Raw genomic sequence first — 55,098 nt, forward strand, 5'->3', positions numbered from 1 at the left:
GGCTCGGCCGACTCGTGCTCGTCGTCGCCGAACCATCCCTTGACGGTGTCGACGATGCCCTTGTCGTGGCCACCGCCCGATCCGGAACCGGGATCGGATGCGGCATATGCGAACTGCGGCAGCGTGGTACTCACCACCGCCGACACGACAAGGCAGGAGATTATTCTCCCATATCGGACTTTCACGTCCAGTGCCCTTTCTTTTTCGGGCACGCCGAACAGCCGGCCGGGTATTCCCGGCCGGAAACCTCCTGTTCCCGCTGTGCCCGGCCTGTGCGGCGGGCCGATTTCTAACCAGCCGAACGACGGCCTGTCAATTGCCGGCGCAAAAGGGGCACTTGGCCCACCGAGGTCGCGGTTCGAGGTTTTCCGGCGGCGATTCGTCTGGTTTTTCCGTCCATTGGCGTGCGGCCTTTGCTCTGCGCTATAACCCGCGCTCATGCCAAGGACAGATTCGGAATCGAGGGACTGGCGCTCCCTGACCGTCGCCGGCGTGCTGGCCGCCGCCTGCGGTGGACTCGTGCTGTACGGCGTGCTCGACACGGAGGACAGACCGGGCAGGCCCCCTGTGCCGACCGCCGCCGTGACGTACGAGGTGACAGGCGAGGGCACCGCCGACATCGCCTACCAGGGCCGCAGCGAGGCCGGGAACGCCACCGTCGACCGTGCCGTCGCGCTGCCGTGGAAGAAGACCGTGGAGGTGCCGCTCGGCAAGCCACCGCTGGTCTCCATCACGCTCGGCGAGAAGGGCGGCCGGGCGAGCTGCTCGCTCGCCGTGCGTGGCAAGCACGTTCAGACAGCCTCCGCCTACGGCAGCTTCGGGCGCGCCACCTGCCAGGCGGAACTGGCGGCGGCACCGCAGCAGACGGAGGCCGCCGGATGAGTGTCGTGCGCCGGAACGCCTGGCGGTGGGCTCCGACGGCGAGAACGCGGGTGACGGCACCGCCCTCACGTCGAACGGCGGCCCGGGCGGGTCGCCGGTGCCGGAGGGCGGCACGTCACTACGGGCCCGTGGCCCATGCCCGGCCGGTGGTTCCGGTCGTGGCGTAAGCGGTGTGCCGGCCAGTGACATTCGGCCGGGTCTGAGCGCTGTGTAAGAGGCACCTGTGACACGGGTGCTGTTGTGTTCCTTGTCTAGGGGTGGATCAGTGAGTCCTCGCAGGACCCGTGCGTACAAACCGCTCAGTCTGAAGAGTCGGGCGTGGCTGACGGCCGGAGCAGTCGTGCTGAGTGGTGCCGGCATCGCCACCTACGCGCTGGCGGACCCGCCGGCGCGGCCCGACGGCAAGGGGTCGAGCCGCAAGGCGTCGATGCACACCCTGAAGCTCGAGAACCGGGGCTCGGGCCGCAAGGGGCTGGGTCAGAAGGGCACCGACAGGTTCAGCGCGCTCCTGCTGACCTGGAACGACGCCGACGCCGAGGCCAAGGGCACGCCGCAGGTGCGCACCCGGGACCGGGAGACCGGCAAGTGGTCCGGATGGCAGGAGCTGCCGGAGGACCCCTACCAGGCCGACGGTGCGGAGGCCGAGCGCGCCGGGGACGTGCGCGGCGGCACGGCCTCGCTGTGGACCGGGGACTCCGACGGCGTCCAGGTGCGTCTGGTGAAGGCGGACGGCACCGAGGCGGGCGGCCAGCCGGCCGGCATGGACGTCAGGCTCCTGGACCCCGGCACCGATCCCGCGGGCACCCCGCAGCCGGCCGCCTACGCGGCGGAGACGACGACGCCGGCGCCCACCGACTCGACGTCGCCGTCCGACTCGACGTCGCCGTCCGACTCGACGTCACCGTCCGACGCGTCGTCATCGCCCGGCTCTACGGCGCCCGGTGACCCGGCCTCGTCGTCCGCGCCGGCCACCGGCTCCCCCTCACCGTCGGTGTCGGACTCGGCCTCCGCCTCCCCCACCCCGACCAGCACGGTCCCGTCCCCGCGCCCCTCCACGGTCGCCGTACCGCCGATCATCACGCAGGCCGAGTGGGGCGCCTCCACGGACTACGACGGCACGCCGAGCTACGGCACGGAGATCAAGGCGGCCGTCGTCCACCACACCGGCGTCGACAGCGACAACACGGTGTCCTGCGCCGACTCCGCGGCCCGGATGCGGACCATCCAGCAGGAGCACTTCTCCCGCGGTTACTTCGACATCGGCTACAACTTCGTGGTCGACCGCTGCGGGCAGATCTTCGAGGGCCGCAGCGGCGGGGCGGACCTGCCGGTGGTGGGCGCGCACGACATCGGGTTCAACACGAACACGGTCGGCATCTCCTACATCGGCAACTACATGACCGCGCAGCCCTCGCGGGCCGCCCTGGACTCGATCGCGCGGATCGTGGCCTGGAAGTTCGGGATGTACGGCGTCGACCCGACCGGCAAGGTCACGCTGACCTCCGGCAGCCCCAAGGGCCAGGACGGCAACCTGGTCGACAAGGACCAGCAGATCACGCTGCCGCGCGTCTTCGGCCACCGGGACACCAACGCCACCGCCTGCCCGGGCGACAACCTCTACAAGAAGCTGTCCCTGATCGCCACGCTGGCCGGGACGCCGGGCATCTCGCACGCCCTGCCCACCTCGGACCGCGACCGCGACGGTCTGCCCGACCTGGTGGCGGGCACCCCGAAGGCCAACTCGGTGACGGTCGTGCCGGGTGGCGTGGACGGGCCGGTCACCGCGAGGAAGGTCACGCTCACCCAGAACAGCGCGGGCGTGCCCGGCTCGTCCGAGTCCGGTGACGACTTCGGTACCTCGACCGCCTGGGGCGACGTCAACGGCGACGGATACGCCGACCTCGCGATCGGCTCTCCCGGCGAGGACGACACCAGTGGCCACGCCGACCGGGGCTCGGTCACGGTCATGTACGGCCCGGCCCTCGGCACCGGGTTCTCGTACAACACGTCGGGCAGCGTCACGGCGACCGGCGCCAAGCTCGGCTCCACCGTGGCGGTCGCCGACTTCAACGGCGACGGCAAGGCGGACGTGTTCGCGGCAGGCACCGGCAAGGGCGGCAACTGGAACGTACGGCTGACCGGCGGCACCACCACCTCCGGCACCCTGACCACGGCCACCGGCTCCCTCACTTACCTGGACGCCGCGACCGGCGACTTCAACCGGGACGGCTACGCCGATGCCGCCCTCAACTACCGCGACACGGGTGGCATCTCGCGTGTGGTCCGGTTCGCGGGTTCGGCGAACGGGCTGACCAAGGCGGGCGTCCTCAGCGTCAGGGGCGGCCGCTCCGTCGCCTCCGCCGACTTCAACGCCGACGGCTACGGCGACCTCGTCGTCGGCCAGCCGTACACCGCGGAGTCCGGCGCGTACAAGGGGGGTCAGGTGACCATGCTGCTCGGCACCTCCACCGGCTTCACCACGACCGGGATGAAGACCGTCCACCAGGACACCAGTGGGGTGCCGGGCAGCGCCGAGGACGGCGACGCCATGGGTGCCTCGGTCGCCGCGGGCGACTACAACGCCGACGGCTACCCCGACGTTTTGACCGGCCTGACCGGCGAGGACATCACCCGTGACGGCGTGAACCGCTCCAACGCCGGCTCGGCGCTGCTCATCAAGGGCAGCGCGTCGGGTCTCACCGGCTCCGGCGCGGTCGCGATCTCGCAGGACACCTCGGGCGTGCCCGGCTCCACCGAGAGCGGCGACCAGCTCGGCTCGTCGGTGTCACTGACCGACCTGTCCGGATACGGCCGGGCCGACCTCACGCTCGGCGTGGCCGGGGAGGACGGCGGCGACGGCATCCTGATGTACCTGCCGAGCAACAGCTCCGGGCTCGGGTACGCCCAGACGGTGGTGTTCAGCAGGTCGGCCCTCGGTACGCCCACGGGGGCGGCCCTGGGTGCGGCCCTGGCGCCGTAGCACCGTGACGCGTTCCGGCCGGGGCCCGTCCCGAGGAGGGTCCCGGCCGGGCGTTCAGCCCTCGGCGATCGCGTCCCGGCACAGCAGGCGCAGCGAGCCGTGGCCGCCGAAGCAGCGCCGGGCCTCGTCGATGGGGTCCCACAGCCGGCCGTCGGGGGTGCGCACCCAGTGCTCGCCGCCGGTCGCCCACCACTCGGCGCCGGTCCGGCGGACGATCACCTCGCCGGCGTAGGCGCCGAAGCCGCGCAGCACGCTCTCCACCGCCGGGTACGGCGGCCCCTCACGGCGTATCCCGTCGATCATCCGGTCCACCCGCCACAGACTCTGCGGCGAGTAGTCGAGCCGCACCCGCGCACCCTCGCGCATGGTCGCGACCACGTCCGCCGCCCACCGCACGGGCTTCGCCGCGGCGTTGGGCCTGGTCTCCTGCTGTGCTGTCACGTAGTGGGCTGTCACATAGGGAAGAGCGAGCCGGGAGAGACATCCGTCACCGGGATCCGAGACGTTTCGCCAACTGTCGCAGGACCGCCCCACGTCCACCGCACGACAGTCACAGGACCCGCTCGGCCACGAGGTTTGAAGCGCCGGACTCCCTCACGCTCTGGATTCCGCGGCGACCCGGGCCCGGCGGGAGACCACCGCGCGCAGCACCCGGCGGCCCTCGACCGAGACGTCCAGGGCCTGGCGCAGGCCGTGCGCGCCGTGGCCGGCGAGGAGTTCCAGGACGGTGATCTGGCGGCGCAGCTCGGCGGCGACGAGCGGGGGCAGACCCTCCGTGTCCCCCGCGCGCCCGGCGTCGAGGCGGTCGTCGCCCGCGGTGCCGTCCGCGGCGGGGTCGAGCAGCCGGTGGATGCGCAGGGAGGCGACCGAGCAGGCGTCGGCCCAGGGCCGCACCGCTTCGGCGGTACGCCCGGCCGGGGCCGCGTCCAGCATGCGGCGGGCGAGCCGGGCGGCCTCGTCCTCGGCGGGCGGCGCGGTGCCGAGCGCGTCGCGGGCCTTGTCCAGGCCGCCGCCCCAGTCGGAGCCGTCGGCGAGGCCGGCCCACAGGGGGCGCAGCAGTTCGTCGTCGCCGCCGAGCAGGGGCAGACACCGATCCAAACAAGCCAACCCGCTGGCGGCCAGTCCGCGCTCGTCGGCCTGTTCGATCAGTTCCACCAGGCTCATGAAAGCCTCCCTCGCCAGGGCGCCGCCCGGTACGGAGCCCGCACTTCCCCTTACTGCGTGCAACGGCCCGGGAGTGTCACAGCCAGAGGTTTTCAGCCAAGGGCGGGGATCGGCACCGGGCCGGCCAGAGCCTTTTCGTGCTGCATCCGGGTGATCTTCAGTACCACGAGGATGGCCAGCACGGCCGCCACGATGTCGAACGCGTCGGAGAACAGCATCTGGCGTGCCGCGTCACGCAGTGCGGCCGCCGTGTCGGCCCGCCGGTACATGGTGGCCGCGGCCCGGTCGGCGAACAGGGAGACGATCCACACGAACCACCAGGAGTTGACCAGGGCGTGGCCGGGGCGGTCGGCCCAGGCGGCGCTGGAGTCCCAGATGTCGAGGGTGATGCGGCGCGGGAACCACAGGTTCACCACCGGGACGAACCAGCCGCCGATCGTCCAGCCGCGTGCCTTGCTCTGTCCGCCCGGGTTGAACACCTCGGCGTTGACCCGCACCCGCCACAGCCAGCACAGGTACACGGCCATCGTGGCGAGCAGGGCGGTCACCTGGGCGACGCCGGCGCCCCGGTAGAGCGAGTCGGCGCGGTCGGCCCGGTCGAGGACGTCGGAGCCGGTGACCCCGTCGGCGAGGTCCCCGGCGACGTTCATCTCCACCACGTCGGCCCAGACGGCGAACAGGTCGGCGGCGATGACGAGCCCGAGCAGCGCGGCCGCGGCCCGGCCGAGCCCCACCGGCGAACGAGGAACGGCACCGGGCACCCCGGCGAAGGCGGGAGCGGGCATGGGCGAGGTCATGATGTGGTTCCCCCGGGACAGTGGCGACGGTGCGACGAGCGCGCGGCCCTCCCCGAGCCGGACACGCGAACACCGGACCATACGGTCCGCACCGTCGTACGTCCACTCGAATCCCGGCGCGGTCGCTCAGCCCAGCCGGTCCGCCAGCCGCCGGAACTCGGCCCAGGACAGCGCCGGCTTGCCCGGGTCCCAGAGCTTCTGCACGGTGGCCCGCAGCGGCATCCTTATCCCGGCGGCGACCTGACCCTCCGTCTGCGCGTCGGCGAAGTCGCACCACACCGCGAACGACCCGCCGAGGATCTGCCCGTCGTAGCGCGCCGGCACGGCGGTCGTGCCGCGCAGCACCCGCGGGTCCCACCGCTCGTAGATGCGCTGTCCCGTCGGATACACGAAGGTCTGCGGCTGCCCGAGCACGTAGTAGAGGAACTCGTCGTTGTAGTTGAGCACCTTGCGCCCCGCGCTCAGGTACTCCACGGGCTGCCGGGCGCCGATCTCCTTGCCGGTCCAGTAGGCGACCTGGAGGTCCTTGGCGGGCCGCACGGAGGTGCCCCGGAAGAAGCCGTCGTTCCACGCCCGGGCGGTCTTGTCGTGGGCACGGACGGTGTCGGCGCGGTCGTTGAGCCAGCCGGTGGCCAGGTCGGCGACGATGCCACCGGGACCGTAGGCCCGCCGCGCGGCGGCGGCCAGCTGCGGATACGACGCCTGCGGGTCCTTCACGGTCAGCGCCTGGTACTCGTCGCCGCCGAGGTGCCACCGGTCGCCGGTGAAGAGCCCCGCGTACTCGTTCAGCAGATCGTCGACGATTTTCGCGGAGGCGTCCTTGGAGATGTCGACGGCGCCCCTCGTGGCGACGCCGCTCGCGTTGCGCAGCTGGAGGTCGGGGTGGGCGGCGATGACGGCGCCCAGGTGCCCCGGCGAGTCGATCTCGGGGACGACGGTGATGTGCCGGCTGTCGGCCAGGTCCACGATCTTCTTGACCTGCGCCTTGGTCAGATGGTCCTTGGAGACGATCTCGGGGTGGGTGCGGGACTCGATCCGGAAGGCCTGGTCGTCGGAGAAGTGCAGCCCCAGCTCGTTGAACTTCAGGTCCCCGAGCTCGCGTATCCGGTCCTCGATCCAGGACTCGGTGAACGGTTTGCGCGCTATGTCCAGCATGAACCCGCGCACCGGCTTGGCGGGCTCGTCCCGCACCACCCCCTCCGGGGCCGGGCCGCCGCCGTGGACCTCCTGCTTCAGCGTGCGGGTGCCGTAGAAGACCCCCGCCTCGCCCGGCCCGCTGATGTCGACCCGCCCGCCGCGGACGGTCATCGTGTACGACTCCTGGTTCCCGCCCCCGCCGCCGAGCGCGAGCCGTACGTCACCGGCCCGCACGTCGTCCTTCTCGCCCGCGTAGGTCAGCCCCAGCTCCCCGGCTATCAGCCGTCCCTCGTCGGCCAGCTCGGCATCGCCGACCACCACCCGCTCGCCCCGCTGCGGCTTCCAGCCGGGGCCGCGTGCCGGGGTGTGGGAGCGCACCGCGGGTATCGTGCGCGGCGCCTGCGACAGCGGAGAGGACCGGCTCGGCGCCGGACTGGCCGACGGCGTGGCCGGTCCGGCGGGGACCCGGCCGGAGGACTGCCGCGTACCCCCTTCGTGGCTCCCGCCGCCTCCGTCCGCCGAGGCCCACACACCGACGCCCGCGCCGAGCGCGACGGTCCCGACGAACACGGCGGCCACCGCCGCCCGCTTGTGTATCACCTGCTGTGCCGGACCTCGGCGCCTGTGCTGGTTCACCCTGCCAACGTACGACCGTTCCCCCGTTCATCCGTCACCCGGGCGTTCCGAAACTCTCCCGTTCGAGTGAAATTCAGGAAACGTACGCACACACAGTGACCACCCTCGATAACCTGACGACACATCTTTCACAGCATCCCCTGCCGCACCACTTGTGACGCGAGGACCCACGCTGCCCGCCCACCGTCTCCCCTACCTCCCCACGCCCCTCGACGCCTTCAACGCCGCCGCCGACGACGAGGCCCGCGCCCTCCTGCTGCACTGCCTGCACAGCCCGTGCTGGTCCCACCGGGTCGCCGCCCACCGCCCCTACCCGGACCTGGGCGCCCTGCTGGCCGCGGCGGACGAGGCGGCGTACGACCTCTCCCCGGACGACCTGGCGGAGGCCCTGGCGGGCGAGTCCCTTCCCGAGCTACCCGAGGACACGTACTCGGCGGCCCACATGGCACTGAGCGCGGCGCACGCGGCCTACGAGGCGCGATTCGGACACGCGTTCGTCATCTACCTGGGCGACGTCCCCCCGGACGAGACGCCCGACCGCATCCTCGAAGCCATCCGGTCACGATTGACAAACGATCCGGAGGTGGAACGGGTGATAGCGGCAGAGGAGCTGCGGCGCCTGGCAAGGGGCAGGCTGAGTGCCTGCCTCAGGGGCGCGGGGAGCTGCGCGACCAGCACAAAAGCACCCATATCCGGCAAATGACGCAACCTTCCGGCCGCGCGGCCGCCCCCGGTAGCCCGTACGGTGCCAGTTTGATCACACAGGCAGGCCCCCCGTAAGGCACAGCGCAGCGCCTCGCTACGATGCTGGGGGCCGGTGGACCGTACCCGGCCGGGCCCGACCGACAGTGAAGCCGGCGCGGCCCTAATCCCCGCTCCCGGAGGGTTCTTCCGTGCCGGCTGGAACGCTGTACCGCGGCCGGGAAGGAATGTGGTCCTGGGTGGCTCACCGAGTCACCGGCGTCCTCATTTTCTTCTTCCTGTTCGTTCACGTGCTGGACACCGCTCTCGTGCGTGTCTCCCCCGAGGACTACGACAAGGTCGTAGCCACGTACAAGACGCCGATCGTCGCGCTGCTGGAGTACGGCCTCGTCGCCGCCATCCTCTTCCACGCGCTCAACGGTCTGCGCGTCATCGCCGTCGACTTCTGGTCGAAGGGCCCCCGCTACCAGAAGCAGATGTTCTGGGGCGTCATGGTCGCCTGGCTCGCCCTGATGGGCGGGGCATTCTGGCCCGTCCTCGGCCACGCCGCTCGTGTTCTGTTCGGGAGCTGACGCCCATGTCCACGACTGAAACCCCCGCGTCCGGAGTCGGCCCCGTCGAGGGCGCCCCCGTCTACTCCGTCGACAACCCGGCCCCGCTGATCGAGGCGCCCCGCAAGCGCACCAAGAAGTCCCCGAAGTCGACCCGGGGCAACTTCGAGCTCGCGGCCTGGCTGTTCATGCGCCTGTCCGGCATCGTGCTGGTCGTCCTCGTCCTCGGCCACCTGCTGATCCAGCTCGTGCTGGACGGCGGCGTCTCCAAGATCGGCTTCGCCTTCGTGGCCGGCCGCTGGGCGTCCCCGTTCTGGCAGGTCTGGGACCTGCTGATGCTGTGGCTGGCGATGCTGCACGGCGCCAACGGCCTGCGCACGATCATCAACGACTACGCCGAGCGGCCGAACAGCCGGCTGTGGCTCAAGGGCCTGCTCTACACGGCCACGGTGTTCACCATCCTGCTGGGCACGCTGGTGATCTTCACCTTCGACCCGAACATCCGCTAGGCACGGGGCTGCGAGAATCATGAAGATCCACAAGTACGACACCGTCATCGTCGGCGCCGGCGGCGCGGGCATGCGCGCCGCCATCGAGGCGACGAAGCGCAGCCGCACCGCGGTCCTGACCAAGCTCTACCCCACCCGCTCCCACACGGGCGCCGCGCAGGGCGGCATGGCCGCCGCGCTGGCCAACGTGGAGGAGGACAACTGGGAGTGGCACACCTTCGACACGGTCAAGGGCGGTGACTACCTGGTCGACCAGGACGCCGCCGAGATCCTGGCGAAGGAGGCCATCGACGCCGTCCTCGACCTGGAGAAGATGGGCCTGCCGTTCAACCGGACGCCGAACGGCACCATCGACCAGCGCCGCTTCGGCGGCCACAGCCGCAACCACGGCGAGGCCCCGGTCCGCCGGTCCTGCTACGCCGCGGACCGCACCGGCCACATGATCCTCCAGACGCTGTACCAGAACTGCGTCAAGGAGGGTGTGGAGTTCTTCAACGAGTTCTACGTCCTGGACCAGCTGATCACCGAGGTCGACGGCGTCAAGAAGTCGGCCGGTGTCATCGCCTACGAGCTGGCCACCGGCGAGATCCACGTCTTCCAGGCGAAGGCCGTGATCTACGCCTCCGGCGGTTGCGGCAAGTTCTTCAAGGTGACGTCGAACGCCCACACGCTGACCGGTGACGGCCAGGCCGCCGTCTACCGCCGGGGTCTGCCGCTGGAGGACATGGAGTTCTTCCAGTTCCACCCGACCGGCATCTGGCGCATGGGCATCCTGCTGACGGAGGGCGCCCGCGGTGAGGGCGGCATCCTCCGCAACAAGGACGGCGAGCGCTTCATGGAGAAGTACGCGCCGGTGATGAAGGACCTCGCGTCGCGAGACGTGGTGTCCCGCTCGATCTACACGGAGATCCGCGAGGGCCGCGGCTGCGGTCCCGAGGGCGACCACGTCTACCTGGACCTGACCCACCTGCCGCCGGAGCAGCTGGACGCGAAGCTGCCCGACATCACGGAGTTCGCGCGCACCTACCTCGGCATCGAGCCGTACACGGACCCGATCCCGATCCAGCCCACGGCCCACTACGCGATGGGCGGCATCCCGACGAACGTCGAGGGCGAGGTCCTGGCGGACAACACCACGGTCGTCCCGGGCCTGTACGCCGCCGGCGAGGTGGCCTGTGTCTCGGTCCACGGCGCCAACCGTCTCGGCACGAACTCGCTGCTGGACATCAACGTCTTCGGCCGCCGCGCGGGCATCGCCGCCGCCGAGTACGCCCACAAGGCGGACTACGTCGAGCTGCCGGAGGCCCCGGAGTCCTTCGTGGTCGAGCAGATCGAGCGGCTGCGCAACTCCACCGGCAACGAGCGGGTGGCGACCCTGCGCCGCGAGCTGCAGGAGACCATGGACGCCAACGTCATGGTGTTCCGCACCGAGCAGACGATCAAGACGGCCGTCGAGAAGATCGCCGAGCTGCGTGAGCGCTACAAGAACGTGGCGATCCAGGACAAGGGCAAGCGGTTCAACACGGACCTCCTCGAGGCGATCGAGCTGGGCAACCTGCTCGACCTGGCCGAGGTCATGGCCGTCTCGGCGCTGGCCCGCAAGGAGTCCCGCGGCGGTCACTACCGCGAGGACTACCCGAACCGCGACGACGTCAACTTCATGCGCCACACCATGGCGTACCGCGAGGTCGGCGCCGACGGCTCGGAAACCGTCCGTCTCGACTACAAGCCGGTCGTCCAGACCCGCTACCAGCCGATGGAGCGTAAGTACTGATGGCTACCCCTGTTCTGGACAAGGCGGACGCGGCCGGCCAGCCCGAGCCCGGCTTCGCCGACTCCCCCTACATCACGGTCACCTTCCGGGTCCGCCGGTTCAACCCGGAGGTCTCGGCGGAGGCGGTCTGGGAAGACTTCCAGCTGGAGATCGACCCGAAGGAGCGTGTCCTCGACGGCCTCCACAAGATCAAGTGGGACATCGACGGCACCCTCACCTTCCGCCGCTCGTGCGCGCACGGCATCTGCGGCTCGGACGCGATGCGGATCAACGGCAAGAACCGCCTCGCCTGCAAGACGCTGATCAAGGACATCAACCCCGACAAGCCGATCACGATCGAGCCCATAAAGGGCCTTACGGTCCTGAAGGACCTGGTCGTGGACATGGAGCCGTTCTTCCAGGCGTACCGGGACGTCATGCCGTTCCTGGTCACCAAGGACACGAACGAGCCGACCCGCGAGCGGCTGCAGTCCGCCGAGGACCGCGAGCGCTTCGACGACACGACGAAGTGCATCCTCTGCGCGGCCTGCACCTCCTCCTGCCCGGTGTTCTGGAACGACGGCCAGTACTTCGGTCCGGCCGCGATCGTGAACGCCCACCGCTTCATCTTCGACAGCCGTGACGAGGCGGGCGAGCAGCGCCTGGAGATCCTCAACGACCGCGACGGCGTGTGGCGCTGCCGCACGACCTTCAACTGCACGGACGCCTGCCCGCGCGGTATCGAGGTCACCAAGGCGATCCAGGAAGTCAAGCGCGCACTGATCACACGCCGCTACTGATCCCGGGCACGCCCCGACGCCGAGGGCCCCGCTCCGTACAGGAGCGGGGCCCTCGTGCGCGTGGCGGCTTCTTCACGGCCGGGCGGGCGGACCGTTGGCCGACGGCCTCGACGACCGGCACCCCCTGGGCGTCCGGGACGGCGCAAGCCCGCCGGACGGCCTCTCGGGCGCCCGCCCGGCCTGCTACGAGCGGTCGGGCGGGGGGCCGACCGGTAGCCCGGCCCGGGCTCCCGGCCCCTGCGCGCGCCGAGTGGGTCGGCGGCCGTCGCCGGCGACGCCAACGGCGACCGCCTCCCGACGCATGGACGGCCCGCTCCGACGGCTCGGTGCGCTTCTACGCCGGCGGCCGCGACGCCATGCCCGGCCCGGAGCCGGGATCATCGGCCCGGCCTCCTGGTGGAAGACACGCATCGCGGTCGGTGAGCCCACCCGTACCGCCGGTCTGGGGCCTGCCTCCCGGTCTCGTCCCGTGGGCGGGGCCCTCGGCGGGGTGCGCCACCTTTGGCAATCACGGGATACCGCGGGGAGGGGTCTTACTCTGACGGTATGTCAGATGACCAGTCGTACGAACTGCTCGGATTCGACAACGTGCTGCTTCCCGTCGGCGACCTCGCCGAGGCCGTCGGGTTCTACGAGCGGGCCGGGTTCACCGTGGGGTTCCGGTTCGACGAGGCCGGGATCGCGCTGCTGAAGGTCGGCGCGGAGACGCCCGGCATCCTGCTGCGCGCCGAGGAGGCGCTGGGGCACCGGCCGCCGCCCTGGCCTTCGCCGCGCCTCTGGCTGGAGGTGCCGGACGCCCGGGCGGCGGCGCGGGAGCTGGCCGCCGCGGGGGTCGAGCCCCTGGACGAGGTGTTCCAGGTGGCCACCGGCTGGACCGTGGAGATCGCCGATCCCTGGGGGAACATCCTCGGCTTCACGGACTACTCCAAGCGCCCGGCGCTGGGCCGCAGGGCCTGACCACCTTGACTTGAACACGTTCAAAAACGGGGCTACAGTCATCCCTGTCAGCGTTTTGAACGCGTTCAAGAAGGGGTGGGGCATGGACCGCACCGTCATCGCCTACGTCATCTACCTGGCCGTCAGCATCGCGCTGACCATCTGGGTGGCCCGTACACTCAGCTGCAACGGCCGGATCTTCCTCGCCGACGTCCTGCACGGCAACGAGAAGCTCGCGGACGCCGTCAACCACCTCCTGGTGGTCGGCTTCTACCTGGTCAACCTCGGCTTCGTGGCGCTGTACCTGGGCGGCGACGAGACGATCGAGGACACCCGCGGCATCTTCGAGGCCCTGTCGACCAAGCTCGGCGTGGTCCTGCTGGTGCTCGGCGTGATGCACCTGGGCAACGTGTACGTGCTCAACAAGATCCGCCGGCGCGGGGTCATGGAGCGGGAGCAGCTGCCCCCGGTCACCCCGCAGGAGTGGCTCGCCCCGACGGCCGGCGCGTGACCACCGTGGCGACCGCGACCACCACGGAGGGCCGGGACGCCACCAGCGCCCCGGTCCGCGGGCTGACGGTCCTGTACGACGCCGAGTGCGCCCTCTGCGCCCACCTGCGCGGCTGGCTGGCGCGGCAGTCGCAGCTGGTGCCGCTGGAGCTGGTACCGGCGGGCTCGGCCGCGGCGCGCGGCCGTTTCCCGGCTCTCGACCACGCCGCCACCCTCGACGAGGTCACCGTCGTCGGCGACTCCGGGCAGGTCTACCGGGGAGCCCACGCCTGGATCGTCGTCCTGTGGGCCCTGCGCGAACACCGCCCGCTCGCCCACCGGCTCGCCACCCCGGCCGGCGCCGGACTGGCCCGGGGTGCCGTGCTGGCGGCGGCGAAATGGCGGGACGCGCAGTGGCAGGGGCGGCGGCGGCAGGACGGGCGGTGGGGAGGGCGGTCGTACCGGCGCGCGGACGGCTGGGTGTACCACCCGGACACCGGCTGGACCTACCAGCCGCCGTCCTGCTCCGACGGCGCCTGCGCCACTCGTTAGGCTCTCCTACCGTGCCCGCGAAGAACGACGGCCCCGAGGCGGCCGGCCCCCAGAGCAGCAAGTCCGAACAGACCCGCGCGCTGATCCTGGAGACCGCGATGCGGTTGTTCCAGGAGCGCGGGTACGACAAGACGACCATGCGGGCCATCGCCAAGGAGGCCGGGGTCTCCGTCGGCAACGCCTACTACTACTTCGAGGGCAAGGAGCACCTGATCCAGGGCTTCTACGACCGGATCGCCGCCGAGCACCAGGCGGCGGTCCGGGAGGTCCTGGGCCGGGAGACCGATCTGGAGGCGCGGCTCGCGGGCGTGCTGACCGCGTGGCTGGACATCGCCAGGCCGTACCACGAGTTCGCGGTGCAGTTCTTCAAGAACGCCGCCGACCCCGACAGCCCGCTCAGCCCCTTCTCCCCGGAGAGCGAGCACGCCCGCGAACAGGCCATCAGCGTGCACCGGGAGGTCCTGGCCGGTTCCAAGTCCAAGGTGGCGCCCGAACTCCGCGAGGTCCTTCCGGAGTTGATGTGGCTCTCCCAGATGGGCCTGGTCCTGTACTGGGTCTTCGACCGGACGGAAGGCCGGGAGCGCAGTTACCGGCTGGCGCGGCGCGGGGCCCGGCTGACCGCACGCGGGGTGTCCCTGGCCCGGTTCCGGGTCCTGCGCCCCCTGGTCCTGGAGATCCACGAGCTGTTCACGGACTTCCTGCCGGGGATGACGAAGGCACTGCCGGATCCGGGGCGCGATCGGGGCGAGTGATCGCTTCCGGGTGAAGGCCCGGGAACGCACCCGGCTTCCGGGCTGCCTACGGTGATGCTCCCGGCACCGGCCCGGCGGGAGGCGCCTGATGTCCGCAGCAGCCGCCGAGCGGCCTCATGGTGACCGTCCGCTGATCGTGGAGGCGAACCAACTCATGGAGCGCAACCCGGGCTGCCGCGTCGAGATCATCGGAGGCCGGCTCCCCGCGTCCCCGCCCCCCGACGGCCCCACGGCGTGGCGCTGACCGATCTGATGCTGCCCGGGAGCGATCAGGTCACGCGCTCATGGCGGCCAGTTCGACCACCGTCACGTCCGACGGCGCCCCCACGCGCGTGGGCGGCCCCCAGGCGCCCGCGCCCCGGCTGACGTACAGCTGGGTGTCACCGTAGCGGTCGAGACCGGCGACGGTCGGGTTGGCGGCGGCCGCGAGGAGGTTGCCGGGCCAGAGCTGGCCGCCGTGGGTGTGACCGGAGAGCTGGAGGTCGACGCCGTGCCGGACGGCCTCGTAAATCTGCACCGGCTGGTGGGCGAGGAGCACGCACGCGCGTGCCGGGTCCCGGTCGGCGAGGGCCCTGTCGAAGTCCGGGCCCTGCCCCTCGCTCTCGCCCTGGAGGTCGTTCACTCCGGCCAGGTCGAAGTACGGCAGCTCCGTGCGGGCGTTCTCCAACGGGTGCAGGCCGAGGGTGCGCACCTGGGCCACCCACTGCTCGGCACCGGAGAAGTACTCGTGGTTGCCGGTGACGAAGTAGGCGCCGTGCCGCGCGTCGAGCCGTGCGAGGGGTGCGGCGGCCGGGCCCAGGTCCTTGACGCTGCCGTCCACCAGGTCGCCGACGACCGCGATCAGATCCGGCCGGGTCGCGTTGACGGTGTCGACGACCCGTTGCGCGAAGTCCCGGCCGAGGACCGGGCCGAGATGGATGTCGCTGACGACCGCGATCCGGAAACCGTGCGCGGCTCGCGGGAGTTTGGCCAACGGCACGGTGACGCGCTTCACACGCGGTCCGCGCAGGACGCCGTAGGTGCCGTAGCCGGCGGCCGCGACGGCGGCGGAGACGGCGGCCCCGGCGACGACCCGGGAGACGAAGAGACGGCGGGTGGGGGCGGAGTCCCGGGCCGGGGCGGCGGGGGCGGCGGGCCGGGGTTCGGGGGCCGCGGTGGACGTACCGGGGGGTTCCGCCCCCAGGGCCCCCGGCCTCTGCCCACCCACCAGCCGTCTGGGCCGGTCGAGAGGTGATCCCGGGTTCCGGCTCGGCCGGCTGCGCCGGTCCAGTGCGCGGCGCAGCAGCGGTCGTACCGCCTCCCCCGCCACCACCGCCAGCAGCAGGTACAGGGCGAGGGCCATCCACAGGAAGCCGGGCCAGGCCAGGGCGCGCTGGAGCCAGAAGGGTGCGCCGGAGCGTTCCGCGACCAGGGCGGCGACCATCAGGACCGGGCCGGCGACGAACACCGCCGTGCCGGCGCGCCGGGCCGGGCCCGGACCGCGTGTGGTGTCGCGGACCAGGCGCCGCCACACGTACCGGTGCAGAGCCGCCGCGACGGCCAGGACGGCCAGGGCGACGAGCGCGAAGACGATGACCACCCGACCGGTCCCCGCTATGACGTCCGGCGCAGTGCGCGCAGTCCGCGCAACCCGATGACCCCGATGACCGTCCCCAATACGAAGGAAACGACCGCCAGCAGCAGGTGCACCCAGAAGTACGCGGTCGGGTGGCCGTCGTCGAAGGCGAGCCCGCTGCTGTCCTTGACCAGGTTCTTGACGAAAGTGACCCAGATGACCCAGCTCCACACCCCGAAGGCGAGCAGGAACCAGGAGACCGGGCGGCTGAGCTTCATCCCTCCAGTATCGCCGTCCCGTGTCCGGTTCCGGGTCGGGGGTGGGGTGGGAGGCGGGACTTCGCGGTGCGCTCCAGGTACGTTTTCGATCGTGTCTGCACCCAAGACGACCGGCAGGCGATCATTGCTGGTCACCTCCGCCACACTGTTGTCCCTGTCCATCACCGCGCCCGCCGCTCTCGCCGCCCCGACCCCCTCCACCGGTCCGACGGCCACGCCCCCGGCCCAGATGTCCGCCGTGGGCGGTGTCCGGCTCGCCCGGCCCGGCACCCAGGTCAACCTCGCCCCCGGCGTGCCCGTGCTGCCCAAGGACCTCACCGCCCGTTCGTGGATCGTCTCCGACGCCGAGTCCGGCGAGGTGCTCGCCGCGCACAACGCCCACTGGCGGCTGCCCCCGGCGAGCACCTTGAAGATGCTGTTCGCGGACACCGTGCTGCCCCGGTTCCCCAAGGACACCCGGCACAAGGTGGTGCCGTCGGACCTCGCGGGCATGGGTATCGGCTCCAGCGTGGTCGGGATAAAGGAGGGGCACACCTACACCGTCCACGACCTGTGGCTCGGGGTCTTCCTGCGGTCGGGTAACGACGCCGTGCACGTGCTGTCCGCCATGAACGGCGGTGTCGAGCAGACCGTCGAGGACATGCAGGCCCATGCCGACGAGTTGCAGGCCCTGGACACCCACGTGGCCTCCCCGGACGGCTACGACGAGCCGGGGCAGTTGTCGTCGGCGTACGACCTGACGCTGTTCGCCCGTTCCGGGCTGCAGAAGAAGGACTTCCGTGACTACTGCTCGACGGTGCGGGCGACATTCGGGTCCGCCGAGATCCGGAACACCAACCGGCTGCTGAGCGGCGACGCCGACGTGCCCGTGTACCAGGGCATCGCGGGGGTGAAGAACGGCAACACCACCCATGCGGGCGCCACCTTCACCGGGGTGGCCGAGCGCAACGGCAAGGTACTGCTCGTGACGGTGATGAACCCGGAGAAGCACGAGCACAACGAGGTCTACAAGGAGACCGCGAAGCTCTTCGACTGGGGCTTCCAGGCGGCCGGCAAGGTCAGCCCGGTGGGCGAGCTGGTGCCGCCGAAGAGCGCCGCCGCGAACCCCACGCAGCCGGGCCCCAGCGCCTCCGCCGGGCAGACGTCCTCGGGGATCGGCGGGTCCCGCTCCGGGCCGGTGGCGAGCGCCACCACCGAGTCCGGTTCCGGTGTCGGTACCGCCCTCGCCATCGCGGGCGGACTGCTGGTGCTGCTCTCGGGCGGGGTGTTGCTGATCAACCGCCGGTGGCCGCTGCCGGATCTGATGCGCCGTCGGACGCGTCCCTGAGCTCGACCTCCTTGCTCTGCGTCGCCGTCCAGGAGGCGCAGAACAGCACGATCTTCGCGGTGAAGTTGATCCACAGCAGCAGCGCCACGGGGACGCCGAAAGCGCCGTACATGCTCTTCGCGGCGACCCCCTGGATATAGCTGCTGAGCAGCAGCTTCAGCAGTTCGAAGCCGACCGCGCCGAGCATCGCGGCCACCATCAGGCGGCGGCGCGGCGGCTCGACCCCGGGCAGCAGGGTCAGGACGTAGAGGAGAACGAGGAAGTCGGCGAGCACGGCGACGGCGAACGCGGCGATCCACAGCAGCATGCTGCCCCAGCTGTGCTCCTGCAGACCGATCTGCCGGGCCAGCCAGCCGACCGCCGCCGAGGCGAGCGTGGACGCGGCGAGCGTGACCAGCAGCGCGCCGCCGAGGCCGAAAAGGATGCCGGCGTCCTTGACCTTGGCGAGGAGGGGGTTCTCCTCGTGGTCGGGCAGTTCCCACACCGCGCGCAGGCAGTCCCGCACCTGGCCGACCCAGCCGATGCCCGTGAACAGCAGCACGGCACCCGCGATGATGCCGATCGTGCCGGCGTTGTCCACCAGGGAGCTGATGGTCAACTGCTGGGAGAGGCCCGGGAACTGGTCGGCGATCCTGTGCTCGACGGCCTTCTGGCGGGACGGGCTCAGCGTGGCCGCGGTGATCGCGGCGGCCACGGTCAGCAGCGGGAACAGCGCGACGAAGCTGACGAACGTCATGGCGGCGGCCAGGCGGGTCCACTTCACCCGGTCCAGCCGCTCGTAGCACCGCCACGCGTGCGTGACCATCAGCCGGGTGACGATCGGCCCGATGCCGGGCAGCCTCTTCAGCCAGTCCATGATCCGTCCTTGCCCTCGCGGTCCCTCTCCACACCGCTGAAATGACGTCATTATCAGGGGACATCCCATTAATCACCCGTTTCCAGGAGGTAACAGGATGTTTGGCAACTGATCACCCGTATATGGGCGATACGGTCACCGGCATGTCTGGAGACCCGGTTCCCGTCACCGGCTGGGGCCGCACCGCCCCCACCGCCGCCCGCCTGATCCGCCCGCGCAGCTATGAGGAGACCGCGGCGGCCGTCCGCGACTGCGGGGCACGCGGCGCCGTCCCCCGAGGTCTCGGCCGGGCGTACGGGGACGCCGCGCAGAACGCCGGCGGCGCCGTCCTCGACATGACGGGCCTCGACCGCATCCACGTGGTCGACGCGAGCGAGGGCATCGTGCTGTGCGACGCGGGTGTCTCCCTGCGCCGGCTGATGGACGTACTGCTCCCGCTCGGCTGGTTCGTGCCGGTCGCCCCCGGCACCCGCCAGGTGACCGTCGGCGGGGCGATCGGCGCCGACATCCACGGCCGGAACCACCACGTCTCCGGCTCCTTCTCCCGCCATGTGCTGTCCCTGGAACTGCTCACCGCCGACGGCGAGGTCCGCACGGTCAGCCCCGGCACCCCGCTGTTCGAGGCGACCACCGGTGGCATGGGCCTGACCGGCATCATCCTGACGGTCACGTTCCGGCTGCTCCCGGTGGAGACGGCGTACCTGACGGTCGACACCGAACGCGCCGCCGACCTCGACGACCTGATGGCCCGCCTGACCGCCGACGACCACCGCTACCGCTACTCGGTCGCCCGGATCGACCTGCTGGCCCGGGGCGCGGCGACCGGCCGTGCCGTCATCACCCGCGGCGACCACACCCCCCTCGACGCCCTGGGCGAGGCCGCGCGCGCGTGGCGGCACCCGCTGTCCTTCCGCCCGCGCCGGCTCCCGTCCGTCCCCGCCCTCGTCCCGGACGGCCTGCTCGGCCGGACCACCGCCGGACTCGTCAACGAACTCCGGTACCGCAAGGCGCCGCGCGCGCGTACCGGCGAGATCCAGCGCCTGTCCGCCTTCTTCCACCCCCTCGACGGCATGCCCCACTGGAACCGCCTCCACGGCCGCGGCGGCTTCGTGCAGTACCAGTTCGCCGTCGGCCACGGCCAGGAGGAGACGCTGCACCGCATCGTGCGGCGCATCGCCGAGCGCCGGTGCCCGTCCTTCCCGGCCGTCCTCAAGCGGTTCGGGGACGCCGACCCCGGCTGGCTCTCCTTCCCCGTGCCCGGCTGGACCCTCGCCCTGGACATCCCGGCGGCGCTGCCCGGGCTCGCCGCGTTCCTCGACGGACTCGACGAGGAGGTCGCCGCGGCCGGCGGGCGGGTCTGCCTCGCCGAGGACTCCCGGCTGCGCCCCGACCTGCTCGCCGCCATGTATCCGCGCGTGACCGACTTCCGGGCCCTGCGCGCCCGGCTCGACCCGCGCGGGGTCTTCGTCTCGGACCTCGCCCGCCGTCTCCATCTCTAGATCCCTAGGAGCTGACGTGAAGGACGCCTTCGGCCTCCCCCAGTCCCTGCTCGTCCTCGGCGGCACGTCCGAGATCGCGCTGGCCACCGCGCGCCGGCTGATCGCCCGCCGCACCCGCACGGTGTGGCTGGCGGGCCGCCCCTCCTCCGCCCTGGACCAGGCCGCCGAGAACCTGCGCGCGCTCGGCGCGGACGCCCGCACCGTCGCCTTCGACGCCCTCGACCCCGAGTCCCACGAGACGGTCCTCGGCAAGGTCTTCGCCGAGGGCGACATCGACCTGGTGCTGCTCGCCTTCGGTATCCACGGCGACCAGGCCCACGACGAACGGGACCCGGTACGCGCGGTGCGGGTCGCCCAGACCAACTACACCGGAGCCGTCTCCGCCGGCCTGGTCACCGCCCGCGCCCTGCAGACCCAGGGCCACGGCTCCCTGGTGGTCCTCTCCTCCGTCGCCGGCGAACGGCCCCGCCGCGCCGACTTCATCTACGGCTCCAGCAAGGCCGGCCTCGACGCCTTCGCCCAGGGCCTCGGCGACGCCCTGCACGGCACCGGCGTGCACGTCATGGTCGTACGCCCCGGATCCGTCCGTACGAGGATGACGGCCGGCCGGTGGCAGACCCCGCTCGCCACCACCCCGGAGGCGGTCGCCACGGCGATCGAACTGGGCCTGCGCCGCCGCTCCGAGACGGTCTGGGTACCCGGAGCCCTCCGCCTGGTGATGTCGGCACTGCGGCACGCACCGCGGTCGGTGTTCCGCAGGCTGCCGATGTGACGGAGTCGCACGGGATGCCGGTACGGCGTCCCGCGCGCGGGCTACCGGCTGGCGATCGTCCCGCGCCCGACGTCGGCGTGACCGGCCTGCGGCGGCACCACGGCTCCCCCGAACGCATACTCCCGCAGCTTGCGCCACACCCCGTCGGCCCCCTGCTCGTAGAGCGCGAACCCGGTGCACGGCCACCCGGCGTCGAAGCCCGCCAGTTCCTCGAAGGCGCGGTCCATCGACGCGTCGTCGATGCCGTGCGCGACGGTGACGTGCGGGTGGTACGGGAACTGCAGCTCGCGCGCCACCGGCCCGGAGGCGTCGCGGATCCGCTGCTGCAGCCTGGCGCAGTCCTCGGCACCCTGGACGACCCGGACGTAGACCACCGGTGACAGGGGCCGGAAGGTGCCGGTGCCGGACAGCCGCATCGCAAACGGGCGGCCGGCGGCGGCGACTTGGGTGAGGTGCGCGTCGACGGCCGGCAGATCGGCCTCCTCGACCTCGGTCGGCGGAAGCAGCGTGACGTGCGTGGGAATACCGTGAGCCGCGGCGTCGCCGAAGCCTGCGCGCCGCTCCTGGAGCAGGCTGCCGTGAGGCTCCGGGACCGCGATCGACACGCCGATCGTTACGGTCCCCACGTCGTCTCCTGTCGTCACGTCTGTGGTGTTCTCAGTCGTCCGGCTATCGACTGTACGGCCATGACTGTCCTGTGGGCAGGCGCAGCGGAAGTGATGTGCAGCGCTCTGCCCCGGACGTGTGTGCGGTCGTACGCCTCAGTGCTTCGCGGGCAGGAAACCCACCCGGTCGTACGCCTGCGCGAGTGTCTCCGCGGCGACCGCACGGGCCTTCTCCGCGCCCTTGGCCAGGATCGAGTCGAGGGTCTCGGAGTCGTCCAGGTACTGCTGGGTGCGCTCCCGGAACGGCGTCACGAACTCGACCATGACCTCGGCGAGGTCCGTCTTGAGCGCGCCGTAGCCCTTGCCCTCGTACTTCGCCTCCAGGTCGGCGATGGCCTCCCCGGTGAGCGTCGAGTAGACGGTGAGCAGGTTGCTCACGCCCGGCTTGTTCTCGGCGTCGAAGCGGATCACGGTGTCCGTGTCCGTGACCGCGCTCCTGACCTTCTTCGCCGTCGTCTTCGGCTCGTCGAGAAGGTTGATGAGGCCCTTCGGCGTGGACGCCGACTTGCTCATCTTGATCGACGGGTCCTGCAGGTCGTAGATCTTCGCCGTCTCCCTGAGGATGTACGGCTTCGGGACGGTGAAGGTCCGGCCGAACCGGCCGTTGAACCGCTCGGCGAGGTCGCGGGTCAGCTCGATGTGCTGGCGCTGGTCCTCGCCGACCGGCACCTCGTTGGCCTGGTACAGCAGGATGTCGGCGACCTGCAGGATCGGGTACGTGAACAGGCCGACGGAGGCCCGGTCGGCGCCCTGCCTGGCGGACTTGTCCTTGAACTGGGTCATGCGGGAGGCCTCGCCGAAGCCGGTGAGGCAGTTCATGACCCAGGCGAGCTGGGCGTGCTCCGGGACGTGGCTCTGCACGAAGAGGGTGCAGCGGTCCGGGTCGAGACCGGCGGCCAGCAGCTGGGCGGCGGCGAGCCGGGTGTTGGCACGCAGCTCCGCGGGGTCCTGGGGGATCGTGATCGCGTGCAGGTCGACGACCATGTAGAACGCGTCGTGGGACTCCTGCAGGGCCACCCACTGGCGGACGGCGCCGAGGTAGTTGCCGAGGTGGAACGAGCCGGCGGTGGGCTGGATACCGGAGAGCACGCGGGGTCGATCAGTGGCCATGTTCACCATTCTCTCAGGTCCCGGGGGGCGGTCCGGAACTGGTCGGGAACGGGTGGGCTCCGTCGGCGGGCTGTGCGGGTGCCCCGCGCGCGGAAGGGATCCGGCACACCGCGCGGCGGCTCGGCGCAGTGTTGCCGGGCCGCCGCGGGAAGAACCTCGTCGGGAGCCGGCCGGCCGGTGAGCGGCCGGTGAGCCCCGGGGCGGGTCAGCCGAGGTCGATCTCCCGGTAGAGCGGGAAGCCGGCCACGAGGTCGGTCGCCCGGTGGGAGATCTCGTCCGCGACCTTGGGGTCGAGGACGTGCTGGGCCTTGGAGGGGGCGCCCTTGCCGGTGGTGCCCGGCTCGGTGGTGGTGAGGACGCGGTCGATGAGGCCGGCGACCTCGTCCATCTCGGCGGTACCGAGGCCACGGGTGGTCAGGGCGGGCGTGCCGACGCGGATGCCGGAGGTGTACCAGGCGCCGTTGGGGTCGGCGGGGATGGCGTTGCGGTTGGTGACGATGCCGGATTCCAGCAGGGCGGCCTCGGCCTGGCGGCCGGTGAGCCCGTAGGAGGTGGCGACATCAATCAGGTTGAGGTGGTTGTCCGTGCCGCCGGTCACCAGGGTGGCGCCGCGCCGCTTGAGGCCCTCGGCCAGGGCGCGGGAGTTGTCGACGATGCGCTGGGCGTAGTCCTGGAAGGCGGGCCGGCGGGCCTCGGCGAGGGCGACGGCCTTGGCGGCCATGACGTGCGGGAGCGGGCCGCCGAGGACCATCGGGCAGCCGCGGTCGACCTGGTCCTTGAGGGAGTCGTCGCACAGGACCATGCCGCCGCGCGGGCCGCGCAGCGACTTGTGGGTGGTGGTGGTGACGATCTGGGCGTGCGGGACCGGGTCGAAGTCGCCGGTGAGGACCTTGCCGGCGACGAGACCCGCGAAATGGGCCATGTCCACCATCAGGGTCGCCCCGACCTCGTCGGCGATCTCGCGCATGATCCGGAAGTTCACGAGACGGGGATAGGCCGAGTAGCCGGCGACGATGATCAGCGGCTTGAACTCGCGGGCCTGGGCGCGCAGGGCCTCGTAGTCGATGAGGCCGGTGGCCGGGTCAGTGCCGTAGGACCGCTGGTCGAACATCTTGCCGGAGATGTTCGGGCGGAAGCCGTGGGTGAGGTGACCGCCGGCGTCCAGGGACATGCCGAGCATGCGCTGGTTGCCGAAGGCCTGGCGCAGTTCGGCCCAGTCGGCCTCGGTGAGGTCGTTGACCTGGCGGACGCCGGTCTTCTCCAGGAAGGGGACCTCGACACGGTCGGCGAGGACGGCCCAGAAGGCGACGAGGTTGGCGTCGATGCCGGAGTGCGGCTGGACGTAGGCGTGCCGGGCGCCGAACAGTTCGCGGGCGTGTTCGGCGGCCAGGGACTCCACGGTGTCGACGTTGCGGCAGCCGGCGTAGAAGCGGCGGCCGACGGTGCCCTCGGCGTACTTGTCGCTGAACCAGTTGCCCATCGCCAGGAGGGTGGCCGGGGAGGCGTAGTTCTCGGAGGCGATCAGCTTGAGCATCTCGCGCTGGTCGGCGACCTCCTGGCCGATGGCGTCGGCGACGCGCGGCTCGACGGCGCGGATGACGTCGAGGGCGGCGCGGAAGGCGATGGACTCGGTGGAGAGGGGCTGCTGCTCTGGCATCGGGACCTCCGGACGGTGTACGGGCAGCGTTCACGTTCGGCCCAGGCGCACGGCACTGTTTTCCCGCTCGGGCCGCTCCCCGATGGTCCGTCCCATCCCAGCGCGCCAGTCACGGCCCGCCCGTCAGCCTACCGGGCGCGCCGGCCGGGGCAGGTCCCGCGTCCACCATGCGAGCGAGCGTAAGAAGGAGGCGACCTTCGTATCCGGGAGAGGCCGTGACCACTGCTGAGGACCTGATCGCCGCCGCCGGCGCGCACTGTGCGCCCACCTACGATCCGCTGCCGGTCGTCGTGGCCACGGCCGAGGGTGCGTGGCTGACGGATGTGGCGGAGCGCCGGTATCTGGATCTGCTGGCCGGGTATTCGGCGCTGAACTTCGGGCACACCAACCGGCGGCTGGTGGCGGCGGCGAAGGCGCAGCTGGAGCGGGTGACGCTGACGTCCCGGGCCTTCCATCACGACCGGTTCGCGGCCTTCTGCACCGAGCTCGCGGAGCTGTGCGGGATGGAGATGGTGCTGCCGGTGAACACCGGCGTGGAGGCGGTGGAGAGCGCGGTGAAGACGGCCCGGAAGTGGGGGTACCGGGTGAAGCGGGTGCCCGCGGAGATGGCGAAGATCGTGGTCGCCGGCGGCAATTTCCACGGGCGTACGACGACCGTGATCAGCTTCTCGACCGACCCGGAGGCCCGTGCGGACTTCGGGCCGTACACGCCGGGGTTCCAGATCGTGCCGTACGGGGACTTGACGGCGATGCGGTCGGCGTTGACGGAGAACACGGTGGCGGTGCTGCTGGAGCCGGTCCAGGGCGAGTCCGGGGTGATCGTGCCGCCGGCCGGCTATCTGGCCGGGGTGCGGGAACTGACCCGCGAGCGGAACGTGCTGTTCGTCGCCGACGAGATCCAGTCGGGTCTCGGCCGGACCGGGCGGACCTTCGCGTGCGAGCACGAGGGGGTGGTGCCGGACGTGTATGTGCTGGGCAAGGCGCTGGGCGGCGGGATCGTGCCGGTGTCGGCGGTGGTGTCTAGCGCGGAGGTGCTCGGGGTGTTCCGGCCGGGTGAGCACGGGTCGACGTTCGGCGGGAACCCGCTGGCCTGCGCGGTGGCCCTGGAGGTGATCGCGATGCTGCGGACGGGCGAGTACCAGGCGCGGGCGGCCGAGCTGGGCGAGCGGATGCACCGGGAGCTGCACGGACTGCTCGGCGCGGGCCGGGTCACGGCGGTGCGGGGGCGGGGGCTGTGGGCGGGGGTGGACGTTCCTCCCGCGTACGGCACCGGGCGGCAGGTCTCCGAGCGGCTGATGGGCCGGGGAGTCCTGGTCAAGGACACCCACGGCTCCACCATCCGTATCGCCCCGCCGCTGGTGATCGGCGAGGAGGACCTCGACTGGGGGCTCGCCCAGCTCGCGGCCGTACTGGGCGGTTAGAGGATCACGTGGGGCAGGAAGCGGGCGTACTCGTCGGTGATCAGGCCCGAGGACTCGCGGATGCCGAGGCCGGCCGGCTCGTCGTGGACGACCCAGGCGCCGAGGACGACGTGGTTGCCGTCGAAGGCGGGCAGCGGGGCGAGTCGCTGGTAGCAGCAGGGCTCGTCGCGGGTCACCGCGGGCTCGCCGGGGGTGTGCACGGTGACGCCCTCACCCTCGCGGCCGAGCAGGGGCTTGGCGACGTAGCCGGGTGACTGCGCCAGTTCGCGGGGGCCGTCGAGGTAGGCGGGCAGGAGGTTGGGGTGGCCGGGGTACAGCTCCCAGAGGATCGCCAGCAGAGCCTTGTTGCTGAGCAGCATCTTCCAGGCGGGTTCGATCCACAGGGTGCTGCCGGTGCCGCCGCCGTTGTCGAGGGTGTCCAGGACGTGCCCGCCGAAGGCGTCGGTGGTGAGCCATTCCCAGGGGTACAGCTTGAAGATGGCGCGGATGAAGCGGAGCTGGTTGTCGACGAAGCGCTCGGAGAGGGTGTCCCAGCCGATCTCCTCCATGGAGAGCCAGTCGGTGTCCAGGCCGGCCTGTTCGGCGGTCTCCTTCAGGTAGGCGACCGTCATCAGGTCCTCGCCGAGTTCGTCGGCCGAGGAGTGCGCGAAGTGCAGCGGGCCGCCGGGGGGCATGAGGGCGACCTGCGCGCGCCAGGCGTCGACGAGGCGTTCGTGCAGGGAGTTCCACTGGTCGGCGCCGGGGAAACGGTCCTCCATCCAGAACCACTGGGGCGAGGCGGCCTCGACCAGCGAGGTCGGGGTGTCGGCGTTGTACTCCAGCAGCTTGGCCGGGCCGGTGCCGTCGTAGCGGAGGTCGAAACGGCCGTAGATGGTGGGGAGTTCGGCACGGCGGTGCCAGGCCTCGGTGACCGCGGCGGCCACCCGCGGATCGGTGATGCCGAGGTCGGCGAAGCGGTCCTTCGCCACGATGTGCCCGGCGGCCGCGAGGCACATGCGGTGCAGTTCCTCGACGGTCTCCTCCAGCACCTCCACCTCATCGAGGGTGAAGACGTAGTAGGCGCTCTCGTCCCAGTAGGGGCGCAGGGAGCCGTCGGGGTGACGGGTGAGGGGGTAGATGAGCCCCTGTTCCTCGACGGTGCGCTGCCAGCCGGGGCGGGGGGTGATCGTACGGCGTTCCATGGCGAGGTTCCCCGGTCAGCCGCCGGAGCCGCCCTTGCCGCCGCCGAAGCCGCCGCGGTGGACGCCGCCGCCCGAGGAACCGCCGGAGCCCTTGCCGGGCTTGGTGAAGGAACCGCCGCCCACCCAGGAGCCCTTCTTCTTGCCGCCGTAGTACCAGGTGCCGTTCGACGAGGTCTTGGTGGACTTGCAGTTCTTGTCGGAGACGACCTTGTAGCCCTTGCCGTAGGTGTAGCTGTCGCGGTCCACGCAGCGCTTGTCCGGATCGGACGAGCAGGCGGTCAGGGCGGTGGCGAGCAGGCCCATGCCGCCGAGGACGACCGTGCCGGAGCGGAGCCGCTTGCGTGCCTGTGGCTGTGCGGTGGTCATGTCTTCGTGTCTCCCCCGGGTGTGGACCGGCCGATTCTGTTCGCTGCCGGGTCAGCCTAGAGAGCGGTGAGAACGGCCGTACAGGGGCCCTGGCTTTTCCCGTTCCCCTGGAGGTGACGGCCGCTTCACTCACGGGAGGCTCGTCATCGTCTTGCCCCATCCCGGCTCCGCGAAGGCGCCGAAGCCTTTTGTGGGGTGGTCGAGTCCGGACCGGGTACCGGGCGCGGATACCGGAATCCGGCCACATTCCCGGCGGTGACCTCTCGGGTTTCCCGCTGGTCGGGCAGGGGCATCGGACTGGCCACGCCCGTCATGCTCGTACGGCGACCGACGGCGCAGACCTGGCACTACGGCTGCTGACCGAGTCGGCCGACCCGGTCGTCCGGCCAGTCGTCGAGCGGGTCACCCGGCGACGGCCGGCGATCACCGAGGCAGCCTTCGTCGAACTGGGCCGTCCCGCCGGCGCAGACGACCGCATCGCCGACCTGCTGACCGCCTTCGGTGTTGCGCGGTGAGGCCTCCACGACGCATGAGTCAAGGCGTCGCCAGCGGACCAGTGCGCGGCCCAGGGGCGAGCTTCGTGGATGTCGTCGCGGATCTCCCAGCGGATCCGCAGGCGACGGAACCAGCGCGGGCGGGCGAATACTCGCTCCGCGGATGTGTCCCTCCCCAACGCCCGGCAACTCGCCTTTTGCCCGCACGAGCCGGGCGCCGACCGTGAACGAACCGGTGCGGAAGCACGCCTCTCATAGATTAAGCGCTCGACGTGATGTGCGGGTCCGACAACTCCCTTCGGCGCTTCGGTCCTTCGGCACTTCACAACTACTCGTCTGGAGTCCCTCTGTGTTGTTCGGAATGGTGTGCGCCCTCGGCGCGGCGGTCTGCTTCGGAACCGCGACGGTGTTGCAGGCGGTGGCCGCGCGGGCGGCGGGCACAGGCGGAGGCGGCGGGGACGCGGCGCTGCTGCTGCGGGCGCTGCGGCAGTGGCGGTACCTCGCCGGGCTGGCGCTGGACGGGCTGGGCTTCCTGCTGCAGATCGCGGCGCTGCGATCGGTGCCGATCTACGCGGTGGGCGCCGCGCTGGCGGCGAGTCTCGCGGTGACGGCCGTGGTGGCGGCGCGGCTGCTGGGAGTTCGGCTGAGCGGGCTGGAGTGGGCCGCCGTGGGGGTGGTGTGCGCGGGTCTGGCGCTGCTCGGGCTGGCCTCGGGCACCGAGGGTGACCGTGTGGGGCCGGACTGGCTGAAGTACGCGATGGTGGCGGTGGCGGTGGGCGTGCTGCTGCTCGGCGCGGTCGGCGGGCGCCTGTCCGGACGCACCCGTGCGTTGCTCCTGGGGCTCGGCGCCGGGTTCGGGTTCGGGGTGGTGGAGGTTGCGGTACGGCTCATCGACTCGCTGCGGCCGGCCGACCTGCTGGCCAACCCGGCGACGTATGCGCTGCTGCTCGGCGGCGGTGCCGCGTTCCTGCTGCTCACCACGGCCCTGCAGCGCGGCTCCGTGACGACGGCGACGGCCGGGATAGTGATGGGCGAGACGATCGGCCCGGCGGCGGTCGGCGTGGTGTGGCTCGGCGACCGCACGAGGGAGGGCCTGGCCTGGCTGGCCGTGCTGGGCTTCGTGGTGGCGGTGGCCGGCGCGCTGCTGCTGGCGAGGTTCGGGGAGGCACCGGCGGAGGAGGAAGCGAGCCCGCTGACGGAGACTCGGGCGTCCTGATCACACGTCTCGCTCAAGAATCCGCCGCACCGGCGAGCACCGGCCTCGGTGCGGACCGGCGGTGCGGCACTCCCCGCACCCTCGAATCGGCGACATCCCCCGGATAGCAGCCGCCCAGGGGACGCCCGCCGGCGCCCGCCGGGTGCCGTTCTCTGTGGGACGGGCGCCGCCCGAGCGGCACGACCGCCCGCAGCTGCGCGAGCAGCCACGCCGCCCTACGGCAGCACCCGGCACAGTGCTTCCAGCGTCCCCGCCCATGCGCTGTCCGGTGGTGTCCCGTACCCGACGACCAACGCATCCTGTGGCTCGGCGCCGGACTGCGGATGCCGGTAGAAGGACAGGCCGTGCAGCGCCAGCCCCTGCCAGACGGCGGCCTGGACCACCGGCTGTTCCGTGCCCGGCGGCAAGCGCAGCACCGCGTGCAGCCCTGCCGCGATCCCCGTCACCCGCACCTCGGGCGCGCGCTCGGTCACGGCCGCGGTGAGGGCGTCGCGGCGGCGCCGGTAGCGCAGCCGGGCCGAGCGGACATGCCGGTCGTAGGCACCGGAGGTGATGAACTCGGCGAGCGTGAGCTGTTCCATCACCCCCACCGTGTCGATGCGGCCCTTCGCCGAGGCCACCTCCTCCGCCAGGGACGGCGGCAGCACCATCCAGCCCAGCCGCAGTCCGGGCGCGAGGGACTTGCTGGCGGTGCCGAAGTAGACGACGCGGTCGGGGTCGAGGCCCTGGAGCGCGCCGACGGGCTGGCGGTCGTAGCGGAACTCGCCGTCGTAGTCGTCCTCCAGGACCAGCCCGCCGGTGCGCCGCGCCCAGTCCACGACGGCGGCCCGCCGGTCCGGGTGCAGGGGCACGCCCATGGGGAACTGATGGGCGGGGGTCAGCAGGACCGCCCCCGCGTCACCCAACTCCATCGGGTTTGTGCCGAGTTCGTCGTACGGCAGGGCGGGGGTCGCGAGGCCGGCGTCCTGCAGCAGCCGCCGGTACGCGTCGAGACCGTACGACTCGACCGCCACGGTCCGCACTCCACGGCCCCGCAGCACCCTGCCGAGGATGCCCAGGCCGTGCGAGAAGCCCGCGGTGATCACAACGGTCTCCGGATCGGCGTGGACACCCCGGGCGCGGGCGAGGTAGCCGGCGAGGGCGGTGCGCAGTTCGAGGTACCCGCGCGGGTCACCGTAGCCGAGGGCGTGGAAGGGCGCGGTGGCCAGGGCGCGGCGGGCGGCCTTGAGCCATTCGGCGCGCGGGAAGGCGGCGAGGTCGGGTATACCGGGGACGAGGCTGTGAGCGGGACGTCCGGGTTCCCGGCGGCGGGGCGCCGCCAAGCCCGGACCGGACGGCGGGGCCCCGGCCCTCCCCCGTTGCGCGGAAGACGCGGAAGACGCGGAGGGCACCCGCATCGCCACCTGGGTGCCCGAGCCCTGCCGGGCGGTGAGCCAGCCCTCCGCGACCAGGCCGGCGTAGGTCTCGGCGACGGTGTTGCGGGCGATGCCGAGGTCGGCCGCGAGGGAACGGGAGGAGGGCAGCCGGGTGCCGGGGGCCAGGCGCCCGGTGCGGACGGCGTCCCGCAGCGCGTCGGTCAGCCCACGGCGCAGTCCGCCCGAGCCGGCCGGTTCGAGGTGCAGGTCGACGCCCAAAGTGGCCCAGGATCTCGCCATGGAAATGGACCATACTCCTGGGCTGCCTCGCTCCTAGGGTCGAGGGCATGAGCACTGCACAGGAAACCGTCCCGTACGCACCCGAGCAGGCCCCCCGGCTGCGCTGGGCCCAGCACGCACCCGAGGTCTACAAGGCCATGATCCGCCTGGACACCGCCGCCAGGCAGGGGCTGGACCCGAAGCTGTACGAGCTGGTGAAGATCCGCGCCTCGCAGCTCAACCACTGTGCGTTCTGCCTCGACATGCACACCAAGGACGCGCTCGCGGCCGGTGAGAGCGTCGAGCGGATCGTGCAGCTCAGCGCGTGGGAGGAGTCGCGGCACTTCTACACCGCGAAGGAGCTGGCCGCGATCGAGCTGACCGAGGCGATCACCGTCCTGACGGACGGCTTCGTGCCGGACGAGGTGTACGACCGCGCCGCGGCGCACTTCGAGGAGGCCGAACTCGCCCAGCTGATCGCCGCGATCACGGTGATCAACGCCTGGAACCGGTTCGGGGTGACCACCCGGATGACCCCGGGCCACTACCAGCCGGGGCAGCACAAGTGAGCCGTACGCGGTTGCTGGACCCGGAGGTCGGCCAGGCGATGTCCGCGCTCAGCGCGGCGGCGAAGAAGGGGCTCGGCGATCCGGCCCTCGCCGAGCTGGTGATGATCCGCGCCTCGCAGCTCAACCACTGCGCTTTCTGCCTGGACATGCACCTCCGAGTGGCGCGCAGGAACGGGGAGTCGGAGGACCGCGTTCAGCTCCTCAACGCGTGGGAGGATGCGGAGGACCTCTACAGCGAGCGGGAGCGGGCCGCGCTGGCACTGACCGAGGCGATCACCGTCCTGACGGACGGCTTCGTGCCGGACGAGGTGTACGACCGCGCCGCGGCGCACTTCGAGGAGGCCGAACTCGCCCATCTGGTCGGCCTGATCACCGTCATCAACGGCTGGAACCGCCTGATGGTCAGCCGTCGCATCCCACCGGGGGGTTACCAGCCGTGAGCAAGGTGGACGAGTTCCGCGCCCTGCACCGGGGGCGCGCCCCGGGCGACCCGTTGATCCTGCCCGGCCCCTGGGACGCGGCCAGTGCGCGGGTCCTCGTGGACGCCGGGTTCCCGGCGCTGGCCACGCCGAGCGCCGGGGTGGCCGCCTCGCTCGGATACGAGGACGGGGACACCCCGGCCGACGAGATGTTCGCGGCGGTCGCCCGGATCACCCGGTCGGTGGACGTGCCGGTGTCGGCGGACGTCGAGGGCGGCTACGGGCTCGCAGCGAAGGAGCTGGTCGAGCGGCTGCTGGAGGCGGGTGCCGTCGGCTGCAACCTCGAGGACTCGGGACCCGGGGGTGTCCTCAAGGACCCGCACGCGCACGCCGAGTACCTCGCCGAGGTCCGCTCGGCCGCCGCCGACCTGCTCTTCGTCAACGCCCGCGTCGACGTCTTCGTGCACGGGGACGGCGATCCCGAACGGGTCATCGAGCGAGCCGCGCTGTACGTGGCGGCGGGCGCGGACTGCATCTACCCGATCCTCGCCCCGGCGGACGTACTGCCACTGCTGCGGGCCGGGATCCAGGGGCCGCTCAACATGCTGGCCCGGCTGGACGGGGACGGCCCCTCGTCCGCCGCGCTCGGCGAACTCGGGGCCAGCCGCGTCACGTTCGGACCCGGACTCCAGCGCCGGGCGGCCGCCGCACTGGGTGATATCGCCAACGGCCTGCGGAGCTAGGGCGGTTCAGGACAGCCACTGCTTCCACACGGAGGGGTGGCTGTCCACCCACTTCTTCGCCGCCTCCCGCGGGCTCAGCTTCTGCTCGGCGATCATCAGCGCGACCTCGTTCTGGTCCTCCGTCGTCCACTTGAACTTCTTCAGGAAGGCCGCCGCCCTGCCGCCGGACTTCGCGAAGTCGGCGTTGAGGTACTTCTGCAGCGGGGTGTGCGGGTAGGCGCAGGCGACCTTGGCCGCGTCGGCGTCACAGCCCTCCTTGTACGGCGGCAGCTTCACCTCCGTCAGGGGGACCTTCCTGAACAGCCACTGGGGCGCGTACCAGTACGTCAGGAAGGGCCTCTTCTCCTTGGCGAACTGCTTGATCTGCGTGATCTGCGCCGCCTCGGAGCCGGCGAAGACGACCTGGTAGTCGAGCTTCAGGTTCTTCACCAGCGCCTTGTCGTTGGTGACATACGACGGGGAGCCGTCCATCAGCTGGCCCTTGCCGCCGCTCTCCGCGGTGCGGAAGAGCGAGGCGTACTTGTCGAGGTTCTTCCAGTCCGTGATGTCGGGGTGCTGCTTGACGAGATAGGTGGGGACGTACCAGCCGATGTGACCGGTCACCCCGAGGTCGCCGGCGGGCCGGATCGTCTTCTTGTCGGTGACGTACCGCTTCTCCTGGTCCGGGTGGCCCCAGTCCTCCAGGAGGGCGTCGACCCGGCCCTGGCTGAGCGCGTCCCAGGCCGGCACCTCGTCGACCTGGACGGTGTCCACGCGGTAGCCCAGTTCGTGTTCGAGGAGGTACTGGGCGACGGCCACGTTGGCCTGGGCGCCCACCCAGGACTGCACGGACAGGGTGACCGTCTTCGAGCCCCGGGCGTTCGCGAACGGGCTGGCCTGCTTGGTCATGTCGGCGGCGCCGCAGCCGGTGGTCAGCCCCAGGACCGCGACGGCGACCGGGATGGTCGTACGGAATCGCATGTCAGGCTCCCTTCTTCGGGCGGCGTTCGGTCGGCTGGGTCACGCGGTCGAGCATCAGGCCAAGGCAGACGATGGCGGCGCCCGCCACCAGGCCTGTCGCCAGGTCGCCCTGGGCGAGGCCGAAGGCGACGTCGTAGCCGAGGGCTCCGCCGCCGACCAGGCCGCCGATGATGACGACGGCCAGGACCAGGACCACGCCCTGGTTGAGGGCGAGCAGCAGGGAACGCCGGGCGAGGGGGAGCTGGACCTGCCACAGCTGCTGGCGGCCGGTCGCGCCGAGCGAGCGCGCGGACTCCAGCGCGGCCTGGTCGACCTGGCGCAGGCCCTGCGCGGTGATCCGGACGACGGCCGGGAGGGCGTAGACGACGGCCGCGGCGACGGCGGGGGCGCGGCCGACGCCGAACAGGGCGACGACCGGGATCAGGTACACGAACTGCGGCATGGTCTGGCAGACGTCCAGGACCGGGCGCAGGGCGCGTTCGACGCGGTCGCTGCGGGCCGCGGCGATGCCGGTCGCGAAGCCCAGGACGAGGGTGACGGCGACGGCGGCCAGCACCTGGGAGAGGGTGTCGAGGGACGGCTCCCACACCCCGAGCACACCGATCGCCGCCATGGCGAGGACGGCGGTCAGCGCGGTGCGCCAGGTGCCGATCAGCCAGGCCAGGGCGGCGACGATCAGCAGCACCGACCACCAGGGCAGCCACTGCAGGCCGTCGCGGAGGGGGTCCAGGATCCAGGTGGTGAAGTGGCCCGCCCAGTCCGCGGTGCCGCCGACGACCGGGACGCCGGAGTAGAGGTGGGCGGTCATCCAGTCGACGGCGCGGTTGACCGGCTCGGCGATGTCCAGCGTGGCACCGGACGGCCAGTCGAGGGTGCCGAGCAGGCGCGCGGCCAGCGCGACCCCCACGGTGGCGGCGACGGCGTACGGCCAGCCGATGGTCCGGGAGCGTGTGACTCCGTCCCCGGCGGCTCCGGTCACGCGGTCGAGGACCACCGCGAGCAACACGATCGGGATGCCGGCCGCGAGGGCCGCGCCGACGTCGACCGAGGCGAGGGCCTGGTAGACGCGGTCGCCGAGGCCGCCGGCGCCGATGACCGAGGCGATGACGGCCATGGACAGCGCCATCATGATCGTCTGGTTGAGGCCGAGGAGGAGTTCCTTGCGGGCCAGCGGGATACGGGCGGTCAGCAGCCGCTGGCGACGGGTGGCACCGAGTGACTCCACGGCCTCCAGGACCTCGGGGTCGGCGCCGCGCAGGCCGAGCGCGGTGAGGCGGGCCATCGGCGGGGCGGCGTACACCACGGTGGCGAGGACGGCCGCGGGGACGCCGATGCCGAAGACCAGGACGACGGGGAGGAGGTAGGCGAAGGCCGGCAGCACCTGCATGGTGTCCAGGACCGGGCGCAGGGCGCGGTCGAGGCGGTCGGACAGGCCGCCGGCGAGGCCGAGGAGCACGCCCACGGCCACGGAGACGAGGACGGCGACGGTCATGAGCGCGAGGGTCTGCATGGTCGGCACCCACATGCCGAGGGCTCCGCAGGTGAGGAGGGCGGCCGCGGTGCCGAGGGCCAGGCGGGCGCCGCCGAGGCGCCAGGCCGCGAGTGCGCCGAACGCCGTGACGCCGGTCCAGCCCGCGGCGAGGAGGGCGAGGTAGACGGCGCGGACGGAGAGGACGACCGCGTTGCTGATGTAGCCGAAGAAGTACAGGAAGAGGGGGTGGCCGTCACGGTTGTCCATGACCCAGTCGCTGGCGGTGGCGAGGGGTCGGGACAGGTCGACCGTGAGGGCGTGGGGCCACGTGGCGCCGGGCCAGTGGGTGGCTGCCCAGGGGGCCAGGACCGCGGCGAAGAGGGCGAGCAGGAGGAGTTTGCCTGCGGCTCGGCTCTTGAGGACGCCGGGTTTTCCGGTGCGGGAGGTGGGGACGGTGAGGGTTGCCATCAGACGGCCTCCGCGCTGGTGCCGGGGGCCGGTCGGGTCGTTCGCCGGCGCTGGCCGGGGGCCGCCTTCTGTGCGGCGGGCACCGCCCCAGCGGTCCGGAGGCCCGCACCCACGGCGGGATCGGCGTCGGCGGCCGTTCCGGCCGCAGCCGGGTACGCACCCGCGATTTCGGCGGCACCGGCGTTCGTCGTTCCCGCGACCACTCCCAGCAGGGTGTCGGCGTCCACCACGCCCAGGCACCTGCCCTCGTCCATGACCCGGGCCGGGGCGCCCGCCCGGGCCACAGCCTCGATCGCCTCCGCGACCGTGGCTCCGGGAGGGACCGCCGGGCCGGTCCCCGCGTCCGGCGCGGACGCGGGGCGCATGGCCGTGCGGACCGTCATCACCTGTTCGCGCGGTACGTCCCGGACGAACTCGCGGACGTAGTCGTCGGCCGGGGAGCCGACGATCTCCTCGGGGGTGCCGAGCTGGACGACCTGGCCGTCGCGCATCAGGGCGATGCGGTCGCCGAGCTTCAGCGCCTCACTGAGGTCGTGGGTGATGAAGACCATCGTGCGGCCCTCCTCGCGGTGCAGGCGGGCCACCTCTTCCTGCATGTCGCGCCGGATGAGCGGGTCGAGGGCGCTGAACGGTTCGTCGAAGAGCAGCACCTCGGGGTCGACGGCGAGGGCGCGGGCGAGACCGACGCGCTGGCGCTGACCGCCGGAGAGCTGGCCGGGGCGGCGCTTCTCCATGCCTTCGAGGCCGACCTTGGCGACGATCTCGGCGGCCCGTTCGCGCCGCTCGCTCCTGCCGACGCCCTGGATCTCCAGGCCGTAGGCGACGTTGTCGAGGACGGTGCGGTGCGGGAGCAGGCCGAAGTGCTGGAAGACCATGGCGGCGCGGTGCCGGCGCAGTTCGCGCAGGCGGGTCTTGTCCATCGCGCGGACGTCCTCGCCGTCGATGGCGATCGTGCCGGCCGTCGGCTCGATCAGCCGGGTCAGACAGCGGACGAGGGTGGACTTACCGGAGCCCGACAGGCCCATGACGACGAAGACCTCGCCCTTGCGGACGTCGAAGGAGACGTTCCGGACTGCGGCGGTGCAGCCGGTGCGGGAGCGGAGTTCGGCGGGGCTCAGACCGCTGAGTTCCGGATCGGCCGGGACGCGGCCGGACTTCGGGCCGAAGACCTTCCACAGGCCGTCGACGGAGAAGACGGGGGTGTCGGTGGGGGGCTTGCGCGTGGGAACCGTGGGTGTCATCGGGTCTCACCTCCGATCAGGTCGACGGCCTTCTCCCCGACCATGAGCACCCCGATCATCGGGTTCACGGCGGTCATGGTCGGGAAGACGGACGCGTCGGCGATGCGAATGCCGGCCAGGCCGCGGATGCGCAGCTCAGGGTCGACCACTGCCAGTTCGTCGTCGGTGGCGCCCATCTTGCAAGTGCCGGCCGGGTGGTAGACGGTGTGCGCGACCTTGCGGGCGTACTCGCTCAGCTCGGTGTCGCCGACGACCTCCGGGCCGGGGCACACCTCGCGCTTGAGCCAGCCGGCCAGCGGCTCGGCCCCGGCGATCTCGCGGGCGATACGGATGCCGTCGACGAGGGTACGGGCGTCGTAGTCGTCCTCGTCGGTGAAGTAGCGGAAGTCCAGGGCGGGCTTCACGGACGGATCGGCGCTGGTCAGGTAGAGGCGGCCGCGGCTCTTCGGCTTGGGGATGTTGGGGGTCATCGAGACGCCGTACGCCGGGCGTTCGTAGCCCAGGCGCTCCGGGTTGTCCGTGAACGGGATCTGGTAGAAGTGGAACATCAGGTCCGGGCCCGCGCTCTCGGGGTCGCGGCGCACGAACAGGCCGGCGTCGGAGTCCATCGCGGAGTTCTCCGGGATGGGGCCGTGGGTCTCCCAGACGATGACCGACTCGGGGTGGTCGAGCAGGTTCTCGCCGACGCCGGGCAGGTCGTGGACGACCGGGATGCCGAGCGCCTCGAGGTCCTTGCGGGGGCCGATGCCCGAGTGCAGCAGCAGACGCGGGGAGTCGACGGCGCCCGCGCACAGCACGACCTCGTTGCGGGCCCGTATCAGCAGTTCCTCGCCGTCCTTGGTGCGGACGTGGACGCCTTCGGCGCGGGTGCCGTTCAGCTCCAGCCGGTACGCCCAGGTCTCCAGGAGGATGCGGAGGTTGGGCCGCTCGTCCATCACCGGGTGCAGGTAGGCCACGGATGCGGAGGAGCGCTTGTTGTTCTCCGGGTGGTAGGCGAGGTCGAAGAAACCGACGCCTTCCGTGAACGGCTTGCGGTTGAAGCCTTCCACCCGGGGTACTCCGAGTGCCGACTGGGCGGCGTCGACGAAGTCGCGGGCGATGGCGTTGCGGTCCTTCTCGTCGACGGAGACGATGTGGTTCTTGAGGCGGGCGAAGTAGGCCTCCATGGGGCCGGCGCCCCAGCCCTTGGCGCCGGCCTCCTCCCACTCGTCCCAGTCGGACGGGAGCGGCTTGAACGAGATGAGGGTGTTGTGGGAGGAGCAGCCGCCGAGGACGCGGGCACGGCTGTGCCGGATGTGGGAGTTGCCGCGGGGCTGTTCGGTGGTGGGGTAGTCGTAGTCGAGGTCGCCGCCGAGCAGGCCCATCCAGCGGCGCAGGGTGAGGACGTCGTCGCGGCCGACGTCGCTCGGGCCGCCCTCGATGACGGCGACGGTGACGTCCGGGTTCTCGGTGAGGCGGGAGGCGATGACGGAGCCCGCGGTGCCGCCGCCGATGACGACGTAGTCGTAGACGTGGGGGCTGTCGGACATGGGGGTACCTACTCCAGAGGGTTCGGGCGAGAAGTGCGGTGGCTCAGCCGGAGTCGGGCTCAGCCGGCGAACCAGCGCACCGGCTTCGGCGCGAGGTTCTGGTAGATGTGCTTGGTCTCGCGGTACTCGGCGAGCCCGGCGGGCCCCAGCTCGCGGCCGGTGCCGCTCTTGCCGAAGCCGCCCCACTCCGCCTGCGGCAGGTAGGGGTGGAAGTCGTTGATCCAGACGGTGCCGTGACGCAGCCGGCCGGCGACGCGGCGGCCCTTGCCGGGGTCGGTGGTCCAGACGGCCCCGGCGAGGCCGTACTCGGTGTCGTTGGCGAGGAGGACGGCCTCTTCCTCGGTGCGGAAGGTCTCGACGGTGAGGACGGGTCCGAAGACCTCCTCGCGTACGACCTTCATCTCGCGGTGGCAGGCGTCGAGGATCGTCGGCTCGTAGAAGTAGCCGGACTCGGGCCTCTCCGCTGACGGCTCCGGGCGCTTGCCGCCACAGCGCAGCACCGCGCCCTCGGCCAGCGCGGAGGCGACGTAGGCCTCGACCTTGGCGCGCTGCTGCTCGGAGACGAGCGGGCCGCACTCGACGCCGTCCCCGGTGCCGCGTCCGAGCCGGATCTGCCGGGCGCGGCGCGCGAGTTCGGCGACGAAGCGGTCCCGGACCGACTCCTCGACGATGAGGCGGGCGCCGGCCGAGCAGACCTGCCCGCTGTGGATGAAGGCGGCGTTGAGGGCCTGGTCGACGGCGGTGTCGAAGTCCTCGTCGGTGGCGCAGGCGTCGGCGAAGACCACGTTGGGGTTCTTGCCGCCGAGTTCGAGGGCGACCTTCTTCACGGTCGGGGCGGCGGCCTGGGCGACCTTGGTGCCGCTGATCAGGCCGCCGGTGAAGGAGACCAGGTCGACGCCGGGGTGCTCGGCGAGCCGGGCGCCGACCGTGTGACCGGGGCCGGTGACGATGTTGGCCACTCCGGCGGGCAGCCCGGCCTCGGCCAGCAGCTCGATCAGCGCGATGGTGGTCAGCGGGGTGATCTCGCTGGGCTTGATCACGAAGGTGTTGCCGGCCGCGAGGGCGGGAGCGATCTTCCAACTGGCCTGGAGCAGAGGATAGTTCCAGGGGGTGATCAGCGCGCAGACGCCCACCGGCTCGTGCACGACGACGCTGTGGACGTCGGGTGAGCCCGCGTCGACCACCCGGCCCGGGGCCTCGGCGGCCACCAGGTCGGCGAAGTACCGGAAGGCGTCGGCGACACAGTCGATGTCGACGCGGCCCTCCTCGACGGTCTTGCCCGCGTCCCGGCTCTCGAGCAGGCCGAGTTCCTCACGGTCGCGCACGAGGAGGTCGGCGACGCGCCGCAGCAGGGCGGCGCGTTCGGCGACCGGGGTGCCGGGCCAGGGGCCGTGGTCGAACGCCTGCCGGGCGGCGGTGACCGCCCGCTCCGCGTCCTTCTCGTCACCCTCGGCGACCACGGCGAACGGCCGGGCGTCCGCGGGATCGAGGATCTCGCGCGTCGCGCCGGAGATCGCTTCCAGCCACTCGCCTCCCGCGTGGATGGTCGCCTGGGCCTGTCGTTCCGCTCTGTCCGCCATGATCGGTGTTGCCTTCCGTTCCTGTTCCGTTCCCCTGTGTCACACGGGTGTCACGCTCGAGGACCGTGGCCGCCTGCCCAGGACCGGTGGATCGCATGCGCAATCGGTGGCCGAAAGTGCGCCGCGTCACTGAAAATGCGGTCGAAAACGGACAAAAGTAGGGTGGAGCGGGGTGTCTGGAGGTGGCGTGATGGCCGGAAGGTCGGTGCTCTGTGCGGCGGCAGGCATCACAGCGGCGCTCCTGCTCTCCCCCGCCCCGGCGACCGCGGCCCATGCCGACGCCCCTGCCGTGGCCCGCACGGACGCCGCCGCCGCGGTCCACGCAGACGACAGCGGACCGAGTGCGCGTGCCCTCGCGGACGAGGCCCGCGCCAACCTCCTCAAGGCCCGCTCGGTGCATCTGACGTTCACGGACCACCACACGCGCGGCGGCCGTGCCACCCCGGCCTCCATGGATCTCGACCTGGACCGGGCCGGGAACTGCGTGGGCCGGCTGATGATGAGCGCGGGCGGCGGCAGCGTCGAACTGGTCAAGCGGGGCGATCAGGTGTGGATGAAGCCGGACACCACGTTCTGGAAGGCGCAGGTGCCCGGCCGGCAGGGCGAGACCGTCGCCGAGGTCTTCAAGGACCGCTACATCCACGGCTCCACGCACGACTCGGCGCTGAGGGGCATGGCCGGCACCTGCGACCTGACCGCCTTCCAGCAGCGGGCCGCCGCCGGCTCGGCGCACGGCGCCAAGCTGACCAAGGGCAAGGAGACGACGCGCGACGGCACGAAGGTGATTCCGCTGAAGGGCATGAAGGACGGCAAGAAGACGGTCATGTACGTCACTTCGGCCCTTCCGCACCAACTGGTCGAGGCCACCCGGAAGGGCGCCGGCACCGACCAGTCCCTGACCTTCACGGACTACGACGAGCCGGTCCCCTCCGCGACCCCGGCCGCGAACGACTCCGTGGACGTCTCCAGGCTGTTGCGGGAACTGCGGAACGCCTGAACGGGCGCGGGCCCCACCCCCGGAGAACCGGAGCGGGGCCCGCGTGGCCTTCTACGGCGAACCCGCCGGAGGCCGGATCAGATCAGGCCGAGGCCGCGGACCGCCTCGCGCTCCTCCTCCAGCTCCTTGACGGAGGCGTCGATGCGGGCGCGGGAGAACTCGTTGATGTCCAGGCCCTGGACGATCTGGTACGTGCCGTCCTTGGTGGTGACCGGGAAAGAGGAGATCAGGCCCTCCGGGACGCCGTAGGAGCCGTCCGACGGGATGCCCATGGAGGTCCAGTCGCCCTCGGCGGTGCCGTTGACCCAGGTGTACACGTGGTCGATGGCGGCGTTGGCGGCGGAGGCGGCCGACGAGGCACCGCGGGCCTCGATGATCGCGGCGCCGCGCTTGGCGACGGTCGGGATGAAGTCCTCGGCCAGCCACTTCTCGTCGCCCACGACCTCGGCGGCGTTCTTGCCGGCGACGGTGGCGTGGAAGACGTCCGGGTACTGGGTGGCGGAGTGGTTGCCCCAGATGGTCAGGCGCTTGATGTCGGCGACCGTGGTGCCCGTCTTCTTCGCGAGCTGGGTCAGCGCGCGGTTGTGGTCCAGACGGGTCATCGCGGTGAAGCGCTCGGCCGGGACGTCCGGCGCGGCGGCCTGCGCGATGAGCGCGTTGGTGTTGGCCGGGTTGCCGACGACGAGGACCTTGATGTCGTCCGCGGCGTGGTCGTTGATGGCCTTGCCCTGCGGCTTGAAGATGCCGCCGTTGGCCTCCAGCAGGTCACCGCGCTCCATGCCCTTGGTGCGCGGGCGGGCGCCCACCAGCAGGGCTACGTTGGCGCCGTCGAAGGCGACGTTCGGGTCGTCCGTGATCTCGATGCCCTGGAGCAGCGGGAAGGCGCAGTCGTCCAGCTCCATGGCCGTGCCCTCGGCGGCCTTGAGCGCCGGGGTGATCTCCAGGAGGCGCAGCTTGACCGGCACGTCCGCGCCGAGCAGCTGGCCGGAGGCGATGCGGAAGAGCAGGGCGTAACCGATCTGGCCGGCCGCGCCGGTGACGGTGACGTTCACGGGAGTGCGGGTCATGGCGTTCTCCGTATGACAGCTGGCGGTGGGGCGTCCCTGCCCCGGGCGGATGATCGATCTCTTGGCATCAAGAGAGATCCAGCGGTCAGGCTATCGCGCATCCGGCATGCGAGACGTCCGGGGCCGTGTGGCTCACCCCACAAGGGGATCACCAGGGATGTATCGCCGGGGCGGCGGGCCGGGACGGGTACGACACGGCGGCCGCCCGTCCGCGTGAAGGGGACGGAGGCGGCCGCCGGTTGGGGGGACCGGCTCGCCGGAATCCCGTGGGGGTACGGTCCGCCTGCCCAGGATCGGGGCGGCCATGCCCGTTGCCGCGGAATTTCCCCTTCCCTGTCCGGCGCGCGCCCCGTCCGTCATCCCGTGCGGCCGGTCCGCCGTCGTACCGCGGTCACTGCGTGCGGCCGGTCCGCCGTCGTCCCGCCGTCATCGCGTGCAGCCCGTCCGCCCGGACGCCAGGGTCGCGCAGGCCTTGGCCTCCGCCGCGTCCTTCACGGCGACCATCGGGGTGTACGCGATGGCGTCCCCGGCGGCGGTGATGTCCCCCGTCTGCCGGACCTTGCCCGCGGACACCTGCACCTTGTCGCCCTGCGCACCGCCGGTGACGCGGCCCCAGGCCGTACCGCAGATCTTGCTGTAGCGGACCTCCACGGTGGTGGTGCCGACGGTCGCGGACTTGGCGGTGGTCACCACGTCGCCGCTGCATCCCATGGCCTCGGCGTCCTTGCCGTTGCAGGCGGAACCGGCACACTTCACCCCGGGGGGCAGGCTCGCGCGGGTGCTGGCGCTCGGGGAGGGCGACTTGGCGGCGCCCCCGCTCTCGTCGCCGTCCCGGTGGGTGAAGAAGAAGACGGCGGCGATGACGACGAGCACGCCGACCAGGCCCGCGAGGAACATCGTCAGCCGCTGCCGGCCTGCGGACCCCTTGGCCGCCGCTCGCGACTGCGGGGCCGCGGGCTGTCCGGCGTAGGGGCTCGGGGGGTCCGGCGTCCAGGCGGGGCCTTCCGGCCGGACCGGGGGCCGCGTACCGGGACGGGCGCTCGCCGGTGAGGGGCCCCGATACCCGGCGAGACGCCAGGAGTTGCCGCCGGAGGAGTCACCGTCCGCCGGTCCGGTCGCACCCCGGACGGCGTCACCGGCGCCCGGACCGCGACCCGCGCCCTCGCGCAGTCCGCCGCCGGCCGCCTCCCGCCCGGCCACGCCCCAGGAGTTCGTGCCGGCCGGGGCGGATCCGCCGGCGCCCTCACGTGCCGTCCCCGGCCCGGCCGGGGACGGCAGATCCGTGCCGGTGCCCGTGCCGCGCTCCGCGTTCTCCCGGGCGTCTGCGTCGGGGGCCGTGGGCTGGGCGGGGATCGTCGGGGAGACACCCCCGGGCCCGGCGATGCCCGGGGTCACGGTGGTGCTGCCGCCCTTGCGGGCGGACGGCGCGCCGTCCGCCTCGGCCGCCCCGAACTCCCCGAGCGCGGCACGCGCCTGGGAGATCCGGATCGCCTCCATCGTGCGGTCGTGTCGCGCCTCCGCCCGGCTCCAGGCGCGTTCGGCCAGCTCCCACATGGTGGTGAGGTGGACGGGACTGGTGCCGGTGACCTCGGCGAGCGCGACGACCGCACCCTTGGGCGCGAGCAGCCGGCCGCCCAGATAACGCTCCCAGGACGTCTTGCTGTAACCCGTGCGATCGGCCAGCGCCGCGATGCCCAGGCCGCTGCGGTCCACGAGCCGCCGCAACTGGCTCGTGAACTCCTTGATCTGCGGGTCCAGATCCTCGGGCAAGGCCTTCCATCGAGGCATCGCTTCCCCCTCTTCCCCCGGTCGGTGCTGTTGGTCGCGCGCACGGCCCCCCGGCCCGCCCCCGTGTTCCGGTGCCCATGCTGGCTACCCACAGGGATGCGCTGTCCAAGGATCCCAGTTCCCGGAGTGGGGGCGCACAGGAGCATGGACCGCCGCGGCGATACCCCCCGGTGCTACGGCGTCTTCGTAACGTATCCCGGACTGTCAATAGGTCGACACCGGAACGACACATGCGGCAGTGCGCGCGGACACCGTAGCGGAACGGTCACTTCCGTGCCACAGCGCGGGGACAGGCGTTGAACAGGGGATGCACGGGCGGAAGGCTGAGTCCGGGCGGTGGCTCGTCCTTGCTCGGGGGAGGGGACGGGCCGCCGTTCCGCCCGGCCGGGGGGCCTCAGCCGCCCGGGGTCACCAGTCCCGTCTCGTACGCCAGCACCACCGCCTGGGCCCGGCTGCCCAGATCGAGCTTGGTCATCGTGCGGTTGAGGTGGGTCTTGACGGTGGCCTCGCTGATGTAGAGGCGGTCGGCGATCTCCCCGTTGGACAGACCGCGGGCGGTGAGCTTGAGGACCTCCACCTCGCGGGAGGTGAGCACACCGAGGCCGGACGAGGGCATGGTGCCCGGGGCGGGGGCCTGCTGCCGGGCGAACGCCTCCACCAGGCGCCGGGTGACGCTGGGCGCGAACAGCGCGTCGCCGCCGTCGACCGCGGTGACGGCGGCGAGCAGCCGTTCGGGCCCGGAATCCTTGAGCAGGAACCCGGAGGCCCCGGCGCGCAGTGCCCCGTACACGTACTCGTCCAGGTCGAAGGTGGTCAGCACCAGCACCCGGGGCGGGCGGTCGGCGGCCTGGGCGAGGATGCGTTCGGTGGCCTCGATGCCGTTGACACCGGGCATCCTGATGTCCATGAGGATCACGTCGGGGCGCGTCTCGGCGGCGAGCCGTACGGCCTCCTCGCCGTCGCCCGCCTCGCCCACCACCTCGAAGCCGGGTGCGGCGTCGAGCAGCCCGACGAGTCCGGCGCGGATGAGGAACTGGTCGTCGACGACGAGCACTCTGGTCATGCCGTACGGTCGTCCCCCCGCCGTGCGTCTACCGCTCCGCCTCCGGTGCGCCCCTGCGGCTGCGCTCGGCCGCCGAGGTGGGCAGGGTCAGACGGACCTCGTAGCCGCCCTCGGAGCGTGGGCCGACGCTGATCGTCCCTCCGTAGAGGTTGGCCCGTTCGCGCATGCCAATCAAGCCGTGGCCGCCACCCGCCGGCACTCTGGCCGGATTCGTCCCCTCCCCGTCGTCGGTCACCCGGACGGCCAGCTCCTGGGTGCCGTACCGGAGTTCCACGTGCGCGCGTGCCGGGCCCGCGTGCTTGAGGGCGTTGGTGAGGGCCTCCTGGACGACGCGGTAGGCGCACAGTTCGACGCCGGGCGGCAGCGGGCGCTCGGTGCCCTCGACGGCGAGGTCCACGGGCAGACCGCCGGCCCGGACCCGGTCGAGGAGTTCGCCGAGCCGGGCCAGGGTGGGCATGGGGGCCCGTGCGGGCGCCTCGGGGTCCTCCTCGCGCAGCACCTGGAGCATGCGCCGCAGTTCCTCCAGGGCCTCGCCGCTGGTGTCCGCGATGGTGCCGAGCGCGCCGCGCGCCTTGGCCGGGTCGGAGTCGAAGACGAACCGGGCGAGGCCCGCGTGCACGGAGATCACCGACATGTGGTGGGCGACGACGTCGTGCAGTTCGCGGGCGATCCGGCCGCGCTCCTCGGCGACCGCGCGCCGGGCCTGCTCGGCCTGCTCGGCGCGCAGCCGCCGGGTGAGTTCGGCGGACCGGCGGGCCAGGTGCCCGAACCAGACCAGCACCGTGCAGTACAGCAGGGCCGGTCCCAGAACCGACCCCGGTGACGAGGGACGCACGACCAGCCCGGCGTAGGCCCAGACGGCGGTCATGCAGACGGCGCAGGCCACGGCGACCCGGACCGGGCAGACCGACGCCACCGTGTACAGCGCCAGCATGGAACCGAAGGTGCACAGCACCGGCCAGTAGCCCAGTCCGTCGTGGACGACGGTCACCACCTGCAGGAAGGCGAACACACCGAGCGGCCACCGGCCGCGCAGGGCGACCGGCAGCTGGGCGAGGGCGACCAGGACGTGGCCGCGGGCGTCGAGTTCCGCCCAGCCCTGCGACCGCGACTCCTGCCCGAGCAGGAGGGCGACCACGGCCATGGCCACCGCGATCAGCGTGTCCACGACGAGCGGGCGGGGGGTCCTCGGTCGCATCGCCGCAGGGTAACGCCAGGAGACCGACCGGGAAGTCAACCGGGTGCGGTACCGCGCAGGTTGCGGAAGCGGAAGCGGCTACCACCGCGGGCGGCAAGGCGGTTCGACCCGAGGGCGGAAGCGGTGCGCGGGCGGGCGGACGTGGCGTCGGTGACGGGGAGGCGCCGGTGGCCCGCGTCCCCCGGGGGAGGCGCGGGCCACCGGCGCTGACGGCGCTACTTGGCGAGGGTGAAGTGCAGGGTGTCCTTCAGGAACGGGATCTCCAGCAACGGGCGGGGCTGGGCCATCAGCGACAGCAGGACGATCGCCAGGCCGAGGATGCCGTAGGTGGCGATGTCCGTGAAGCGGGAGCGGACGGCGAGCATGCCGACGCCGGGCAGTATCCAGCGCATGACCGCGCCGGCCAGCAGGGCGGCCCCGATCAGCAGGGTGCCGTAGCGGAACACGTCGAGCGCGGTCAGCAGCAGGCCGAGCGCGACCGCCGACAGCACGACCAGCACGGGCCACTGCCGGGCGGGCGCCGGGGCGTCGCCGGGCGCTGCCCGGCCGCCGCCCTCGGGGGGCGCGGTGTCCTTGGTGAACAGCGGGAAACGGCGTGTGGTCCGCCGCGGGCGCCCCTGCGCGTCAGGGGCGCTGATCGCGTCGCGGACCGTCGGCTCCGCCTGCCCGCGACGGTCCTCAGCCGGCACTGCGCTCCGCCGCCTCGACCACGTTGACCAGCAGCTGCGCCCGGGTCATCGGGCCGACACCGCCGGGGTTCGGAGAGATCCAGCCGGCCACCTCCACCACGTCCGGGTGGACGTCGCCGACGATCCTGCCCTCGGCGTTGCGGGAGACGCCGACGTCCAGGACGGCCACGCCCGGCTTGACGTCCTCGGCGCGGATCAGGTGCGGGGAGCCGGCCGCCGCGATGATGATGTCGGCCCGCTTCAGGTGCGCGGACAGATCACGGGTGCCGGTGTGGCACTGGGTCACGGTGGCGTTCTCGCTGCGCCGGGTGAGCAGCAGCGGCATCGGGCGGCCGATGGTCACGCCACGGCCCACGACCACGACCTCGGCGCCCTTGATCTCCACACCGTGGGCCCGCAGCAGGGAGAGGATGCCGTTGGGGGTGCAGGGCAGCGGGGCGGGCTCGTTCAGGACGAGACGGCCGAGGTTCATCGGGTGCAGGCCGTCCGCGTCCTTGGCCGGGTCCATCAGCTCCAGGATGCGGTTCTCGTCGATGCCCTTGGGCAGCGGCAGCTGGACGATGTAGCCGGTGCAGGCCGGGTCCTCGTTCAGCTCGCGTACGACCGCCTCGATCTCCTCCTGCGTGGCCGTGGCGGGCAACTCGCGCTGGATGGAGGCGATGCCGACCTGCGCGCAGTCGCGGTGCTTGCCGGCGACGTATTTCTGGCTGCCGGGGTCGTCCCCGACCAGGATCGTGCCGAGGCCGGGCGTGACGCCCTTCTCCTTCAGCGCCGCCACGCGGGCGGTCAGATCGGACTTGATCGCGGCTGCGGTGGCCTTGCCATCGAGAATCTGGGCGGTCATGTTCCCATCCTCGCGGATGACCCGTCCCCGGTTCCAATCCGGGTGGCCGGACACCTCGCTTCGCCTCTGTCACGGTGTGGTCCCGGATGTATCACCTCATGATCAGTGATGTTGCACTTGCACAACACCTCATGCTTCCGGCTGGACAAGTAAGAGTCCCCTAAAGAACGATGAGCACACAGTGCCGCGGGCAGTGCCGGGGGGACGGACCGCATCTGTAGAACTCTCCTCCGAACCGTGCCGCGTGTCGTCCCCGCACTTTCGCAACGGAGGAAGACCGCCATGAGCTTTGGCGACCCGAACAACCCGTACGGCCCGCCGCCGTCCCAGCCGCCGACCGCTCCCGGCTACGGCTACCCGCAGCAGCCCGGCATTCCGCCGCAGGGCTACCCCCAGCAGCCGGGATACCCCGGTTACCCCACCGCGAACGTCATGCCGCAGACCATGCCCGGCCTGATGACCACCGCGCGGGTCCTGCTCTACATCGTGGCGGCCGTGCAGATCCTCATCGGCATCTTCGCCATCTTCGGCGCCGCGACGCTCAACGACGCGTCCAACGCGGGCGAGGACACCTTCGGCAGCAACGACTTCTCCGACATCGGGCATGCCGGGGCGGGCGTCATCCTCGTCGTCGCGCTGCTCTTCCTCGGGCTCGCCGGGCTCTCGATCACGCTCGGCGTGAAGTTCTCCCGCGGCGGTCAGGGCATCCGCATCACCACGATGGTCTACGGCATCCTGGGCGCCGTCTTCGGATTCCTGATCCTGATCGGCGCCGCCGACGCGGGCTCCAGCGCCGCGCTGGTGTGGGCCCTGCTGTGGATCGGCTTCGGCGGCATCATGGCGGCGGCGATGATCGTCCCGTCCGGCGCGGCCTGGTTCAACCGCCCGCGCTACTGAGCGCCGCCGACGGGCAAGGCATCCGACTGGGCTGTCTCCCCTCTCGTCAGGGGGCACGGCCCAGTCGCCGTTCGCGGGCGCCGGCACGGCCCCTGCGGTATCACGAGGCAGCCGAGGAAGGCCGTCGACGCACGTCACCGGTCCGGGTCGTTCTCCCAGCGGAAGGACGCGAGGCCGGCCGCCTCCTCGTCGGCACCGGCCGCCCCGGGGGCGTGACCGTCCCCGTGCCGCCGGCGAACGAGGCTCGCCAGGACGACGATCGCGGCGAGCAGGACGGCGATCAGGCAGACGAAGCCCAGTACGAGTGCGGCGATGCCCGCGAGGCCGTATCCGGCCAGTCTCGCGATGACGTCGACCGGGTCCATGCATGAGCACGCCTGCATGCGGCGAGTCTCCCCGCCGGGACGGCGGCTGTGACCGCCCGTTTCCGTACCGTGCCCTGGTATCGGCCGTTCCGGGACCCGAACGCCGGCGGCCCGGCCGCTGACGATCAGCGACCGGGCCGGCAGCACTCCGGCTCAGTGGAAGAAGTGGCGCGTACCGGTGAAGTACATGGTCACGCCCGCCTTCTTCGCGGCCTCGACGACCTGCTCGTCACGGATCGAACCGCCCGGCTGGACGATCGCCCGGACGCCGGCGCCGATGAGGATCTCCGGGCCGTCGGGGAAGGGGAAGAAGGCGTCGGAGGCCGCGTAGGAGCCCCGGGCGCGCTCCTCGCCGGCCCGCTCGACGGCCAGCTTGCAGGAGTCGACCCGGTTGACCTGCCCCATACCGACACCGACCGACGCACCGTCCTTCGCGAGCAGGATCGCGTTGGACTTCACCGCACGGCACGCCTTCCAGGCGAAGGCCAGTTCCCGCAGTTCCTCGGGGGAGAGCGCCTCACCGCTGGCCAGCGTCCAGTTGGCCGGGTCGTCGCCCTCGGCCTGGAGCCGGTCGGCGACCTGGAGCAGCGCGCCGCCGTCGACCGGCTTGACCTCGACCGGGTGGGCCGGGGCGTCGGGGCAGCGCAGCACGCGGATGTTCTTCTTCTTGGTGAGGGCCTCCAGCGCGCCCTCCTCGTAGCCGGGCGCCACGATGACCTCGGTGAAGATCTCGGCGACCTGCTCGGCCATCTCCTTGCTGACCGGACGGTTCACGGCGATCACGCCGCCGTACGCGGAGACCGGGTCGCAGGCGTGCGCCTTGCGGTGCGCCTCGGCGACATCCGCGCCGACCGCGATGCCGCAGGGGTTCGCGTGCTTGATGATCGCGACGCACGGCTCGTCGTGGTCGTACGCGGCACGGCGGGCGGCGTCCGTGTCCGTGTAGTTGTTGTACGACATCTCCTTGCCGTGCAGCTGCTCGGCCGCCGCGAGACCGCCCTCGCCGGAGGTGTACAGGGCGGCGGGCTGGTGCGGGTTCTCGCCGTAGCGCAGGGTGTGGACGCGCTCCAGGGTGGTGCCGAGGAAGTCGGGGAACGCCGACTCGTCGGCCGGGGCGTACGCGGAGGCGAACCAGGAGGCGACGGCGATGTCGTACTCCGCCGTGTGCCGGAAGGCCTCCGCCGCCAGGCGCTTGCGGGCGGCGAGGTCGAAGCCGCCGTCCTTCACCGCGGCGAGGACGTCGGCGTACCGCCGCGGGCTGGTCACCACGGCCACGGACGGGTGGTTCTTGGCGGCCGCGCGGACCATCGAGGGGCCGCCGATGTCGATCTGCTCCACGCACTCGTCGGGCGAGGCGCCGGAGGCGACGGTCTCCCGGAACGGGTAGAGGTTGACGACGACCAGGTCGAACGGCTCCACGCCCAGCTCGGCGAGCTGCTCGCGGTGGCTGTCCAGACGCAGGTCGGCCAGGATGCCCGCGTGCACCTTCGGGTGCAGGGTCTTCACCCGGCCGTCCAGGCACTCGGGGAAACCGGTCAGCTCCTCGACCTTGGTGACGGGGACGCCGGCGGCGGCGATCCGGCCGGCCGTGGACCCGGTGGAGACGAGCTCGACACCGGCCTCGTGCAGCCCGCGCGCGAGGTCCTCGAGACCGGTCTTGTCGTAGACGCTGACGAGCGCGCGACGGATGGCCCGCTTGTTGCTCTCGGCGGTCACTGGATAACTACCTTTCGTCCCTCGATGCGATAGCCGTTGCGGGCGAGCCGCCCCACGACCTCGACGAGCAGCCTTCGCTCGACTTCCTTGATGCGCTCGTGCAGCGCGCTCTCGTCGTCCTCGTCCCGGACCTCGACCACGCCCTGGGCGATGATCGGCCCGGTGTCGACGCCGTCGTCGACGAAGTGGACGGTGCAGCCGGTGACCCTGGCGCCGTACGCGAGGGCGTCACGCACGCCGTGGGCCCCGGGGAAACTGGGCAGCAGCGCCGGGTGGGTGTTCACGAACCGCCCGCCGAACCGGGCGAGGAACTCCTTGCCGACGATCTTCATGAACCCGGCGGAGACCACGAGGTCGGGCTCGTACGCGGCCACGGCCTCGGCGAGGGCGGCGTCCCACTCCTCGCGGCTGCCGTGGTCCTTGACCTTCCGCACGAAGGTCGGCAGCCCGGCCCGCTCGGCGCGGGCGAGCCCCTCGATGCCGTCGCGGTCGGCCCCGACGGCGACGATCCGAGCACCGTACGACTCGGCTCCGGTGCGCTCGATCTCGTCCAGGAGCGCCTGCAGGTTCGTGCCGGAGCCGGAGACCAGCACGACGAGGCGCTTGACCGCTGGGCCAGCGGGGGTGGCGGCCACGATGGGGCCCTTTCTCGGGGTGGCGATGTGTCCGGCCGGCGTCTTGTACGTTCGTACGAAGGCTTCACACCTCCCGATACGGGGAAGTCTACGAAGCGGCCGACCGTCAGCAACGATACCGGCACTGTGCACAGCCCCCACGGGACGGGGGCGTGGCCGGAAGGTAGCGTTCGCAGGGAATCGAGAAGGGGCAGCCTCGGGAACGCGGTCGTCGTGCGGTGCGTTCACGGGGTGGAAGCTCCCGCCGGACAGCCGTAGACACCTAGGGGAAGACGCTCTTTTGATGCCCGATCGCAGCCTGCGACTCCTCACGTTCCCGCCGCTCCCGGCCCAGGGGGGCGAGCGCGGCGCCGTGCTGCTGCGGGAGCGGCCGGCCTCGCCGCCCGAGGCACCCCAGGGTGGGCGGGACGGCGACGGGCGGGGCGGCGAGCAGCAGGACGACAATCCGTTCGCGCCGCCGCCGGAAGGCACCCCGGACCGCCCCTGGCAGCCCCGCCACCCCGAAGGATCCTCCGGCCACGGCGCCGGTTCCGGCCACGGCCCCGGTGGCGGCTCCCCCTGGGGCAGCCAGTGGAGCGACCACCAGCCGGGCCGCTCCCCCGGCGGCTTCGGCGAGCGGCCCGGCGGCGGCCCCCAGGGGCCGGAACCCGGCGGACCGGCCGGCCCCGGCATGCGCTGGGACCCCACCGACCCCGCCCAGCGGCGCGCGCGGTACGCCTTGCTGTCGGGCATGTGGGCGGTCTTCTTCGCCCTGTTCAGCTGGCCGTACGTGGCCCTGCTGCTGGGCGCGCTGGCCCTGTACTGGGGCATCAGCGCGCTGCGCGCCGAGCCGCGGACCCCGGACCCGGCCACCCCCGCGCCTCCCGGCGGCCGGCCCCAGAGAACGGCGGCCATCAGCGGCCTGGTCACGGCGTCCCTGGCACTGGTCCTGGTGGCCTCGACCTTCACCGTCCAGCTGGTCTACCGCGACTACTACACCTGTGTCGGCGACGCCCTCACCCACGAGGCCAAGCAGTCCTGCGACAGGCTCCTGCCGAAGGAGCTGCGGGGGGTGCTGGGGGTGGACGGCGACTGACGTCGCGATGGGGCGCGACCAGCGGTCCTGCGAACCGGCCACCGGCGTGGTGATGCGATGACGGTGGGGCGGCGGCGCCGTGCGGTCAGATGGACCAACGGTGTCCTGGATCCGCACGTCAGCGGTTTGCCTCCGGGACCGCAGGGCCTGCCTCCGGGGCGGACGGCGGTGTGCCGGGGGTCTGAGGTGGGTCGTTCGGGGCCGGTGGCTGCCCCGGGAGCCCGTCGCAGTCGCGGGAGGCGGCGGCCTCTCTCAGGGACGCCCAGCGGGAGGCGCGCGCGAGTTCCTCGTGCCAGTCGGGGGTGAACGGGTCGTCGGCGGGGAGGAAGTCGTAGAGCTCCTCCCCGGCGGCGCCGGCCGTGTCGGGTACGCCGTCCGGCCGAGCGGTCGCCTTTCCCTTGGCGTTCTTGGGCTTGGCGGCGTCATTGGGCTTGGTGGCGCCGTCGGTCTTCGTCGCCGACTCCTTGGCCTTGCCGGAGTCCGTCCCGTGCCCCTTCGGCTTCCTGAACCTCGTCCGGAGTTCCTTCTCCCCCTCGGAACCCGCCGCAGGTTCCGCGTTCCCGGGGTCCGCCTCGGGTCCCGTCCCCTGTCCGGACGTCTTCACCTGTGCCGGTGCCTGCGCCGGCTCCTGCGACGCGGCCTTCGTCGCGGCCGCGACCGCCCCCACCCCCGTCTCCTTTCCCGTCTCCCTGCCCTGCGCCGGGATCGCGTCGGGCCGCGTCCGCCGGCTCCACAGCCGCCAGGCCCGTACGGTCAGCGCCACCGGCATCCCGAACACCGCCGTCCAGGCCCCGGCCGCACCCCCGGTCTGCCACCACACCGGGCCGAAGCGGGCCAGTGCGGCCACGCCCAGCGGGCCGCCCGCCAGCGCGGCGAGCAGGCCCAGGACCCCCGCGCAGACCACCGCCGTCAGCAGGACCAGCATGGCGGTGCGACCGGCCGACCAGCGGGCCCGCGCCGCTTCCCCGGGTTCCCGCCGCACGGCCGCCCGCGCCACGAACCACCCCGCCGTCACCCCGGCCGCCACCGGCACCAGCCCCGTCGCCCAGTTCGGCTGCGCCCCGGCGCCCGCGTCCGGCACCGCCGCCAGCAGCGGGAACGGCGGCAGCAGCGGGGCCGGATCGGAGGCGAGCGGGTGCACCGGGTGCCCGGCACCGAGGACGAATCCGGGGCCGAGTGCGTAGGACGCGGCCCACACCGCCGCATTGGGGATGAGCGCGATGCCGAGCAGCAGCACGGCGAACCGTCCCGTCCAGCCCTCCGTCAGCTGCAGGAAGGACGCCCGCGCCGTGTCGCCGTGCCACACCAGTGACACCCCGAGCAGCAGCGTCCCGCCCCCGACGAGCACCGCCGTCGCGGCACCGGCGGCCCGTACGGCCGCACCCAGCAGCACCCGCGCCCCCGCCGACGACACCAGCCGCCGCACCGGCCCAGGGAGCACCGCCGGCACACTCAGCGCCGTTTCCGCTGCTCTCGGCTCCGCTCGGGCGGGAAGCCGCCCCCCGCGGGCGCGGTGGTGCGCCGACCACGTCCCGGCCCCCGCCGCGGCCGACGCGACGAGCGGCAGACACACCGTCACCCAGGGCCAGTCGGGAAGCAGTTCCCCGCGGGAGCAGTACAGCGCGGCCGCGCCGCCGACGCCGAGGTAGCCGAGGACGACGCCCGTCCACACCGTGAGCACCGGCACCGGCGGCGGCCCGTCGGGGTCGGCGGAGACGTCCGACGCGTCGCGCGCCGCCCGGTACAGCAGCCACACCGGCAGCGCGAGCAGCAGCAGCGGGGTCACGCCCACCGGCAGGGGCGCCCCGGAGAGCGTCTCGGTGCGGACCAGTTGCACCCCGTGCGCCAGCAGCCACAGCGCGGCGGCGATATGCAGCGCGCCGCCCGGTCCGCTGTCGGGGTACGGCGAGCTGATCCACATCGCCAGGACGAGTACGGCGAGCGAACCGAGTCCGAGCCCGGCCGCGACCGCACCGCCGAAGATGCTTGCGGCCAGTCCGGACGTACGGTCGCGCATCCGGGCGAGCAGAGGCGGCGACGGCGGTCGGTGAGCGGTCATCTGGATCACGGACGCCATGCTCCCAACGACACGCGCTTTCCCCTCGTAACAGGCGAACCTCCGAAGTGTCGCTCAATATACGTTTATGTTCTTTTTCGTACGAAAGGGTGCATGGTGACGACGCAAAGCTCTGCCACCCCGCTGCCACCGCCGGAAGAACGCCGACGCCTGCGGTTGTCCCACGCACTGACGCAGGCTCAGCTCGCCGCGCGGCTCGGCGTCAGCCGCGCCACGGTGCGCGCGTGGGAGTCCGGCCGCCGTGTCCCCGGCGGAAGCGACGGCGAGGCGTACGCCCGGCTGCTGACCACGCTCGCCGAGCCGACGGCCGCTCAGGAGCCGCCGGGAAAGGCGTACGGGCCCGGGAGCGAAACCGCACCGGTCCCGCCCGAGCCGCTGACGCCCGCTCAGGCCTTCGACGCGCTGTACGCGTTCTGCGCCCCCGCCCTCGTACGGCAGACCTATCTGCTCACCGGGCGCCGGGAGCTGGCCCGCGAGGTCGTGGAGCGGGCCTTCCAACTGGCCTGGCAGCGCTGGCCCGAGGTGGCCCGGGACCGGGACCCGGCCGGTTGGGTGCGGGCGATGGCGTACGACTACGCGCTCTCCCCCTGGCACCGCTTCCGCCCCCGGTACCGGCACCCGGAGCCCCCGCCGGCCGACCCGGCCGATCGCGCCCTGTTGCATGCCCTGCTCGAACTCCCGCCGGCGTACCGGCGCACGCTCGTCCTCTACGACGGTGTGGGCCTCGACCTGCCGGAGACGGCGGCGGAGACGGAGGCCAGCACTCCGGCCGCCGCCAACCGGCTGACCCACGCCCGCGAGGCGCTGGCCGCGTGCCTGCCGGAACTGGCCGATCCCGCCGAACTCCACCGCCGCCTGCTCGTACTGGCCTCGGCGGAGCGCTTGCAGGCGGCCAAGCCGACGGTGGTGCGGACCGGCGGTGAACGGCGGAACGTCTTCTGGACCCGGGCGGCCATCGCGTTCACGGTGACGATCATCGGGGCGACGACGCTGACGCTGCGGACGGCGCCGACGCGGTACGAGGCACCGATCGCCC

Annotated in this window: 53 protein-coding genes and 1 pseudogene (2 of these 54 running past the window's edge); 25 read left to right on the forward strand and 29 right to left on the reverse strand. The window is 72.1% G+C overall.

Going from position 1 to position 55,098, the window contains the following annotated elements:
* Nucleotides 1–134 carry the beginning of a DNRLRE domain-containing protein gene (locus tag ABZ079_RS01780; protein ID WP_356937649.1) on the reverse strand. It extends 8,602 nt beyond the left edge of the window, so 134 of the gene's 8,736 nt are visible here — the first part of the coding sequence; it begins with the start codon at nt 132–134; its stop codon lies off the left edge, out of view.
* 304 nt (nt 135–438) lie between these two features.
* Between ABZ079_RS01780 and ABZ079_RS01785 the strand changes: the two genes are divergently transcribed.
* Together ABZ079_RS01785 and ABZ079_RS01790 are read left to right on the forward strand one after the other, a co-directional pair.
* Nucleotides 439–882 (forward strand): hypothetical protein, encoded by a 444-nt coding sequence (locus ABZ079_RS01785; protein WP_356937382.1) that lies wholly within the window; start codon nt 439–441, stop codon nt 880–882.
* A gap of 340 nt (nt 883–1,222) precedes the next feature.
* Nucleotides 1,223–3,862 carry an FG-GAP-like repeat-containing protein gene (locus ABZ079_RS01790; protein WP_356937383.1) on the forward strand — a complete coding sequence of 880 codons (2,640 nt, stop codon included), beginning with the start codon at nt 1,223–1,225 and terminating at the stop codon, nt 3,860–3,862.
* Between the two features lie 54 nt (nt 3,863–3,916).
* On the opposite strand, the gene ABZ079_RS01795 is transcribed toward ABZ079_RS01790, so the two are convergent.
* From ABZ079_RS01795 to ABZ079_RS01810, 4 genes are all read right to left on the reverse strand, one after another.
* Nucleotides 3,917–4,303, reverse strand: coding sequence for a hypothetical protein (locus ABZ079_RS01795; protein ID WP_356937384.1), 387 nt, complete (start codon nt 4,301–4,303; stop codon nt 3,917–3,919).
* A 153-nt stretch (nt 4,304–4,456) separates the two neighbouring features.
* Nucleotides 4,457–5,026: a hypothetical protein gene (locus ABZ079_RS01800; protein ID WP_356937385.1), complete on the reverse strand. Its 570-nt coding sequence runs from the start codon at nt 5,024–5,026 to the stop codon at nt 4,457–4,459.
* Between the two features lie 92 nt (nt 5,027–5,118).
* A complete protein-coding gene (locus ABZ079_RS01805) occupies nt 5,119–5,823 on the reverse strand; it encodes a DUF4328 domain-containing protein (RefSeq protein ID WP_356937386.1) in 705 nt (234 codons plus the stop codon).
* Between the two features lie 126 nt (nt 5,824–5,949).
* Nucleotides 5,950–7,560 (reverse strand): glycoside hydrolase family 20 protein, encoded by a 1,611-nt coding sequence (locus ABZ079_RS01810; protein WP_356937650.1) that lies wholly within the window; start codon nt 7,558–7,560, stop codon nt 5,950–5,952.
* Between the two features lie 190 nt (nt 7,561–7,750).
* Between ABZ079_RS01810 and ABZ079_RS01815 the strand changes: the two genes are divergently transcribed.
* From ABZ079_RS01815 to ABZ079_RS01860, 10 genes and pseudogenes are all read left to right on the forward strand, one after another.
* The gene (locus ABZ079_RS01815; RefSeq protein WP_356937387.1) at nt 7,751–8,299 is read left to right on the forward strand and encodes a 2-oxo-4-hydroxy-4-carboxy-5-ureidoimidazoline decarboxylase; all 549 of its coding nucleotides are present in this window, start codon (nt 7,751–7,753) and stop codon (nt 8,297–8,299) included.
* Between the two features lie 190 nt (nt 8,300–8,489).
* Nucleotides 8,490–8,870, forward strand: coding sequence for a succinate dehydrogenase, cytochrome b556 subunit (sdhC, locus tag ABZ079_RS01820; RefSeq protein WP_356937388.1), 381 nt, complete (start codon nt 8,490–8,492; stop codon nt 8,868–8,870).
* Between the two features lie 5 nt (nt 8,871–8,875).
* Nucleotides 8,876–9,358, forward strand: coding sequence for a succinate dehydrogenase hydrophobic membrane anchor subunit (locus ABZ079_RS01825; protein ID WP_356937389.1), 483 nt, complete (start codon nt 8,876–8,878; stop codon nt 9,356–9,358).
* A 19-nt stretch (nt 9,359–9,377) separates the two neighbouring features.
* Nucleotides 9,378–11,132, forward strand: coding sequence for a succinate dehydrogenase flavoprotein subunit (gene sdhA, locus ABZ079_RS01830; protein WP_356937390.1), 1,755 nt, complete (start codon nt 9,378–9,380; stop codon nt 11,130–11,132).
* The gene (locus ABZ079_RS01835) at nt 11,132–11,911 is read left to right on the forward strand and encodes a succinate dehydrogenase iron-sulfur subunit (protein WP_356937391.1); all 780 of its coding nucleotides are present in this window, start codon (nt 11,132–11,134) and stop codon (nt 11,909–11,911) included. Before sdhA ends, ABZ079_RS01835 begins: the two co-directional genes overlap by 1 nt.
* A gap of 546 nt (nt 11,912–12,457) precedes the next feature.
* The gene (locus ABZ079_RS01840; protein ID WP_356937392.1) at nt 12,458–12,868 is read left to right on the forward strand and encodes a VOC family protein; all 411 of its coding nucleotides are present in this window, start codon (nt 12,458–12,460) and stop codon (nt 12,866–12,868) included.
* 82 nt (nt 12,869–12,950) lie between these two features.
* Nucleotides 12,951–13,358 carry a hypothetical protein gene (locus ABZ079_RS01845; protein ID WP_356937393.1) on the forward strand — a complete coding sequence of 136 codons (408 nt, stop codon included), beginning with the start codon at nt 12,951–12,953 and terminating at the stop codon, nt 13,356–13,358.
* Nucleotides 13,355–13,888, forward strand: a complete 534-nt coding sequence (locus tag ABZ079_RS01850) for a DCC1-like thiol-disulfide oxidoreductase family protein (RefSeq protein WP_356937394.1) — start codon at nt 13,355–13,357, stop codon at nt 13,886–13,888. The genes ABZ079_RS01845 and ABZ079_RS01850 overlap by 4 nt, the downstream gene beginning before the upstream one ends.
* 11 nt (nt 13,889–13,899) lie before the next feature.
* Nucleotides 13,900–14,640, forward strand: a complete 741-nt coding sequence (locus ABZ079_RS01855; protein ID WP_356937395.1) for a TetR family transcriptional regulator — start codon at nt 13,900–13,902, stop codon at nt 14,638–14,640.
* An 88-nt stretch (nt 14,641–14,728) separates the two neighbouring features.
* A pseudogene (locus ABZ079_RS01860) lies at nt 14,729–14,901 on the forward strand (Uma2 family endonuclease); the annotation flags it as partial.
* A gap of 13 nt (nt 14,902–14,914) precedes the next feature.
* Here ABZ079_RS01860 and ABZ079_RS01865 read toward each other — a convergent pair.
* Nucleotides 14,915–16,219 (reverse strand): metallophosphoesterase, encoded by a 1,305-nt coding sequence (locus ABZ079_RS01865; RefSeq protein WP_356937396.1) that lies wholly within the window; start codon nt 16,217–16,219, stop codon nt 14,915–14,917.
* A gap of 14 nt (nt 16,220–16,233) precedes the next feature.
* A complete protein-coding gene (locus tag ABZ079_RS01870) occupies nt 16,234–16,473 on the reverse strand; it encodes a hypothetical protein (RefSeq protein WP_356818531.1) in 240 nt (79 codons plus the stop codon).
* Nucleotides 16,474–16,564: 91 nt separating this feature from the next.
* Here ABZ079_RS01870 and ABZ079_RS01875 point away from each other — a divergent pair, with 91 nt between their 5' ends.
* Complete coding sequence (locus ABZ079_RS01875; RefSeq protein WP_356937397.1) at nt 16,565–17,800, forward strand: D-alanyl-D-alanine carboxypeptidase; 1,236 nt, start codon at nt 16,565–16,567, stop codon at nt 17,798–17,800.
* Here the strand turns inward: ABZ079_RS01875 and ABZ079_RS01880 are convergent.
* Entirely contained in the window at nt 17,748–18,656 is a 909-nt protein-coding gene (locus tag ABZ079_RS01880) for a YihY/virulence factor BrkB family protein (protein WP_356937398.1), read from the reverse strand. The two genes, ABZ079_RS01875 and ABZ079_RS01880, sit on opposite strands and share 53 nt — an antisense overlap.
* Before the next feature lie 143 nt (nt 18,657–18,799).
* Here ABZ079_RS01880 and ABZ079_RS01885 point away from each other — a divergent pair, with 143 nt between their 5' ends.
* Nucleotides 18,800–20,155, forward strand: coding sequence for an FAD-binding oxidoreductase (locus ABZ079_RS01885; RefSeq protein WP_356937399.1), 1,356 nt, complete (start codon nt 18,800–18,802; stop codon nt 20,153–20,155).
* A 16-nt stretch (nt 20,156–20,171) separates the two neighbouring features.
* Nucleotides 20,172–20,927 carry a decaprenylphospho-beta-D-erythro-pentofuranosid-2-ulose 2-reductase gene (locus ABZ079_RS01890; RefSeq protein ID WP_356937400.1) on the forward strand — a complete coding sequence of 252 codons (756 nt, stop codon included), beginning with the start codon at nt 20,172–20,174 and terminating at the stop codon, nt 20,925–20,927.
* A gap of 41 nt (nt 20,928–20,968) precedes the next feature.
* Here the strand turns inward: ABZ079_RS01890 and ABZ079_RS01895 are convergent, their stop codons facing one another.
* The 3 genes from ABZ079_RS01895 to ABZ079_RS01905 form a co-directional block, all read right to left on the reverse strand.
* Complete coding sequence (locus ABZ079_RS01895) at nt 20,969–21,553, reverse strand: 2'-5' RNA ligase family protein (RefSeq protein ID WP_356937401.1); 585 nt, start codon at nt 21,551–21,553, stop codon at nt 20,969–20,971.
* A 135-nt stretch (nt 21,554–21,688) separates the two neighbouring features.
* On the reverse strand, nt 21,689–22,702 hold the full coding sequence (gene trpS, locus ABZ079_RS01900; protein ID WP_356937402.1) for a tryptophan--tRNA ligase: 1,014 nt from the start codon (nt 22,700–22,702) through the stop codon (nt 21,689–21,691).
* A 205-nt stretch (nt 22,703–22,907) separates the two neighbouring features.
* Nucleotides 22,908–24,359, reverse strand: a complete 1,452-nt coding sequence (locus tag ABZ079_RS01905; protein WP_356937403.1) for a glycine hydroxymethyltransferase — start codon at nt 24,357–24,359, stop codon at nt 22,908–22,910.
* Nucleotides 24,360–24,574: 215 nt separating this feature from the next.
* On the opposite strand from ABZ079_RS01905, the gene rocD reads away from it, so the two are divergent.
* Complete coding sequence (gene rocD / locus ABZ079_RS01910) at nt 24,575–25,780, forward strand: ornithine--oxo-acid transaminase (RefSeq protein WP_356937404.1); 1,206 nt, start codon at nt 24,575–24,577, stop codon at nt 25,778–25,780.
* On the opposite strand, the gene ABZ079_RS01915 is transcribed toward rocD, so the two are convergent.
* Both ABZ079_RS01915 and ABZ079_RS01920 read right to left on the reverse strand, forming a co-directional pair.
* Nucleotides 25,777–26,961, reverse strand: coding sequence for a glutathionylspermidine synthase family protein (locus tag ABZ079_RS01915; protein ID WP_356937405.1), 1,185 nt, complete (start codon nt 26,959–26,961; stop codon nt 25,777–25,779). The genes rocD and ABZ079_RS01915 overlap by 4 nt on opposite strands.
* 15 nt (nt 26,962–26,976) lie before the next feature.
* Complete coding sequence (locus ABZ079_RS01920) at nt 26,977–27,327, reverse strand: hypothetical protein (protein WP_356937406.1); 351 nt, start codon at nt 27,325–27,327, stop codon at nt 26,977–26,979.
* Between the two features lie 188 nt (nt 27,328–27,515).
* Here ABZ079_RS01920 and ABZ079_RS01925 point away from each other — a divergent pair, with 188 nt between their 5' ends.
* Nucleotides 27,516–27,842: a hypothetical protein gene (locus ABZ079_RS01925; protein ID WP_356937407.1), complete on the forward strand. Its 327-nt coding sequence runs from the start codon at nt 27,516–27,518 to the stop codon at nt 27,840–27,842.
* A 340-nt stretch (nt 27,843–28,182) separates the two neighbouring features.
* Entirely contained in the window at nt 28,183–29,037 is an 855-nt protein-coding gene (locus tag ABZ079_RS01930) for a hypothetical protein (RefSeq protein ID WP_356937651.1), read from the forward strand.
* Nucleotides 29,038–29,252: 215 nt separating this feature from the next.
* Here the strand turns inward: ABZ079_RS01930 and ABZ079_RS01935 are convergent, their stop codons facing one another.
* Nucleotides 29,253–30,692, reverse strand: a complete 1,440-nt coding sequence (locus tag ABZ079_RS01935) for a PLP-dependent aminotransferase family protein (RefSeq protein ID WP_356937408.1) — start codon at nt 30,690–30,692, stop codon at nt 29,253–29,255.
* Nucleotides 30,693–30,739: 47 nt separating this feature from the next.
* Between ABZ079_RS01935 and ABZ079_RS01940 the strand changes: the two genes are divergently transcribed.
* Genes ABZ079_RS01940 through ABZ079_RS01950 form a run of 3 tightly spaced genes read left to right on the forward strand, consistent with a single transcriptional unit; the run spans nt 30,740 to nt 32,402 of the window.
* Complete coding sequence (locus ABZ079_RS01940) at nt 30,740–31,240, forward strand: carboxymuconolactone decarboxylase family protein (protein ID WP_356937409.1); 501 nt, start codon at nt 30,740–30,742, stop codon at nt 31,238–31,240.
* Nucleotides 31,237–31,680 carry a carboxymuconolactone decarboxylase family protein gene (locus tag ABZ079_RS01945; protein WP_356937410.1) on the forward strand — a complete coding sequence of 148 codons (444 nt, stop codon included), beginning with the start codon at nt 31,237–31,239 and terminating at the stop codon, nt 31,678–31,680. Before ABZ079_RS01940 ends, ABZ079_RS01945 begins: the two co-directional genes overlap by 4 nt.
* Nucleotides 31,677–32,402 (forward strand): isocitrate lyase/phosphoenolpyruvate mutase family protein, encoded by a 726-nt coding sequence (locus ABZ079_RS01950; RefSeq protein WP_356937411.1) that lies wholly within the window; start codon nt 31,677–31,679, stop codon nt 32,400–32,402. The genes ABZ079_RS01945 and ABZ079_RS01950 overlap by 4 nt, the downstream gene beginning before the upstream one ends.
* Before the next feature lie 6 nt (nt 32,403–32,408).
* Here ABZ079_RS01950 and ABZ079_RS01955 read toward each other — a convergent pair whose 3' ends face one another.
* From ABZ079_RS01955 to ABZ079_RS01975, 5 genes are read right to left on the reverse strand one after another with little or no spacing between them, the layout of a single operon-like run.
* Nucleotides 32,409–33,362: an ABC transporter substrate-binding protein gene (locus ABZ079_RS01955; RefSeq protein ID WP_356937412.1), complete on the reverse strand. Its 954-nt coding sequence runs from the start codon at nt 33,360–33,362 to the stop codon at nt 32,409–32,411.
* 1 nt (nt 33,363) lies between these two features.
* Nucleotides 33,364–35,301 carry an ABC transporter permease subunit gene (locus tag ABZ079_RS01960; RefSeq protein ID WP_356937413.1) on the reverse strand — a complete coding sequence of 646 codons (1,938 nt, stop codon included), beginning with the start codon at nt 35,299–35,301 and terminating at the stop codon, nt 33,364–33,366.
* Nucleotides 35,301–36,542 (reverse strand): glycine betaine/L-proline ABC transporter ATP-binding protein, encoded by a 1,242-nt coding sequence (locus ABZ079_RS01965; RefSeq protein WP_356937414.1) that lies wholly within the window; start codon nt 36,540–36,542, stop codon nt 35,301–35,303. Before ABZ079_RS01965 ends, ABZ079_RS01960 begins: the two co-directional genes overlap by 1 nt.
* On the reverse strand, nt 36,539–38,071 hold the full coding sequence (locus ABZ079_RS01970) for a GMC oxidoreductase (protein ID WP_356937415.1): 1,533 nt from the start codon (nt 38,069–38,071) through the stop codon (nt 36,539–36,541). Before ABZ079_RS01970 ends, ABZ079_RS01965 begins: the two co-directional genes overlap by 4 nt.
* A gap of 59 nt (nt 38,072–38,130) precedes the next feature.
* A complete protein-coding gene (locus ABZ079_RS01975; protein ID WP_356937416.1) occupies nt 38,131–39,651 on the reverse strand; it encodes an aldehyde dehydrogenase family protein in 1,521 nt (506 codons plus the stop codon).
* Between the two features lie 190 nt (nt 39,652–39,841).
* Between ABZ079_RS01975 and ABZ079_RS01980 the strand changes: the two genes are divergently transcribed.
* Entirely contained in the window at nt 39,842–40,648 is an 807-nt protein-coding gene (locus ABZ079_RS01980; protein WP_356937417.1) for a hypothetical protein, read from the forward strand.
* A gap of 77 nt (nt 40,649–40,725) precedes the next feature.
* Here the strand turns inward: ABZ079_RS01980 and ABZ079_RS01985 are convergent, their stop codons facing one another.
* The 6 genes from ABZ079_RS01985 to ABZ079_RS02010 form a co-directional block, all read right to left on the reverse strand.
* Nucleotides 40,726–41,715 carry a malate dehydrogenase gene (locus ABZ079_RS01985; protein WP_356937418.1) on the reverse strand — a complete coding sequence of 330 codons (990 nt, stop codon included), beginning with the start codon at nt 41,713–41,715 and terminating at the stop codon, nt 40,726–40,728.
* A 426-nt stretch (nt 41,716–42,141) separates the two neighbouring features.
* Entirely contained in the window at nt 42,142–43,503 is a 1,362-nt protein-coding gene (locus tag ABZ079_RS01990; RefSeq protein WP_356937419.1) for a DUF2690 domain-containing protein, read from the reverse strand.
* Nucleotides 43,504–43,897: 394 nt separating this feature from the next.
* Nucleotides 43,898–44,566 (reverse strand): response regulator transcription factor, encoded by a 669-nt coding sequence (locus ABZ079_RS01995; RefSeq protein WP_356937420.1) that lies wholly within the window; start codon nt 44,564–44,566, stop codon nt 43,898–43,900.
* A gap of 28 nt (nt 44,567–44,594) precedes the next feature.
* Nucleotides 44,595–45,764 carry a sensor histidine kinase gene (locus ABZ079_RS02000; protein WP_356937421.1) on the reverse strand — a complete coding sequence of 390 codons (1,170 nt, stop codon included), beginning with the start codon at nt 45,762–45,764 and terminating at the stop codon, nt 44,595–44,597.
* A gap of 215 nt (nt 45,765–45,979) precedes the next feature.
* Nucleotides 45,980–46,453 carry a DUF3017 domain-containing protein gene (locus tag ABZ079_RS02005; protein WP_356937422.1) on the reverse strand — a complete coding sequence of 158 codons (474 nt, stop codon included), beginning with the start codon at nt 46,451–46,453 and terminating at the stop codon, nt 45,980–45,982.
* On the reverse strand, nt 46,443–47,297 hold the full coding sequence (locus tag ABZ079_RS02010) for a bifunctional methylenetetrahydrofolate dehydrogenase/methenyltetrahydrofolate cyclohydrolase (protein WP_356937423.1): 855 nt from the start codon (nt 47,295–47,297) through the stop codon (nt 46,443–46,445). Before ABZ079_RS02010 ends, ABZ079_RS02005 begins: the two co-directional genes overlap by 11 nt.
* 282 nt (nt 47,298–47,579) lie before the next feature.
* Between ABZ079_RS02010 and ABZ079_RS02015 the strand changes: the two genes are divergently transcribed.
* Complete coding sequence (locus ABZ079_RS02015; protein ID WP_356937424.1) at nt 47,580–48,194, forward strand: hypothetical protein; 615 nt, start codon at nt 47,580–47,582, stop codon at nt 48,192–48,194.
* A gap of 134 nt (nt 48,195–48,328) precedes the next feature.
* Here the strand turns inward: ABZ079_RS02015 and ABZ079_RS02020 are convergent, their stop codons facing one another.
* From ABZ079_RS02020 to purN, 3 genes are all read right to left on the reverse strand, one after another.
* The gene (locus ABZ079_RS02020; RefSeq protein ID WP_356937425.1) at nt 48,329–48,577 is read right to left on the reverse strand and encodes a hypothetical protein; all 249 of its coding nucleotides are present in this window, start codon (nt 48,575–48,577) and stop codon (nt 48,329–48,331) included.
* A 135-nt stretch (nt 48,578–48,712) separates the two neighbouring features.
* On the reverse strand, nt 48,713–50,275 hold the full coding sequence (gene purH, locus ABZ079_RS02025) for a bifunctional phosphoribosylaminoimidazolecarboxamide formyltransferase/IMP cyclohydrolase (protein ID WP_356937426.1): 1,563 nt from the start codon (nt 50,273–50,275) through the stop codon (nt 48,713–48,715).
* Complete coding sequence (gene purN / locus ABZ079_RS02030) at nt 50,272–50,910, reverse strand: phosphoribosylglycinamide formyltransferase (protein WP_356937427.1); 639 nt, start codon at nt 50,908–50,910, stop codon at nt 50,272–50,274. The genes purH and purN overlap by 4 nt, the downstream gene beginning before the upstream one ends.
* Before the next feature lie 283 nt (nt 50,911–51,193).
* Here purN and ABZ079_RS02035 point away from each other — a divergent pair, with 283 nt between their 5' ends.
* Entirely contained in the window at nt 51,194–51,985 is a 792-nt protein-coding gene (locus ABZ079_RS02035; RefSeq protein ID WP_356937428.1) for a hypothetical protein, read from the forward strand.
* Nucleotides 51,986–52,103: 118 nt separating this feature from the next.
* Here the strand turns inward: ABZ079_RS02035 and ABZ079_RS02040 are convergent, their stop codons facing one another.
* Nucleotides 52,104–54,062: a DUF6350 family protein gene (locus ABZ079_RS02040; RefSeq protein ID WP_356937429.1), complete on the reverse strand. Its 1,959-nt coding sequence runs from the start codon at nt 54,060–54,062 to the stop codon at nt 52,104–52,106.
* Nucleotides 54,063–54,155: 93 nt separating this feature from the next.
* Here ABZ079_RS02040 and ABZ079_RS02045 point away from each other — a divergent pair, with 93 nt between their 5' ends.
* Nucleotides 54,156–55,098, forward strand: partial view of a sigma factor-like helix-turn-helix DNA-binding protein gene (locus tag ABZ079_RS02045; RefSeq protein WP_356937430.1) — the 5' portion only. The gene runs 131 nt beyond the window's last position; only the first 943 of its 1,074 coding nucleotides appear in the window; its start codon is at nt 54,156–54,158; its stop codon lies beyond the right edge, outside the window.

It is taken from the genome of Streptomyces sp. NPDC006314 (assembly GCF_040613075.1).
In the GTDB taxonomy this organism is placed as follows: Bacteria; Actinomycetota; Actinomycetes; order Streptomycetales; family Streptomycetaceae; genus Streptomyces.

What these genes read in the sequence shown, in the direction of transcription:
- ABZ079_RS02035 (WP_356937428.1), top strand. Translation starts at nt 51,194, where the DNA reads ATGCCCGATCGCAGCCTGCGACTCCTCACGTTCCCGCCGCTCCCGGCC.
- ABZ079_RS01920 (WP_356937406.1), bottom strand. Translation starts at nt 27,327, where the DNA reads ATGACCACCGCACAGCCACAGGCACGCAAGCGGCTCCGCTCCGGCACG.
- trpS (WP_356937402.1), bottom strand. Translation starts at nt 22,702, where the DNA reads ATGGCCACTGATCGACCCCGCGTGCTCTCCGGTATCCAGCCCACCGCC.
- ABZ079_RS01955 (WP_356937412.1), bottom strand. Translation starts at nt 33,362, where the DNA reads ATGCGATTCCGTACGACCATCCCGGTCGCCGTCGCGGTCCTGGGGCTG.
- ABZ079_RS01965 (WP_356937414.1), bottom strand. Translation starts at nt 36,542, where the DNA reads ATGACACCCACGGTTCCCACGCGCAAGCCCCCCACCGACACCCCCGTC.
- ABZ079_RS01880 (WP_356937398.1), bottom strand. Translation starts at nt 18,656, where the DNA reads ATGGACTGGCTGAAGAGGCTGCCCGGCATCGGGCCGATCGTCACCCGG.
- ABZ079_RS02040 (WP_356937429.1), bottom strand. Translation starts at nt 54,062, where the DNA reads ATGGCGTCCGTGATCCAGATGACCGCTCACCGACCGCCGTCGCCGCCT.
- ABZ079_RS01805 (WP_356937386.1), bottom strand. Translation starts at nt 5,823, where the DNA reads ATGACCTCGCCCATGCCCGCTCCCGCCTTCGCCGGGGTGCCCGGTGCC.
- ABZ079_RS01835 (WP_356937391.1), top strand. Translation starts at nt 11,132, where the DNA reads ATGGCTACCCCTGTTCTGGACAAGGCGGACGCGGCCGGCCAGCCCGAG.
- ABZ079_RS01800 (WP_356937385.1), bottom strand. Translation starts at nt 5,026, where the DNA reads ATGAGCCTGGTGGAACTGATCGAACAGGCCGACGAGCGCGGACTGGCC.
- ABZ079_RS01840 (WP_356937392.1), top strand. Translation starts at nt 12,458, where the DNA reads ATGTCAGATGACCAGTCGTACGAACTGCTCGGATTCGACAACGTGCTG.
- ABZ079_RS02020 (WP_356937425.1), bottom strand. Translation starts at nt 48,577, where the DNA reads ATGCAGGCGTGCTCATGCATGGACCCGGTCGACGTCATCGCGAGACTG.
- ABZ079_RS02000 (WP_356937421.1), bottom strand. Translation starts at nt 45,764, where the DNA reads ATGCGACCGAGGACCCCCCGCCCGCTCGTCGTGGACACGCTGATCGCG.
- ABZ079_RS01905 (WP_356937403.1), bottom strand. Translation starts at nt 24,359, where the DNA reads ATGCCAGAGCAGCAGCCCCTCTCCACCGAGTCCATCGCCTTCCGCGCC.
- ABZ079_RS01940 (WP_356937409.1), top strand. Translation starts at nt 30,740, where the DNA reads ATGAGCACTGCACAGGAAACCGTCCCGTACGCACCCGAGCAGGCCCCC.
- ABZ079_RS01985 (WP_356937418.1), bottom strand. Translation starts at nt 41,715, where the DNA reads ATGACCCGCACTCCCGTGAACGTCACCGTCACCGGCGCGGCCGGCCAG.
- ABZ079_RS02015 (WP_356937424.1), top strand. Translation starts at nt 47,580, where the DNA reads ATGAGCTTTGGCGACCCGAACAACCCGTACGGCCCGCCGCCGTCCCAG.
- ABZ079_RS01995 (WP_356937420.1), bottom strand. Translation starts at nt 44,566, where the DNA reads ATGACCAGAGTGCTCGTCGTCGACGACCAGTTCCTCATCCGCGCCGGA.
- sdhA (WP_356937390.1), top strand. Translation starts at nt 9,378, where the DNA reads ATGAAGATCCACAAGTACGACACCGTCATCGTCGGCGCCGGCGGCGCG.
- ABZ079_RS01975 (WP_356937416.1), bottom strand. Translation starts at nt 39,651, where the DNA reads ATGGCGGACAGAGCGGAACGACAGGCCCAGGCGACCATCCACGCGGGA.
- ABZ079_RS02010 (WP_356937423.1), bottom strand. Translation starts at nt 47,297, where the DNA reads ATGACCGCCCAGATTCTCGATGGCAAGGCCACCGCAGCCGCGATCAAG.
- ABZ079_RS01960 (WP_356937413.1), bottom strand. Translation starts at nt 35,301, where the DNA reads ATGGCAACCCTCACCGTCCCCACCTCCCGCACCGGAAAACCCGGCGTC.
- ABZ079_RS01935 (WP_356937408.1), bottom strand. Translation starts at nt 30,692, where the DNA reads ATGGCGAGATCCTGGGCCACTTTGGGCGTCGACCTGCACCTCGAACCG.
- ABZ079_RS01870 (WP_356818531.1), bottom strand. Translation starts at nt 16,473, where the DNA reads ATGAAGCTCAGCCGCCCGGTCTCCTGGTTCCTGCTCGCCTTCGGGGTG.
- ABZ079_RS01990 (WP_356937419.1), bottom strand. Translation starts at nt 43,503, where the DNA reads ATGCCTCGATGGAAGGCCTTGCCCGAGGATCTGGACCCGCAGATCAAG.
- ABZ079_RS01885 (WP_356937399.1), top strand. Translation starts at nt 18,800, where the DNA reads ATGTCTGGAGACCCGGTTCCCGTCACCGGCTGGGGCCGCACCGCCCCC.
- ABZ079_RS01845 (WP_356937393.1), top strand. Translation starts at nt 12,951, where the DNA reads ATGGACCGCACCGTCATCGCCTACGTCATCTACCTGGCCGTCAGCATC.
- ABZ079_RS01785 (WP_356937382.1), top strand. Translation starts at nt 439, where the DNA reads ATGCCAAGGACAGATTCGGAATCGAGGGACTGGCGCTCCCTGACCGTC.
- ABZ079_RS01915 (WP_356937405.1), bottom strand. Translation starts at nt 26,961, where the DNA reads ATGGAACGCCGTACGATCACCCCCCGCCCCGGCTGGCAGCGCACCGTC.
- ABZ079_RS01825 (WP_356937389.1), top strand. Translation starts at nt 8,876, where the DNA reads ATGTCCACGACTGAAACCCCCGCGTCCGGAGTCGGCCCCGTCGAGGGC.
- ABZ079_RS01970 (WP_356937415.1), bottom strand. Translation starts at nt 38,071, where the DNA reads ATGTCCGACAGCCCCCACGTCTACGACTACGTCGTCATCGGCGGCGGC.
- ABZ079_RS01930 (WP_356937651.1), top strand. Translation starts at nt 28,183, where the DNA reads ATGGTGTGCGCCCTCGGCGCGGCGGTCTGCTTCGGAACCGCGACGGTG.
- ABZ079_RS01980 (WP_356937417.1), top strand. Translation starts at nt 39,842, where the DNA reads ATGGCCGGAAGGTCGGTGCTCTGTGCGGCGGCAGGCATCACAGCGGCG.